At 60.6% G+C, this 55,886-nt stretch carries 55 protein-coding genes, 1 tRNA gene and 1 other annotated feature (2 of these 57 cut by a window edge); of the genes, 29 read left to right on the forward strand and 27 right to left on the reverse strand.

Going from position 1 to position 55,886, the window contains the following annotated elements:
• Positions 1–717, forward strand: the 3' portion of a protein-coding gene (locus G6K99_RS05730; protein WP_174195953.1) for a HEAT repeat domain-containing protein. It extends 570 nt beyond the left edge of the window; only the last 717 of its 1,287 coding nucleotides appear in the window; the start codon falls outside the window, past its left edge; it ends in the stop codon at positions 715–717.
• A 144-nt stretch (positions 718–861) separates the two neighbouring features.
• Here the strand turns inward: G6K99_RS05730 and G6K99_RS05735 are convergent, their stop codons facing one another.
• The 3 genes from G6K99_RS05735 to G6K99_RS05745 all read right to left on the reverse strand — a co-directional run bounded on the left by G6K99_RS05735 (position 862) and on the right by G6K99_RS05745 (position 4,974).
• Positions 862–2,220 carry an esterase-like activity of phytase family protein gene (locus tag G6K99_RS05735; protein ID WP_174195954.1) on the reverse strand — a complete coding sequence of 453 codons (1,359 nt, stop codon included), beginning with the start codon at positions 2,218–2,220 and terminating at the stop codon, positions 862–864.
• Positions 2,221–2,469: 249 nt separating this feature from the next.
• Complete coding sequence (gene rnd, locus G6K99_RS05740) at positions 2,470–3,615, reverse strand: ribonuclease D (protein WP_062453294.1); 1,146 nt, start codon at positions 3,613–3,615, stop codon at positions 2,470–2,472.
• A 90-nt stretch (positions 3,616–3,705) separates the two neighbouring features.
• On the reverse strand, positions 3,706–4,974 hold the full coding sequence (locus tag G6K99_RS05745; protein WP_174195955.1) for an MFS transporter: 1,269 nt from the start codon (positions 4,972–4,974) through the stop codon (positions 3,706–3,708).
• A 260-nt stretch (positions 4,975–5,234) separates the two neighbouring features.
• Between G6K99_RS05745 and aspS the strand changes: the two genes are divergently transcribed.
• The 3 genes from aspS to G6K99_RS05760 all read left to right on the forward strand — a co-directional run bounded on the left by aspS (position 5,235) and on the right by G6K99_RS05760 (position 9,320).
• On the forward strand, positions 5,235–7,025 hold the full coding sequence (gene aspS, locus G6K99_RS05750; protein ID WP_062579935.1) for an aspartate--tRNA ligase: 1,791 nt from the start codon (positions 5,235–5,237) through the stop codon (positions 7,023–7,025).
• A 175-nt stretch (positions 7,026–7,200) separates the two neighbouring features.
• A complete protein-coding gene (locus tag G6K99_RS05755; protein ID WP_062579936.1) occupies positions 7,201–7,521 on the forward strand; it encodes a DUF1236 domain-containing protein in 321 nt (106 codons plus the stop codon).
• A 175-nt stretch (positions 7,522–7,696) separates the two neighbouring features.
• Positions 7,697–7,754 (forward strand) — a sequence feature (sul1 is cis-regulatory element that is thought to sense ions involved in sulfur or methionine metabolism; They are found in Alphaproteobacteria).
• A gap of 75 nt (positions 7,755–7,829) precedes the next feature.
• Positions 7,830–9,320 (forward strand): SulP family inorganic anion transporter, encoded by a 1,491-nt coding sequence (locus G6K99_RS05760; RefSeq protein ID WP_174195956.1) that lies wholly within the window; start codon positions 7,830–7,832, stop codon positions 9,318–9,320.
• A gap of 82 nt (positions 9,321–9,402) precedes the next feature.
• Here the strand turns inward: G6K99_RS05760 and G6K99_RS05765 are convergent, their stop codons facing one another.
• Positions 9,403–10,593, reverse strand: coding sequence for a hypothetical protein (locus G6K99_RS05765; protein ID WP_062453289.1), 1,191 nt, complete (start codon positions 10,591–10,593; stop codon positions 9,403–9,405).
• 232 nt (positions 10,594–10,825) lie between these two features.
• Here G6K99_RS05765 and parC point away from each other — a divergent pair, with 232 nt between their 5' ends.
• A complete protein-coding gene (gene parC, locus G6K99_RS05770) occupies positions 10,826–13,093 on the forward strand; it encodes a DNA topoisomerase IV subunit A (protein WP_174195957.1) in 2,268 nt (755 codons plus the stop codon).
• Between the two features lie 45 nt (positions 13,094–13,138).
• Here the strand turns inward: parC and G6K99_RS05775 are convergent, their stop codons facing one another.
• The 5 genes from G6K99_RS05775 to hemB form a co-directional block, all read right to left on the reverse strand.
• The gene (locus G6K99_RS05775) at positions 13,139–13,525 is read right to left on the reverse strand and encodes a type II toxin-antitoxin system death-on-curing family toxin (protein WP_174195958.1); all 387 of its coding nucleotides are present in this window, start codon (positions 13,523–13,525) and stop codon (positions 13,139–13,141) included.
• A complete protein-coding gene (locus G6K99_RS05780; RefSeq protein WP_174195959.1) occupies positions 13,525–13,746 on the reverse strand; it encodes an AbrB/MazE/SpoVT family DNA-binding domain-containing protein in 222 nt (73 codons plus the stop codon). The genes G6K99_RS05775 and G6K99_RS05780 overlap by 1 nt, the downstream gene beginning before the upstream one ends.
• 75 nt (positions 13,747–13,821) lie before the next feature.
• Positions 13,822–14,583 (reverse strand): arginyltransferase, encoded by a 762-nt coding sequence (locus tag G6K99_RS05785; RefSeq protein WP_062453285.1) that lies wholly within the window; start codon positions 14,581–14,583, stop codon positions 13,822–13,824.
• Positions 14,584–14,704: 121 nt separating this feature from the next.
• Positions 14,705–15,163 (reverse strand): RDD family protein, encoded by a 459-nt coding sequence (locus G6K99_RS05790; protein ID WP_062453284.1) that lies wholly within the window; start codon positions 15,161–15,163, stop codon positions 14,705–14,707.
• Positions 15,164–15,239: 76 nt separating this feature from the next.
• Positions 15,240–16,250: a porphobilinogen synthase gene (gene hemB, locus G6K99_RS05795; RefSeq protein WP_092661939.1), complete on the reverse strand. Its 1,011-nt coding sequence runs from the start codon at positions 16,248–16,250 to the stop codon at positions 15,240–15,242.
• A 194-nt stretch (positions 16,251–16,444) separates the two neighbouring features.
• Here hemB and G6K99_RS05800 point away from each other — a divergent pair, with 194 nt between their 5' ends.
• The 11 genes from G6K99_RS05800 to G6K99_RS05850 all read left to right on the forward strand — a co-directional run bounded on the left by G6K99_RS05800 (position 16,445) and on the right by G6K99_RS05850 (position 27,861).
• Entirely contained in the window at positions 16,445–16,882 is a 438-nt protein-coding gene (locus tag G6K99_RS05800) for a DUF6163 family protein (protein WP_062454738.1), read from the forward strand.
• A gap of 233 nt (positions 16,883–17,115) precedes the next feature.
• Complete coding sequence (gene ldtR, locus G6K99_RS05805) at positions 17,116–17,628, forward strand: transcriptional regulator LdtR (RefSeq protein ID WP_062454736.1); 513 nt, start codon at positions 17,116–17,118, stop codon at positions 17,626–17,628.
• Between the two features lie 533 nt (positions 17,629–18,161).
• Positions 18,162–19,490: a murein L,D-transpeptidase gene (locus tag G6K99_RS05810; protein ID WP_062454734.1), complete on the forward strand. Its 1,329-nt coding sequence runs from the start codon at positions 18,162–18,164 to the stop codon at positions 19,488–19,490.
• A gap of 185 nt (positions 19,491–19,675) precedes the next feature.
• Entirely contained in the window at positions 19,676–20,965 is a 1,290-nt protein-coding gene (gene glyA / locus G6K99_RS05815; protein ID WP_062453282.1) for a serine hydroxymethyltransferase, read from the forward strand.
• A 9-nt stretch (positions 20,966–20,974) separates the two neighbouring features.
• Positions 20,975–21,454: a transcriptional regulator NrdR gene (gene nrdR / locus G6K99_RS05820; protein WP_062453281.1), complete on the forward strand. Its 480-nt coding sequence runs from the start codon at positions 20,975–20,977 to the stop codon at positions 21,452–21,454.
• A gap of 4 nt (positions 21,455–21,458) precedes the next feature.
• Positions 21,459–22,538, forward strand: coding sequence for a bifunctional diaminohydroxyphosphoribosylaminopyrimidine deaminase/5-amino-6-(5-phosphoribosylamino)uracil reductase RibD (gene ribD / locus G6K99_RS05825; protein ID WP_174195961.1), 1,080 nt, complete (start codon positions 21,459–21,461; stop codon positions 22,536–22,538).
• 9 nt (positions 22,539–22,547) lie between these two features.
• Positions 22,548–23,159, forward strand: a complete 612-nt coding sequence (locus G6K99_RS05830) for a riboflavin synthase (RefSeq protein ID WP_174195962.1) — start codon at positions 22,548–22,550, stop codon at positions 23,157–23,159.
• Positions 23,160–23,362: 203 nt separating this feature from the next.
• Positions 23,363–23,821 carry a 6,7-dimethyl-8-ribityllumazine synthase gene (gene ribH / locus G6K99_RS05835; protein ID WP_062579948.1) on the forward strand — a complete coding sequence of 153 codons (459 nt, stop codon included), beginning with the start codon at positions 23,363–23,365 and terminating at the stop codon, positions 23,819–23,821.
• A 4-nt stretch (positions 23,822–23,825) separates the two neighbouring features.
• Positions 23,826–24,305, forward strand: a complete 480-nt coding sequence (gene nusB, locus G6K99_RS05840; RefSeq protein WP_162728352.1) for a transcription antitermination factor NusB — start codon at positions 23,826–23,828, stop codon at positions 24,303–24,305.
• Between the two features lie 20 nt (positions 24,306–24,325).
• The gene (locus G6K99_RS05845; RefSeq protein ID WP_062579950.1) at positions 24,326–25,555 is read left to right on the forward strand and encodes an MFS transporter; all 1,230 of its coding nucleotides are present in this window, start codon (positions 24,326–24,328) and stop codon (positions 25,553–25,555) included.
• A gap of 164 nt (positions 25,556–25,719) precedes the next feature.
• Positions 25,720–27,861: a sodium-translocating pyrophosphatase gene (locus tag G6K99_RS05850; RefSeq protein WP_062453275.1), complete on the forward strand. Its 2,142-nt coding sequence runs from the start codon at positions 25,720–25,722 to the stop codon at positions 27,859–27,861.
• 79 nt (positions 27,862–27,940) lie between these two features.
• Here G6K99_RS05850 and G6K99_RS05855 read toward each other — a convergent pair whose 3' ends face one another.
• Positions 27,941–28,465, reverse strand: coding sequence for an outer membrane protein assembly factor BamE (locus tag G6K99_RS05855; RefSeq protein ID WP_062454732.1), 525 nt, complete (start codon positions 28,463–28,465; stop codon positions 27,941–27,943).
• A gap of 223 nt (positions 28,466–28,688) precedes the next feature.
• Here G6K99_RS05855 and G6K99_RS05860 point away from each other — a divergent pair, with 223 nt between their 5' ends.
• The 8 genes from G6K99_RS05860 (at position 28,689) to G6K99_RS05895 (ending at position 34,017) form a co-directional block, all read left to right on the forward strand.
• The gene (locus tag G6K99_RS05860; protein ID WP_113167296.1) at positions 28,689–29,240 is read left to right on the forward strand and encodes a ubiquinol-cytochrome C chaperone family protein; all 552 of its coding nucleotides are present in this window, start codon (positions 28,689–28,691) and stop codon (positions 29,238–29,240) included.
• Entirely contained in the window at positions 29,237–29,815 is a 579-nt protein-coding gene (locus tag G6K99_RS05865; RefSeq protein WP_062579955.1) for a DUF177 domain-containing protein, read from the forward strand. Before G6K99_RS05860 ends, G6K99_RS05865 begins: the two co-directional genes overlap by 4 nt.
• 148 nt (positions 29,816–29,963) lie before the next feature.
• Complete coding sequence (gene plsX / locus G6K99_RS05870) at positions 29,964–31,010, forward strand: phosphate acyltransferase PlsX (protein WP_062453272.1); 1,047 nt, start codon at positions 29,964–29,966, stop codon at positions 31,008–31,010.
• A 20-nt stretch (positions 31,011–31,030) separates the two neighbouring features.
• Complete coding sequence (locus G6K99_RS05875; protein WP_062453271.1) at positions 31,031–32,002, forward strand: beta-ketoacyl-ACP synthase III; 972 nt, start codon at positions 31,031–31,033, stop codon at positions 32,000–32,002.
• A 139-nt stretch (positions 32,003–32,141) separates the two neighbouring features.
• Positions 32,142–32,480: an integration host factor subunit alpha gene (locus G6K99_RS05880; RefSeq protein WP_062453270.1), complete on the forward strand. Its 339-nt coding sequence runs from the start codon at positions 32,142–32,144 to the stop codon at positions 32,478–32,480.
• Between the two features lie 172 nt (positions 32,481–32,652).
• A complete protein-coding gene (locus tag G6K99_RS05885; protein WP_062453269.1) occupies positions 32,653–33,186 on the forward strand; it encodes a MerR family transcriptional regulator in 534 nt (177 codons plus the stop codon).
• 106 nt (positions 33,187–33,292) lie between these two features.
• Positions 33,293–33,757 (forward strand): BA14K family protein, encoded by a 465-nt coding sequence (locus tag G6K99_RS05890; protein ID WP_062579958.1) that lies wholly within the window; start codon positions 33,293–33,295, stop codon positions 33,755–33,757.
• A 183-nt stretch (positions 33,758–33,940) separates the two neighbouring features.
• Positions 33,941–34,017, forward strand: a tRNA-Pro gene (locus G6K99_RS05895).
• A 458-nt stretch (positions 34,018–34,475) separates the two neighbouring features.
• On the opposite strand, the gene G6K99_RS05900 is transcribed toward G6K99_RS05895, so the two are convergent.
• The 8 genes from G6K99_RS05900 to G6K99_RS05935 all read right to left on the reverse strand — a co-directional run bounded on the left by G6K99_RS05900 (position 34,476) and on the right by G6K99_RS05935 (position 40,376).
• Positions 34,476–34,811, reverse strand: a complete 336-nt coding sequence (locus G6K99_RS05900) for a hypothetical protein (RefSeq protein WP_062579960.1) — start codon at positions 34,809–34,811, stop codon at positions 34,476–34,478.
• 138 nt (positions 34,812–34,949) lie between these two features.
• Positions 34,950–35,135 carry a hypothetical protein gene (locus tag G6K99_RS05905; RefSeq protein ID WP_062453266.1) on the reverse strand — a complete coding sequence of 62 codons (186 nt, stop codon included), beginning with the start codon at positions 35,133–35,135 and terminating at the stop codon, positions 34,950–34,952.
• A gap of 104 nt (positions 35,136–35,239) precedes the next feature.
• Positions 35,240–35,389, reverse strand: a complete 150-nt coding sequence (locus tag G6K99_RS05910) for a hypothetical protein (RefSeq protein ID WP_092661949.1) — start codon at positions 35,387–35,389, stop codon at positions 35,240–35,242.
• A 76-nt stretch (positions 35,390–35,465) separates the two neighbouring features.
• Positions 35,466–35,759 (reverse strand): DNA-binding protein, encoded by a 294-nt coding sequence (locus G6K99_RS05915; protein WP_174195963.1) that lies wholly within the window; start codon positions 35,757–35,759, stop codon positions 35,466–35,468.
• Between the two features lie 57 nt (positions 35,760–35,816).
• A complete protein-coding gene (locus G6K99_RS05920; RefSeq protein ID WP_244631362.1) occupies positions 35,817–37,070 on the reverse strand; it encodes an O-antigen ligase in 1,254 nt (417 codons plus the stop codon).
• The gene (locus tag G6K99_RS05925; RefSeq protein WP_062453263.1) at positions 37,067–38,605 is read right to left on the reverse strand and encodes an undecaprenyl-phosphate glucose phosphotransferase; all 1,539 of its coding nucleotides are present in this window, start codon (positions 38,603–38,605) and stop codon (positions 37,067–37,069) included. Before G6K99_RS05925 ends, G6K99_RS05920 begins: the two co-directional genes overlap by 4 nt.
• A gap of 78 nt (positions 38,606–38,683) precedes the next feature.
• On the reverse strand, positions 38,684–39,847 hold the full coding sequence (locus G6K99_RS05930) for a glycosyltransferase family 4 protein (RefSeq protein WP_092661951.1): 1,164 nt from the start codon (positions 39,845–39,847) through the stop codon (positions 38,684–38,686).
• A 7-nt stretch (positions 39,848–39,854) separates the two neighbouring features.
• Positions 39,855–40,376: a polysaccharide biosynthesis/export family protein gene (locus G6K99_RS05935; protein WP_113111264.1), complete on the reverse strand. Its 522-nt coding sequence runs from the start codon at positions 40,374–40,376 to the stop codon at positions 39,855–39,857.
• 296 nt (positions 40,377–40,672) lie between these two features.
• On the opposite strand from G6K99_RS05935, the gene G6K99_RS05940 reads away from it, so the two are divergent.
• The gene (locus tag G6K99_RS05940; RefSeq protein WP_174195965.1) at positions 40,673–43,000 is read left to right on the forward strand and encodes an exopolysaccharide transport family protein; all 2,328 of its coding nucleotides are present in this window, start codon (positions 40,673–40,675) and stop codon (positions 42,998–43,000) included.
• 36 nt (positions 43,001–43,036) lie between these two features.
• Here G6K99_RS05940 and G6K99_RS05945 read toward each other — a convergent pair whose 3' ends face one another.
• Complete coding sequence (locus G6K99_RS05945; RefSeq protein ID WP_174195966.1) at positions 43,037–44,263, reverse strand: GNAT family N-acetyltransferase; 1,227 nt, start codon at positions 44,261–44,263, stop codon at positions 43,037–43,039.
• A 124-nt stretch (positions 44,264–44,387) separates the two neighbouring features.
• Positions 44,388–44,600 carry a DUF2842 domain-containing protein gene (locus G6K99_RS05950; RefSeq protein WP_062453259.1) on the reverse strand — a complete coding sequence of 71 codons (213 nt, stop codon included), beginning with the start codon at positions 44,598–44,600 and terminating at the stop codon, positions 44,388–44,390.
• A 160-nt stretch (positions 44,601–44,760) separates the two neighbouring features.
• Between G6K99_RS05950 and G6K99_RS05955 the strand changes: the two genes are divergently transcribed.
• Entirely contained in the window at positions 44,761–45,864 is a 1,104-nt protein-coding gene (locus G6K99_RS05955; RefSeq protein WP_174195967.1) for a COX15/CtaA family protein, read from the forward strand.
• A gap of 36 nt (positions 45,865–45,900) precedes the next feature.
• Here the strand turns inward: G6K99_RS05955 and argC are convergent, their stop codons facing one another.
• From argC to rplM, 4 genes are all read right to left on the reverse strand, one after another.
• Positions 45,901–46,833: an N-acetyl-gamma-glutamyl-phosphate reductase gene (argC, locus tag G6K99_RS05960; RefSeq protein ID WP_174195968.1), complete on the reverse strand. Its 933-nt coding sequence runs from the start codon at positions 46,831–46,833 to the stop codon at positions 45,901–45,903.
• Positions 46,834–46,907: 74 nt separating this feature from the next.
• A complete protein-coding gene (gene speB / locus G6K99_RS05965; RefSeq protein ID WP_062579974.1) occupies positions 46,908–47,876 on the reverse strand; it encodes an agmatinase in 969 nt (322 codons plus the stop codon).
• Between the two features lie 129 nt (positions 47,877–48,005).
• Positions 48,006–48,470, reverse strand: coding sequence for a 30S ribosomal protein S9 (gene rpsI, locus G6K99_RS05970; protein ID WP_062453256.1), 465 nt, complete (start codon positions 48,468–48,470; stop codon positions 48,006–48,008).
• A 2-nt stretch (positions 48,471–48,472) separates the two neighbouring features.
• Entirely contained in the window at positions 48,473–48,937 is a 465-nt protein-coding gene (rplM, locus tag G6K99_RS05975) for a 50S ribosomal protein L13 (protein ID WP_062453255.1), read from the reverse strand.
• A 406-nt stretch (positions 48,938–49,343) separates the two neighbouring features.
• Here rplM and G6K99_RS05980 point away from each other — a divergent pair, with 406 nt between their 5' ends.
• The 3 genes from G6K99_RS05980 (at position 49,344) to G6K99_RS05990 (ending at position 51,562) form a co-directional block, all read left to right on the forward strand.
• Positions 49,344–49,781, forward strand: a complete 438-nt coding sequence (locus tag G6K99_RS05980; protein WP_174195969.1) for a CoA-binding protein — start codon at positions 49,344–49,346, stop codon at positions 49,779–49,781.
• Between the two features lie 127 nt (positions 49,782–49,908).
• A complete protein-coding gene (locus tag G6K99_RS05985; protein WP_174195970.1) occupies positions 49,909–51,210 on the forward strand; it encodes an O-acetylhomoserine aminocarboxypropyltransferase in 1,302 nt (433 codons plus the stop codon).
• 7 nt (positions 51,211–51,217) lie between these two features.
• Positions 51,218–51,562, forward strand: a complete 345-nt coding sequence (locus G6K99_RS05990; RefSeq protein WP_174195971.1) for a cupin domain-containing protein — start codon at positions 51,218–51,220, stop codon at positions 51,560–51,562.
• Positions 51,563–51,589: 27 nt separating this feature from the next.
• Here the strand turns inward: G6K99_RS05990 and G6K99_RS05995 are convergent, their stop codons facing one another.
• The 3 genes from G6K99_RS05995 to G6K99_RS06005 form a co-directional block, all read right to left on the reverse strand.
• Positions 51,590–52,840, reverse strand: a complete 1,251-nt coding sequence (locus G6K99_RS05995) for a cytochrome P450 (protein WP_174195972.1) — start codon at positions 52,838–52,840, stop codon at positions 51,590–51,592.
• Positions 52,841–52,880: 40 nt separating this feature from the next.
• Entirely contained in the window at positions 52,881–54,635 is a 1,755-nt protein-coding gene (gene ggt / locus G6K99_RS06000; RefSeq protein ID WP_174195973.1) for a gamma-glutamyltransferase, read from the reverse strand.
• Positions 54,636–54,727: 92 nt separating this feature from the next.
• A protein-coding gene (locus tag G6K99_RS06005) for a GGDEF domain-containing protein (RefSeq protein ID WP_174195974.1) crosses the window boundary here: on the reverse strand, positions 54,728–55,886 show its 3' portion. Its footprint extends 101 nt past the window's final position; only the last 1,159 of its 1,260 coding nucleotides appear in the window; the start codon falls outside the window, past its right edge; the stop codon is at positions 54,728–54,730.

The following is a 55,886-nucleotide window of genomic DNA, read 5'->3' on the forward strand; positions in this document are numbered from 1 at the left end:
GGCCGGCCGGTCCAGTGGCGCTTCGACTATAATGCGCGGCAGGTCAAGAACGGCTCGCTGGTTCTCCTGTCCGAACTGGATACGCTTTCACCTGGGCCGACAGCGGAGGTTAGCGGCAGCACGACAGGTGCATGGTGGGATCTGAGCGCGTTCGCTCAGGCGGCGGTTCGGCCGGAAGCATCGGTCGATCAAATTCAAGAGGCGCTTGCCGGCCTGCGGAACGAGGATACGTTCCTGAGGCGCAATTCCCGCGACTTTCTGGTTTCTGCCGGAGTTGTCGCAGTGCCCATGATGCTGTCTGCGCTGCACGCATCGCCGGACGATTACCGCGTCAAGCTCGGCGTGGTCTATGCCCTGGCAGAAATGATCCGCTCCGACCCCAACCTGGCGTCGTCTCTGTCGCAAAAGTTGACCGCTGAGGATTTTCCGTTGCTGATCCAGGCGGCCGCAGATCCGGACAAGACTATTCGCTACCAGGCAGCAGATTTTCTGTACCGCCTGCAGGATCCGCGGGCCGTGGAGCTGAGCGTAAACGCTGCCAAGGATACGACAGATCAGGGTGTGGCCAATAACCAGATCCTGATCCTGCGGCAGTCGGGGAGCAATCTTTCCTCGTCGCAAAAGAGTGACATCGTCCGTCAGCTCAATGATCCTTCGACGAATTTGAACAGAAGCTTGAAAGCGCCATCATCGCTTAACGACGTCCTGAAATGGTAGATCCGGGCGATACCTGAGCTTTAATACGTCCAGGTTCGAGGTGTCATGGAGTCGAAAAGGGTACTTGCCGATGCAGATACCCTTTTCGGTTTCGTCGTGGTGATGTCCGGGCTCTAGAGGCCTGCCGATCACCGCCTCACTGCTTTACTTCGCGTTGAGGAACTCGGCGGCTTCGATCAGGCTGAACTCGTTGTCATCAGCCTTGTTGACGGCGCGACCGGCCGAGAAGGGCAGGTTGTTGTCATTGCCGATGATCAGGTGTGTCGCGTCGATCTGGTCGACATTCTCGATCGTCACGAACGGCATGTCGTAGATGCCGTCCTTCGAGCCAGCCATCTTCTTGCTGTCGGGGTCCTTGATGTTCAGAAGGTCGATATAGCCGATCTTGCGGACGGCCGCGCCGACATTGGCGTCGGTCATCTCGATCTTGTAGACGCGCTTCAGTTCGGCCGGCGCATCAAAGCAATCCGGTTTCGGCTGCTTCGGATCGGCGCAGGCCTTGTCCTTGGTGCCGGCGCCGTTGTCGCGTTCGATGACGAGCGCGGTGGTGGCATCCAGCATGTTGAAATCGCCGATCGCGACACCCTTTTCAGACAGCGGATAGAGCCAGGAACGACCGGTCCAGCTTTTCGAAGCGATGTCGAATTCGATGACGCGCAGCGCGGTGCGCCCATCGGCCTGTTCGACCTTGCCGTCGTCGAGGAAGATCGGGCCTTCCAGCAGGCCGTAAAGCTTCTGCCCATCCTTCGATAGTGCCATGCCTTCATAGCCACCCGAACGCTTCAGGTTGAAGACCGGCATCTTGGCGGCGGGGTTGGCCGGCATCGAAAGGGTCGGGTTGTCAGGCGAGGTGACCTTCTTGCCGTCGACGGTGGTGGCAACGACATCGGTCAGCTGGCCGAGCATGTCGACCTTGATGAGGTAAGGCCCGAATTCCTCGCCGAGCCAGAAACCGTCTGCGACGGGCTGGATCGATTCGATGTCGAAATCGGCGCCGGTCAGGTAGCGCTTGTCGCTGCCTTCCATGGCGATCGGGAAGGGGGCGATCTTGTTCGGGTCCGACAGGAAGATGTTCTTGACGACATCGACCTTGTTGGTCGCCCAGTCGAACTTCACCTGGTGCAGGAACAGCATCGCGTCGGAGGAATTGGCCTTGGAGCCGAAACCGTTGTCGGAGAGCGTCCAGAACGTGCCGTCTGCCATCGCCTTGATCCCGGAAAAGCCCTGGATCGGTTGACCGTTGAATGGCAGCTTGACGTCGGTGACGCGAACACCGTCCTTGCCGTCGATCGATCCGAGCTTTTCCGTGCGCTTGCGGTCCGGCGTGGTGAACTTGCCCGATGTCTTGAGGAATTCAGGCGCATCGGTTGGAGCAGCAGTCACCGTATTGGCCGGCAGGATTGCCTGGCCTGTGAGCTTTGCCGGAAATTCGCGGTCGTCGGCCAATGCCGTGCCGGCGAGGAGAGCACTTACGAAGGCGGAGGCTAAAAAGGTCTTGGTCATCAAATCACCTGTTCGATTGAGAAGAACACGCGACGTCGATAGGCGGCACGCATGACGGTGAGGTGATGATCGGTTGACGCTTGGATGAAGGTTTTACGTCGGTTTCTTGACGGTGCCAGAGCACGTAGTTCAAGCGTCGCGGAGCCGGGCTGGAACGCTGCAAATAACTGGGATTTAAACGAGAAGGGATCGCGCTCCGGCGCTCCGGAGGCCGATCCCTTGTATTCTGAAAGACGGTGAGGACGAGCCTTACAGCTCGACCGCCTCGACCTTCTTGTTGACGAAGCGCAGCGCCACGCCGCCTTGGATCAGCTTGAGCGCCGTGTCGCCGAACAGTTCGCGACGCCAGCCGGAAAGGGCGGCCACTTCGGCCAACTCGCCTTCGGCAGCAATCTTTTCCAGATCGTCGGTATTGGCGAGCACCTTGGCGGCAACGCCCTGCTTGTCGGAAATGAGCTTCAGCAGAACCTTCAAGAGTTCGACGGCAGCGCCCGTGCCTTCTGGCAGATGCACATGCTTCGGAGCATGCGGCATCTCGGTCTTCGGCAGCGCCAGCGCCGTATTGACAGCCTCGACGATCGCGGCGCCTGAGGATGAGCGTTCCCAGCCCTTCGGCACGGTGCGAAGACGTCCGAGAGCTTCGGTATCCTTCGGCTGCTGCTGGGCAATCTCGTAGATCGCATCGTCCTTCAACACGCGCGAGCGCGGCACGTTGCGGCTGCGCGCCTCACGTTCGCGCCATGCGGCGACGAATTTCAGGATCGCCAGTTCGCTTGGCTTCCTCAGCCGCGACTTCAGACGAAGCCAGGCATCGTCGGGATGCAGATCATAGGTCGACGCGCTCTCGAGAACCGCCATTTCCTCCGTCAGCCAGAGGGCACGGCCTTCACGTTCCAGTTGTTCTTTCAGAGACAGATAGACGTCGCGCAGATGGGTGACGTCAGCCAGCGCATAGTCGAGCTGCTTTTCGGAAAGCGGCCGGCGGCTCCAATCGGTAAAGCGCGACGACTTGTCGATCTGCACGCCCTTGATGCGGTTGACCAGCTGGTCGTAGGAGACGCTGTCGCCGAAGCCGCACACCATGGCGGCGACCTGCGTATCGAAGATCGGGTGCGGCACGAGATTGCCGAGATGGTGGATGATCTCGATATCCTGGCGCGCGGCATGAAACACCTTGGTGACCGCCGTGTTCGCCATCAGCTCGAAGAAGGGCTTGAGGTCGAGCCCTTTTGCCAGCGGATCGACGAGAACTTCGACTGTCGGGCTCGCCATCTGGATCAGGCAGAGTTCCGGCCAGAAGGTCGTCTCTCTCAAGAACTCCGTATCGATGGTGATGAAGTCTGACTGAGCCAGCTTTTCGCAGGCTTCCTGAAGGGCAATTGTTGTTTCGATCATCGTCTCATTCACGTGCAGGTGGTCAACCTTCCTTTCCCTTCCCGCCGCAGATGTCAAGACAAACGGCCAGCCTTTCCCCGCAGCAGCCGGCTATTTCCTGTTGTTGCCGTCAGCGTCCCTGTCCTTGTCGCCACCACGGTCCGCAGGGTCTGCAAGCCGGTTGAAATAGGCCGACGTGCGCAGGAGGGCCCGGAAGCGCGAACTCCGCTGCTGCGGCGGCACCGGTGCCCGCACCTGCATCCGGCGCAGCGCGTAGATCGCGAACCCGGCGAAGATGAAGGACGTGTAGAGAAAGAATGCGCGCGGGCCATAGAATTCCAGCAGTGCTGCGGCAAGCAGCGGTCCGAACGTGGCGCCGACCGACCAGAAGAACAGCAAGCCTGCCGCAATCACCGCGTGTTCGCCGGGCTTGGCATGGTCGTTGCCATGCGCCGAGCAGAGCGAATAGAGCGGCATCGAAAAGGCGCCGAACAGGAAGACGCTGATGATATTGGCCGTCTCGTTGCTGCCCGCGCCGAACGACAGATAGGCGCCGGTGATGACGGACCCGATCGTCGTCCACAGGATGACGCGCCGCCGGTCGAGCTTGTCCGAATAGACGCCGAGCGGATATTGCAGTACCACGCCGCCGATGATGCCGGCACTCATGAAGGTCGCGATCGACGTGATACTCATGCCGATCTCCTTGGCGTAGATCGGCCCAATATTGCGAAAGGCCGCCATCGACAGACCGACCGCCACGACGCCGACCACAGCGAGCGGCGAAATGCGCCACACGGTTCTCAGATCGAATGAGATGGAGGCCGGTGGCGTCGGCCCCGACTTGTCGGCGATGGATATCGGCACAAGCGAAAGCGTCAGCGCGATGGCGATGATGTTGAAGATGACAGGTCCGTCGATGCCGAAGGTCGGGATCAGGTATTGCGCGATCGTGACCGAGCCGAGATCGACGAAACGGTAGATCGACAGCGTCCGCGCGCGGTTCTCGTTGGTCACCTGCGAGTTGATCCAGCTCTCGACGGTGGCAAACAGGCTGGCGATAGTGATGCCGATCAGGAAACGCATGGCGAACCAGAAGACGGGGTCGATGACCATTGATAGGGCGATCGAGGCGGACGCAGCGATTGCCGCCATGGCCGCAAAGGTGCGGATATGGCCGATCGAGCGCAGCAGCCTTGCCACATAGATGCAGCCGATCGCAAAGCCGACACTGTAGCCGGCACCGATCAGGCCGATGACCGACGGCGAAAAACCCTCGGCCGAACCGCGCAGCGCGATATAAGTGCCCTGGAGCCCGTTGCCGCCGATCAGGATCCCTGCGGTGATCAGAAGCGGTATCAGCGGGCGGATCTGGTTCATCGGATGCTTTCGGGCATGGTCGGCAGGCGCAGAGACTCAGCCAGCGCGCTGGCCGTATCGACCCATTCTGGTTATGACATCCTCCTATGCAACTCTAGCCGTAAAAGCGGGGGAAAGGGCTCGAGCGCCGCGGGAGACTGTGACAAGTCTTGACAAAGCAGGCCCACCATGCGCTTTTCCGGCCGATTTTCATGGGTTCGTACGGCTGTGCTTCGCGCGCCGATGAAGCCGCTTTCAGCATCAGTCCAGGATAAAAGACAATGCATCGTTACCGCAGCCACACCTGTGCAGCCCTCCGCAAGTCGGATGTCGGCTCCAATGTCCGTATCTCCGGCTGGGTTCATCGCGTCCGTGACCATGGCGGCGTTCTGTTCATCGACCTTCGCGACCATTATGGCATGACCCAGGTCGTTGCCGACCCGGACAGCCCGGCCTTCAAGTCGGCCGAAGTCGTGCGTGGCGAGTGGGTCATCCGCATCGACGGCACCGTCAAGGCGCGTTCCGACGAGACCGTCAACAAGACGATGGCGACCGGCGAGATCGAACTCTACGCACAGGAGATCGAAGTCCTGTCCGCTGCCAAGGAACTGCCGCTGCCGGTGTTCGGCGAGCCGGAATATCCGGAAGACGTGCGCCTCAAGTACCGCTTTCTCGATCTTCGCCGCGAAACGCTGCACAAGAACATCGTCAAGCGCACGCAGATCATCGCTGCCATGCGCCGCGAAATGGCTACCTGTGGCTTTACCGAATATTCGACACCGATCCTGACCGCATCGTCGCCCGAAGGCGCGCGCGACTTCCTGGTTCCAAGCCGTATCCATCCCGGCAAGTTCTTCGCGCTGCCGCAGGCGCCGCAGCAGTACAAGCAGCTGATGATGGTGGCGGGCTTTGACCGCTACTTCCAGATCGCACCGTGTTTCCGCGACGAAGACCCGCGTGCCGACCGCCTGCCAGGCGAATTCTACCAGCTCGACCTGGAAATGAGCTTCGTTACCCAGGAAGAAGTCTGGGAGACGATGGAGCCGGTCATGCGCGGCATCTTCGAGGAGTTTGCCGAAGGCAAGCCGGTTACCAAGGAGTTTCCGCGGATTCCTTACGACGTCGCGCTGCGCAAATACGGCTCCGACAAGCCGGACCTGCGCAACCCGATCGAGATGGAAGCCGTCACCGAGCATTTCGCCGGCTCCGGCTTCAAGGTGTTCGCAAACATGATCGCGTCGAACCCGAAGGTCGAAGTCTGGGCGATCCCGGCCAAGACCGGCGGTTCGAGAGCGTTCTGCGACCGTATGAACGCCTGGGCGCAGGGCCAGGGCCAGCCGGGTCTCGGCTACATCTTCTGGAAGGAAGAAGACGGCAAGATCGCGGGCTCCGGCCCGCTCGCCAAGAACATCGGCGAGGAGCGCACCGAAGCCGTTCGCACCCAGCTCGGCCTCGAAGCGGGCGATGCCTGCTTCTTCGTCGCTGGCGATCCAGACAAGTTCTACAAGTTTGCCGGCGAAGCCCGTAACCGCGCTGCCGACGAACTGAACCTTTCCGACAAGAACCAGTTCGCTCTGTGCTGGATCGTCGACTTCCCGTTCTTCGAATACAACGAGGAAGACAAGAAGATCGACTTCGCCCACAACCCGTTCTCGATGCCGCAGGGCGGTCTCGACGCGCTGGAAAACCAGGATCCGCTGACGATCAAGGCCTACCAGTACGACATGGTTTGCAACGGCTTCGAAATCGCCTCTGGCTCGATCCGTAACCAGCTGCCGGAAGTCATGGTCAAGGCGTTCGAAATGGTCGGCCTTTCGCAGCAGGACGTGGAAGATCGCTTCGGCGGCCTCTACCGCGCATTCCAGTACGGCGCACCGCCGCATGGCGGCATGGCAGCCGGCGTCGACCGCGTCGTCATGCTTCTGACCGGTGCCAAGAACCTGCGCGAGATCACGCTGTTCCCGATGAACCAGCAGGCTCAGGACCTTCTGATGGGCGCGCCATCGGAAGCGAGCCCCTCGCAGCTGCGCGAACTGGCGATCCGCCCGATCCCGCCGGTCAAGAAGGACTGATCTTCGGTTCTATTTCTGTGACGAGATTGGAAAGCCCGGCGCTCGAAGGAGGCCGGGCTTTCCCGTTTGAGCAGGGCAGGGCTTGGTTGCAGTGCAGCGATCAGACCTTGGTCGGACGGAACCATCGCCGCGTACTTCGAGTTGTAGAGGCAGAATAAACAAATGGAGTAAGACTATGCGCAAGATCGTACTGACCGCTTCGGCGGCATTCATGGCGCTTTCGAGTGCAGCCTTCGCCCAGACGACGATCATCACGCAGGAACCAGCAATGGCACCCGCAACGGTTGTCATGCCAGGCGAAGTCCGCACCTACGTGATGGAGCAGCCGGTTGAATCCGTGCCGTACGAAGGCGACGTTCTGGTCGGCCGCGTGCTGCCGGAAGCTGTCCAGGTTCGTCCTGTGCAGGGATATGACTCCTACGGTTACACGGTCGTGAACGATCGCCGCGTCATCGTCGACCCGCAGACGCGCACGGTTATTCAGGTCCTGGAATAGGACCTGTCCGATTTCGGATAGTATTTGAGAGACCGGGGCTGCCACCGCAGCTCCGGTCTTTTTGCGTCGGAGCTTTTAGTCCGTATCGCTTCGGGGCCGCTACCGTCACCGTCTCGCAGATATTCCCGTACCACGCTTGGCATCTGCAATTCTCTCCGCTATAGGTCGCCCATCACAAGGACTCAGGTGAAACTCCCGAGTGGCTCTTCCGGCCGCCGATCCGCCGGACAACGCAAAGCATCAGCCGTCTTTCTCACCCTGGAGGATACCTCCCGGCGGATGCGCTTTATTTGCGAAGTTTCCAATACATGACACAGTCAATTTCCGCCTATCGGCGCGAATGGTTTTCGAACATTCGCGGCGATCTCCTTGCCGGCATCGTCGTTGCGCTCGCGCTCATCCCCGAAGCTGTCGGTTTTTCCATCATTGCCGGCGTCGATCCAAAGGTCGGCCTGTTCGCCTCGGTCGCCATTGCCTGCACCACCGCGATCACCGGTGGCCGCCCGGCCATGATCTCGGCCGCCACGGCTGCCACTGCGGTGCTGATGGGGCCCCTGGTGCGCGATCACGGCATCCAGTACCTGTTTGCCGCAACCATCCTGATGGGCATCCTGCAGATCTTCGCCGGCATGCTGAAACTCGGTCGCCTGATGCGGTTCGTGTCGAAATCGGTCATGACCGGCTTCGTCAACTCACTGGCGATCCTGATCTTTTTGGCTCAGCTGCCGCAACTCATCAACGTTCCCCAGGTGACCTACCTGCTCATCGCATTGGCGCTCGGCATCATCTATCTGTTTCCCTATGTAACCAAAGCCATCCCGTCACCCCTTGTGGCGATCGCTGCCGTTACCATTCTGGCGCTCTCCTTCGGCATAGAGGTTCCGACCGTTGCCGATCTCGGCGCGATGCCGACGGCGCTTCCGGACTTCCTGTTGCCGGACGTACCACTGACCTTCGAGACGCTGCGGATCATCTTTCCGTACTCGCTGGCACTCGCAGCCGTCGGTCTTCTGGAATCGCTGCTGACCGCACAGATCGTCGATGAAATGACAGACACGACCAGCAGCAAGACAAAAGAATGTTTCGGTCAGGGCAGCGGCAACATCGTTGCAGCCCTCTTCGGCGGCATGGGCGGCTGCGCCATGATCGGCCAGTCGGTGATCAACGTCACGTCAGGCGGGCGAGGCCGGCTTTCGACCTTTGCCTCCGGCATATACCTGCTGATCCTGCTTCTGGTACTTGATGATATCCTCCGCATTGTGCCGGTTGCAGCACTCGTGGCCGTCATGATCATGGTTGCGATCGGCACGTTCTCTTGGAAGTCGGTGATCGATCTCAAGCGGCATCCCGGTACATCCTCGATCGTCATGCTCTCGACCGTCGCGGTTGTTCTGGCAACGCACGATCTGTCGAAGGGCGTCATCGTCGGCGTGCTTCTGTCGGGTGTGTTCTTTGCGGGCAAGGTGGCCAGGATGGTGCGCGTGTCCTCCAGCCTTTCCGAAGACGGCAAGGCAAGAACCTATGCGGTTGAAGGACAGGTCTTCTTCGCCTCGGCAGACGCTCTCGTTGACGCCTTCGATTTCGCCGAAAGCCTGGAACGCGTCACGATCGACGTTCGCCGTGCGCACCTCTGGGATATCTCGGCCGTCGGTGCACTCGACCGTGCAGTGATGAAATTCCGTAGCCGCGGCATCGCCGTCGAGGTGATCGGTGCCAACGAGGCAAGCGCCTCGATGATCGACCGGTTCGCGCTGCACGACAAGGAACACGCAGCCCTTTCGGCCCCCCCCGGACACTGAAGCGGCGCACCTATCCTGAACAAGACAAAGCCCCGGCAATCGCTTGCCGGGGCTTTTTCATTCATCCCGTAGAGGGAAGCGATCAGTCGTTCGCGGAGACCTTGACGCCCAGCACGTTCGGCAGCGTGTTCGGTGCGCCCATTGCCGCGCCCATGATCATCGGGAACGGAACAGGGTTTGCCGGCTCTGCCGTGATCGTCAGGTTCTCGGGCTTGTCGAGATAGGTGTTGACGGCCTGGCTCAGCATGTTCTGCAGTTCCGGAATGTTATACTGCGACAGCACGATCGGCGTCATCGCCTTGATCATCTGTGCCATCTGCGGGCCGTTCGAACCCTGCTTCTTGCCGGCATAATCCAGCGCCTTCGCCGTCACGCCATCATCCTCGAAGCGGATCTGGGCCGCGTTGAACGTGAGCCGCTGCATCAGGCCGAGCATGGCAAGGTTTGCCGCCTGTTGCGCTTCCTGCTTGTTCGGGTTGGCTTCCAGCGCCTTTGCGGTTTCCTGCGCGGACTTCAGGAAGTCGATCGTATAGCCGGAAAAGCTGAAGGACAGGTCGAGGCGGCCAACCTTGTCGAAGTCGATGGCATATTCCTCGACGGCGACAGTACCGTCGTTCTGCGTCCATGTGCCATTGAGGTTGATGCTGCCATCCAGAGTGTTGACGCCAAGCGCCTGGATTGCCTCGCGCGACTGCGGGTCGTCGATGATGCTGAGATCCGCCTTGATTTCGTTCAGCGCCATATCGAAGTCGATACCGGAATTGTCGTCCGCAACCTCCGTCGTGACGCTGCTCGGGCCGACTGTGAGAACGGTCTTGCCGCCGACTGCGACGGTCGTGGCGCCGGTCTTGGCTTCCTCGTAGAGCAGGAGCGACTCGATTGTGTTCTTCGTGGCGTCCGCCGGTACCGTGACGCCGCTCATCGTGATGTCGGACGCGCTGATCGTGGTGGCTTCATGCGAAACGTTGATGTTAGGGAAGGTCACCTTGTCGATCGTGTAGCCACCCTCGGCTTCTTCGACGCCATCCATCGTCACAGTGCCGATCGGCATCTTCTGCGGAGCCCCTGAGGGATTGTAGGTGGCGCCTGTAAGCGTCACCTTCGACCCGTCGACGGCAACCGACTGGGCTTCGAGCGCGCCGCCCTGGATGACGAGCGCGGCGTTGATCTTCTTCAGAAGATCGTTGCCGTCGAGAGCCAAGGCCGGCCCGGCAAACACCGACAGCGCTGTGGCGGCGGCAAGCAGGCGCGCCGTGGTGGAAAAGTGGGTCATAGGTCCTCCTGGCGGGCGGCACGGCCCGGGATCAATTACAGTCTGGCTGAGGCAAGAGTTAAGGCGGACGGTGCAAAACGTCCATGCCGTAGTGTCCATTCGCTTCGGCATAATTGCGGCAGCGTAAATGTTTGTCGCCAAACAGTGAAAACTTGTGTCATCGGCCCGATCATCCACAGGGCGTTTGGATAGGTTTCTTGCCGGGAATCAGGGATTTCTATAGTCAAGTGCCATGGGAAAAATTGTAACTCCACCTGGCGACGGCTCGGGAGACGGCGGCGGCGACCACATTCAGGCGGTTGACCTGAAGGCAGCGCTCGAAGAGCGCTATCTTGCCTACGCTCTTTCCACGATCATGCACCGTGCTCTGCCTGATGTGCGCGACGGTCTGAAACCCGTCCATCGCCGTATCGTCTACGCGATGAACGAGATGGGCCTTCGCCCCAACTCGGCCTTCCGCAAATGCGCGAAGATCGTCGGTGAAGTGATGGGTAATTACCATCCGCACGGCGACCAATCGATCTACGATGCGCTTGCCCGTCTCGCGCAGGATTTCTCGCAGCGCTATCCGCTGGTCAACGGCCAGGGCAATTTCGGCAATATCGACGGCGATAGCCCCGCCGCGATGCGTTACACCGAATCGAAGATGACTGCCGTTGCCGAACTGCTGCTGCAGGGAATCGGCGAGGATGCGGTCGACTTTCGCGATACCTATGACGAGAGCAACTCCGAACCGACGGTTCTGCCCGGTGCCTTCCCGAACCTGCTGGCCAACGGCGCCTCCGGGATCGCGGTCGGCATGGCGACGTCGATCCCGTCGCACAATGCCCATGAAGTCTGCGACGCGGCGCTGCATCTCATCGCCCATCCGGATGCCAGCGTCGAAAAGCTGCTCGAGTTCATGCCGGGTCCGGATCTTCCGACCGGCGGCATCATCATCGATAACCGCGAGTCGATCCTCGAGAGCTACAAGACAGGTCGCGGCGGCTTCCGCGTCCGCGCCAAGTGGGAGATCGAGGATCTCGGCCGCGGTGGCTATCAGATCGTCGTCACCGAAATTCCCTACCAGGTACAGAAGTCGCGGCTGATCGAAAAGATCGCCGAACTGCTGATTGCCCGCAGGCTGCCGCTACTCGACGACATCCGCGACGAATCCGCCGAAGACGTCCGCATCATCATCGTGCCGAAGAACCGCACGGTCGATGCGACGCTGCTGATGGAATCGATGTTCAAGCTGACCGAGCTTGAAAACCGCATTCCGCTCAACATGAACTTGCTCTCGATGGGGCGCGTGCCGCGGGTGATGGCGCTGAACGAGGTGCTGCTCGAATGGCTGGCGCATCGCAAGGACGTGCTGGTTCGCCGCTCCCGCTACCGTCTGGCAGCAATCGACCGGCGGCTGGAAATCCTCGGCGGCCTGCTGATCGCCTACCTCAACATCGACGAGGTGATCCGCATCATCCGCGAGGAGGACGAGCCGAAGCCTGTCATGGTGGCGCGCTGGTCTCTGACCGACCTGCAGGTGGAATCGATCCTCAACATGCGGCTGCGCAATTTGCGCAAGCTCGAAGAGTTCGAGATCCGCACCGAGCACGATAATCTGACCAAGGAAAAGGGCGAGATCGAAGCGCTTCTCGCCTCCGACGAACAGCAGTGGAAGACCGTCGCCTGGGAGATCCAGGAGGTCAAGAAACAGTATGCCAAGGCGACCGAGCTCGGCCGCCGGCGCACCCAGTTCGCCAATGCGCCGGAAGCCAATCTGGAAGCAATCCAACAGGCGATGATCGAAAAGGAACCGATCACCGTCGTGATTTCGCAGAAGGGCTGGATCCGCGCTTTGAAGGGGCATGTGACCGATACGTCGGGCCTCGTCTTCAAGGAAGGAGACGGACCGAAGATCGCGTTCACGGCGCAGACGACCGACAAGCTGCTGCTGGTGACAACAGGCGGCAAGGCCTACACGCTCGGCGCCGATAAGCTGCCGGGCGGCCGCGGCCATGGCGAGCCGATCCGCATCATCGTCGACATGGAGAACGACCAGGACATCCTGACCGCCTTCGTCCACGACGCCAGCCGCAAGATGGTGATCGCGTCGACAGCGGGCTATGGCTTTGTCATTGCCGAAAGCGAGATGGTGGCCAACACCCGCAAGGGCAAGCAAGTCATGAACGTCTCGATGCCGGACGAGGCAAAGCTGGTGGTTCAGGTCAAGGGCGATCACGTCGCGATTGTCGGCGAGAACCGTAAGATGCTGGTCTTCCCGCTCGACCAGTTGCCGGAAATGACACGCGGCAAGGGCGTGCGCCTGCAGCGCTACAAGGATGGCGGCATCTCCGACATCAAGTGTTTTGCAATCGATGCCGGGCTTGCCTGGGAAGACAGTGCGGGACGCGCCTTCAACCGCAGCAAGGATGAGCTTCTCGAATGGATGGGTGACCGCGCCTCCGCCGGCCGCACCGTTCCGAAGGGCTTTCCGCGCAGCGGCAAATTCGCCGGCTGATCAGGCCTTTGGATTGAGACGGTTCGCCCTGATGGGCGGACCGGTTCAGGGGTAGGGGACCGTGTGATCCCGAAGGAACCGCGCCGCACCGTCCTCGTCGATCTCGCCGGCTGCGACGGAGAGGACGAATTGGTAGATCGTGGCGTCATCGGTATCGATGGCATACCCGTTGTCCATCAGGAAGACACCGGCTGAGACGATCGCGATCCGCTTGTTGCCGTCGATGAAAGCATGGTTCATTGCAAGAACGTAAAGATACGCTACCGCCAGCTCGATGAGGTCTGTCGATCCATATGCAACCTTGTTGACGGCAAGCATCAGCGCAGATTCCAGCGCGCCCTCATCGCGCAAACCATAAGCCCCACCGAATCTTTCGATCTGGCGCAGGTGGAGGCGTTCAACCAGCGCTCGTGAAAGAAATTGGATGGCCATCACTCGGCCAGCTTCTTGAGGCCAACCTTGTATCTGTCCATGAAGCGCTCCGCATGCTCTAGCTGACGGTTGAAATCGTCATCGAGCGGCTTCAAGACCAGCTTCCCTGCTTCTTCGCTAAGATCGATATTATCTCCCGCGCGCAACCCCATCCGCTCCAGAATCTCCTTCGGGATGATGATGCCTTCGGAATTGCCGATCTTGCGGATGGTGGTCTTCATGCGCGTATCCTCGTGTTGCAACGCGAGTTACAACATGAGGATGGCCGATTTGCAATGCCGTCGGGAGAGGGGGCGTCAGACGTCGCGCGCCGGATCGGCAAGTTCCCATCCGCGGGCCGTCAGGTGTTCCTGAGGCTGGTAGCGGGTCTTGTAGCCCATCTTGGGCGACCCCTTCACCCAGTAGCCGAGATAGACATGCGGCAGGCCGAGCGTCTTCGTGCGGTTGATATGGTCGAGGATCATGAAGGTGCCGAGAGAGCGCTTTTCGAGATCGGGGTTGAAGAAGGAATAGACCATCGACAGCCCGTCGCTCATCATGTCGGTCAGCGCCACGGCGAGCAATTCGCCCCTCGGCGTGCCAGCGATACCGTCTCCCGGCTCGCGGCGGCGGTATTCGATGACGCGGGTGTTGACGTGCGAATCCTCGACCATGATCGCGTAGTCGAGGGCGGACATGTCCGACATCCCGCCGCGCTGGTGACGGCTGTCGAGATACCGTCGGAACAGGGAGAACTGTTCGGTCGACGGCTGCGCTGGACCAAGGGTCGCAATGATGTCGCTGTTGGTCGCAAGAACGCGCCTCATGGATTTCGCCGGCTGGAAGTCGCCTGCAAGGATTCGCACGGAAACGCAGGCACGGCACGCTTCGCAGGCTGGCCGGTAGGCGATGTTCTGGGACCGTCGAAACCCGCCTTGGGTCAATAGGTCGTTCATCTCCGCCGCGCGAGGACCGACGAGATGCGTGAACACCTTGCGTTCCATTTCACCCGATAGATACGGACAAATCGCCGGTGCCGTCAGGTAGAACTGAGGTGATGGCGTTGTCTGTGTGTTCATAGAGGTGCAGCCCGGTCCGTCGTCTTGCTCGTGGCGCTACTGATCCTAGCATGGCGCATAACGCGGAAACGTCAACTGGCGCATTTGCCGGTTGACGCATCCCTAGATCACTGTTGCGGTCTTATGACCTGCGGACGACGACGGTGCCGAGGAGGAGATCGTGAACCAGCCGCGAGCGCTCGATAAACAGCCCGGCCAGGAGCACCAGCGGCGTCAGTACCGAATTGATCACCCAGAACAGTACCGTGTGAACCATGGCAGTCAGGAAATCCATCCGGCGCCCGTCGACCCGTGTCATGGCAAGCCCCATGGCGCGCATGCCCGGAGATCCCTGGCTGGCGCCACCGAGCGTCAGGCCGAAATAGAGGAGGGCGACGATGAAGAACAACGCGGGATAGAGCATGAAGCCAAGCCCGAGCGTCAGAATTCCCAAGAAGAACACGATCACCGCTGCAGGGATGCACAGCAGAAGAACGAATAGGTAATCGATGACAAAGGCGAAGATCCGGCGTGACAGAACGCCGCTATAGGCGCGCCAATTGTCCGGTGCGGCATAGGTCGGGTTCGGTTCGAAGCTCATTCGCGTGGTTCTCCAGTTGTACCAAACCCGATATAAGAGGTGGCAAGCCCAACAGCAAGGTTTGCCACCATAGGCTTTAAACCCGGCCGAGTTTCTTCGCGGCCTCGATCGCAAAGTAGGTCAGGATGCCGTCGCAGCCGGCGCGCTTGAAGCAGAGCAGCGTCTCCATCATGATCCGGTCGCCGTCGATCCAGCCGTTCATCGCCGCCGCCTTGATCTGCGAATATTCGCCGGAGACCTGATAGGCGTAGGTCGGCAGGCCGAAAGCTTCCTTCACGCGCCAACAGATATCGAGATAGGCGATACCCGGCTTGACCATCAGCATGTCGGCGCCTTCTTCCACGTCGAGTGCCGCGTCGCGCATCGCTTCGGTGCCGTTGGCGGGCGAGATGTAATAGGCGTTCTTGTCGCCCTTCAGGAGCCCGCTCGTATTGATCGCCTCACGGTACGGACCGTAAAATCCCGAGGAGAACTTTGTCGCATAGGACATGATGCCGACATCCTGGTGACCGGCAGCGTCGAGCCCGCGGCGGATGGCGCCGATGCGACCGTCCATCATCTCGGACGGCGCGATGATGTCGGCACCTGCATCCGCCTGCAGGACCGCCGCCTTGATCACCTGATCAACCGTCTCGTCGTTGACGATCATGCCCTCACGCAGGATGCCGTCATGGCCATGGCTGGTGAATGGATCGAGCGCCACGTCGGTGATGACGCCGATATTGGGCACCGCTTTCTTCGCGGCGATGGTGAACTGGTTGATGAGGTTGTTCGGATCGAGGATCGCTGATCCCGTCTCATCGCGCAGGTTCATCTCGATGTCGGGGAAGGGCGCAACAGCGGGAATGCCGAGATCTGCCGCTTCCCTGATAGCCTCCACCGCCTTGTCGACGCTCATCCGGTTGACCCCGGGCATCGACTTGATCGGATCAACGATGCCGGTGCCGGGCACGATGAAGATCGGCCAGATCAGGTCGTCCACGGTCAGCCGGTTCTCCTGCACCATGCGTCGCGTCCAGTCTGCCTTGCGGTTGCGCCGCATGCGGCGATGACCGGTGACGTGGTCGACGAGGTGGGTCTTGTCCATGACGGATACTCCGTTCTTATTGCTCGCTGCTGACGAGAGCGTTTCCTGGCTGGATTGAAACATTCTGCCGGAGCAGGCTTGTGTCAGGTCAAACGCTCTAACACGCGAGAAACTGTTTATGAATGGGGCTTACTGCGCATTGCTGCCATGCGGCCTGCTGGCGGCTCGCGACGTCTCCCGATATGATTGAAGGCATGGAATCTGATTCACCCACGGTACCCAAGCGCACGCTGACGGAAATCCTGTTCGTCGTCTTCCTCAGGATTATCGCGGTTGCCTGCCTATGGTTCGGCATCCAGTACTGGGCGATGCTGGTCGGCTATTCGCTGCACGGCATGGCGCGCTTTGATCTTCTGGCGCCGCCCTGGAAAGTGGCGGCGGCCTCGCTTGCCGTTCTGTTTCCGGTTGCCTCGCTCGGTTTGTGGCTCACCGTGTCCTGGGGCGCGGTGCTCTGGACTATCGCAGCGTTCTCGCAGGTGCTGATGTATCTCGTCTGGCCAGAAATCTTCGGACGGAACACTCTTGTGCCCATCCTGCACGGCCTCGTGGCCGCCATTTACGGCGTGTTTCGGCTCTCTTTATGGCTGGAAGAGCGGCGCAAGGCGGAGCGGGTAAGGATTGATTCACCTTGACCCTAAAGCTTTGGCGCCTTGATTTGGCCTGAAATTTTGACCTAACCCATTGATTTCAATAGGGCGGAAATAAGGGTGAGGGGGAGGCAGCTAGACTGCCGACGATTGGAAAAACTTCTGCAAGAATTTGTTAACCCTTTGTTTTAAGTCGAATTTTATGCGCTTTCGTTAGTGTCTGTCTCAAGGCGGGAATAAACAAACACACCGCCAAGCAAAACAGTGAGGCAGTCATGATGAACACGAAAATGAAGCCGCAGGCACCGGTCGCAGCAGACATCAACGAAGACCCGATCCGTTCGCTTTACATGGAATCGCTCCACCTGGTCGAGCGTCTTCACCGCCGCCTGCTCGACGTCATCAAGGACGAGTTCGACCGCCAGGGTCGCGACGACGTCAACGCCATCCAGGCACTTCTCCTCTTCAACATCGGCAACTCGGAACTCACTGCCGGTGAACTGCGCTCGCGCGGTTACTATCTCGGCTCCAACGTTTCCTACAACGTCAAGAAGCTGGTCGACCTCGGTTTCATTAACCACCAGCGTTCGCGCATCGACCGCCGCTCGGTCCGCATCAGCCTGACCAAGGAAGGCCAGGAAGTCGCAGAAACCGTCGCCAAGCTCTATGATCGCCACGTCGGCTCGATCGAAAAGGTCGGCGGCATCGGCGAAGGCGAGTTCTCGCAGATGAACAAGCTGCTGCAGCGCCTCGACCGCTTCTGGAACGACAGCATCGCTTACCGCATGTAATATCTGCCATCGCCGCGCCGCGCTCCTGAACCACCGGAGGCGCGACGGCGGCACGGCAAAGACAACTGTCGGCGCCTGCATTTCCTCCAGTCATGCAGTGGCACGACACACATATCGGGCGGAGCGTCGCAATACGCTCCGCCGATCCCGTTTCAGAGCTCCAGATGTCCTCTATCATGGTCGCCTGATGCAGGCTCTTTAAGAACACCGGAACGCAGCGTTCTCTCGCTCCACAGCGCACTCCCAACCTCCCGAAATGCCTTCGAGTTCGCGCCTGCCACATTTCCCGTTGAGTATCTCGAAGGAGGCCGAAAAGTCACGCTTTCACACGGCTTTGTGACGCTGCGGCAACTGACACGAATTGGCCATATTGCTATGGGACCGCCATGCTTGAACAGGTTCGGGAAACTCGTGCTACTCCAGATGGCCCCCCGAGCATTTCCAGCAGCCCAGCCGCGGAATTTTGCGCGTTTATTAACCATATCCCTGTAGCGCTTTTGTTTTGAAGCCTCTGGGACCAGATGGACAGGATGATGTCGAAAAAGATCGGATCGGAATTGCTTTCCCGCCGCGCCATGTTGCGTTCGGCCGTCTCCGTGGGTGCCGCCGTTCTGGCCGCGCCGGCTTTGGCGCAGTCGACGCTCGATGGCATCATGACCGCGCCTCGTCGTGGCAACTGGGATGACCAGTTCGATGCGCGTGGTTCGCGCTCGGCCGTCGGTGTCGTCTCCAACAATCCGATCCTTGGTTCCGAAGGCCCGGCAAACATCCAGCAGGCGATTGCCTTCTATCAGCAGATCGTCTCTGCAGGTGGCTGGCCAGATGTCAATTCGTCCGTGCGCCTGCAGCTCGGCGTCGTTGATCCGTCGGTGCAGAACCTGCGCCGTCGCCTGATGATCGCCGGCGATCTCGATCAGTCCGCAGGCATGTCCAGCTCGTTCGACAGCAATGTCGACGGTGCGGTCAAGCGCTTCCAGGCCCGTCACGGCCTGCCGGCAGATGGCGTGCTTGGCGAATTCAGCGTCAAGGCGATGAACGTTCCGGCCCAGACACGTCTGATGCAGCTCGAAACCAACCGGGTTCGCCTGCAGTCGATGTCCGGTGATCTCGGTTCGCGTTACGTCATGGTCAACATCCCGGCGGCCTATGTGGAAGCGGTCGAGAACGATCGCGTGGCGCTGCGCACCAATGCGGTCGTCGGCCGTATCGACCGCCCGACCCATGCGATCAATTCGAAGATCTACGAAGTCATCCTCAATCCTTACTGGACCGCACCGCGCTCGATCGTCGAAAAAGACATCGTGCCGTTGATGCGCAAGGACCCGACCTACCTGACGCGCAACAACATCCGTCTGATCGACGGTCGTGGCCAGGAAGTGTCGCCGGAAACCGTGGATTGGAATGCCCCCAAGGCGCCGAACTTCATGTTCCGCCAGGATCCGGGCAAGATCAACGCGATGTCCTCGACGAAGATCAACTTCCACAACCCGAACAACGAATACATGCACGACACGCCCCAGCAGGGCCTGTTCAACAAGCTGATGCGCTTTGAGTCCTCGGGCTGCATGCGTATCCAGAACGTGCGCGATCTCGTGACCTGGCTGCTGCGTGACACGCCCGGCTGGTCGCGTCAGGAAATCGAACGGGTTATCGCTGCTCGCCAGAACAACCCGATCAAGCTCAGCCAGGAAGTTCCGGTCTATATCGTCTATGTCACGGCATGGTCGGCAAAGGACCAGGTCGTCCAGTTCCGCGACGACATTTACCAGCGCGACGGCAACCAGGAACTGGCTCTGCAGACCACGACCGGCGTGGAGCGTGCCTCCGGTGCGATCACCGAACAGGATCTCCTGCCGCAATAAGCAGGACGTCGCTGACGAACGACGAAGTCGATTGAAAGGCCGCATCGCCCGAAAGGGTGGTGCGGCCTTTTGCCGTTGTCTCGAAACGGAGTTGGACGCGCAAATGTCGCTCCGTGTATTGCCCTGATCGGAAGGGAAGGCTAAGACGCGTCCCATCGCCTGCCACCCTTCGAGGAGCCTCGCACATGTCCAATACCGAAGCATTCTTCTCCCGCCCGCTGGCCGAATCCGATCCAGATATTTTTGGCGCGATCGAGAAGGAACTTGGCCGTCAGCGCCATGAGATCGAACTGATCGCCTCGGAAAACATCGTGTCGCGTGCCGTGCTCGAAGCCCAGGGCTCGATCATGACCAACAAGTATGCCGAGGGCTATCCGGGCAAGCGCTACTACGGCGGCTGCCAGTTCGTCGACATCGCCGAAGAACTTGCCATCGAACGCGCCAAGAAGCTGTTCGGCGTCAACTTCGCCAACGTCCAGCCCAATTCCGGTTCGCAGATGAACCAAGCCGTGTTCCTGGCGCTGCTGCAGCCGGGCGACACATTCATGGGCCTCGATCTCAACTCGGGGGGACACCTGACCCATGGCTCGCCGGTCAACATGTCCGGCAAGTGGTTCAACGTTGTGTCCTACGGCGTTCGTGAAGGCGACAACCTTCTCGATATGGATGCCGTGGCCGAGAAGGCCCGCACGACCAAGCCGAAGCTGATCATCGCCGGCGGCACGGCCTATTCCCGCACCTGGGACTGGAAGCGTTTCCGCGAGATCGCCGACGAAGTCGGCGCCTATCTCATGGTCGACATGGCGCATATCGCCGGTCTCGTTGCCGGCAACCAGCATCCGTCGCCGTTCCCGCACTGCCATGTCGCGACCACCACGACCCACAAGTCGCTGCGCGGACCGCGCGGCGGTATGATCCTTACCAATGACGAGGATCTGGCGAAGAAATTCAACTCGGCTGTCTTCCCCGGCCTGCAGGGCGGCCCGCTGATGCATGTCATCGCCGCCAAGGCGGTGGCGTTCGGCGAAGCGCTGCAGCCTGAATTCCAGGATTATGCAGCTCAGATCGTCAAGAACGCCAAGGCCCTGTCGGAAACGCTCGTGGCAGGTGGTCTCGACATCGTCTCCGGCGGTACCGACAACCACCTGATGTTGGTCGATCTGCGCAAGAAGAACGCGACCGGAAAGCGGGCCGAAGCAGCGCTTGGCCGCGGCTATATCACCTGCAACAAGAACGGCATTCCGTTCGATCCTGAAAAGCCATTCGTCACGTCCGGTATCCGCCTCGGCACGCCGGCTGGCACGACGCGCGGCTTCAAGGAAGCCGAGTTCACCGAAATCGGTAATCTGATCGTCGAACTGCTTGACGGCCTGAAGACGGCCAATTCGGACGAGGGCAATGCGGTGGTGGAAGCGGGTGTCCGCGAAAAGGTGATGACGCTCACCAATCGCTTCCCGATGTACCCGTACCTCTAAGGAAACACGATGCGCTGCCCCTATTGCGGTTCGGAAGATACCCAGGTCAAGGACTCGCGTCCGGCCGAGGATTTCACCTCCATAAGGCGGCGGCGCATTTGCCCTGACTGCGGCGGTCGCTTCACGACATTCGAGCGCGTGCAGTTGCGCGAGCTGCTGGTGTCGAAGAAGACCGGCCGCAAGGTACCTTTCGACCGCAACAAGCTGGTGCGGTCGTTCCAGATCGCGCTGCGCAAGCGGCCCGTCGATCCCGACCGCATCGAGCGCGCCGTCTCCGGCATCGTCCGGCGCCTCGAAAGCTCGGGCGAGAGCGAAATCTCCTCCGAAGAGATCGGCCTGCAGGTGCTCGAATCGCTGAAAAGCCTCGATGACGTCGCCTTCGTGCGCTACGCATCCGTTTATCGCGACTTCTCCCATGCGGAGGACTTCGAGAAAGTGATTTCCGAGATCAACGCCAAGATTGCCCGCGATCCCGGGCTGGAGTCCTGACGCCATGTCGGAGGCCGACGACCAGCGGTTCATGGCCGCAGCGCTGAGGCTGTCGCGCTGGCATGAAGGCCAGACCATGACCAATCCATCGGTCGGCTGCGTGCTCGTCAGGGATGGTGCCATTGTTGGTGCAGCGGTTACGGCCCGCGATGGCCGACCACATGCGGAAGCCCGCGCGCTCGCCGTTGCCGGCGAGAAGGCGAGGGGGGCGACCGCCTATGTGACGCTCGAACCTTGCGCCCATCACGGCAAGACCCCGCCCTGCGCCAATGCGCTCGTGGCGGCCGGTGTTTCCCGCGTTGTCGTCAGCGTCGCCGATCCCGATCCGCGCGTCTCCGGTCAGGGATTGAAGATCCTGCACGATGCGGGCATCGCGACCGAGCTTGGCCTCATGGAAGATGACGGCAAGCGCGCGCTCGCCGGTTATCTCTCCCGCCAGATCCGCCACCGCCCTTACGTCACGCTCAAGCTTGCCGTCTCGGCCGATGGAATGCTGGGACGCCGTGGCGAGGAAGTGCTGATCACCGGGCCGCTCGCCCGTGCCCAGGTGCATGTCATGCGCGCCGAAAGCGATGCGATCCTGGTTGGTATGGGAACCGTCCGTTCCGACGATCCGCAACTGACGGTCCGGCTTCCCGAGATGAGCGACAGATCGCCCGTCCGCATTATTCTAGATCGCCGTCTCGAACTGCCGCTCGACAGCCTTCTGGTGAAGTCCGCCCGCGACGTGCCTGTGATCGTCGCCTGCGTGCCGGTCTCGCAAGAGTCCGAAAAGCGCGAGAAACTTCTGGCCGCAGGTGTCGATGTGATCGAGGCAGGCGATCTCGCAGCACTTCTCGACCAGTTGGCGACACGCGGAATTTCCCTGCTGTTTGTCGAAGGCGGCGCGACGATCGGAAAGGCATTCCTTGATGCCGGCCTCGTCGACCGGATCGTGGTCTCGCAGGGACCGACGACGGTGGGTGAGGGTGGTCTTGAATCGCCTCTGTCGCCATCCGATATGCCGGAAGGGTTCAAGCTGGTTCGTCAGGATGCGTTCGGTCCCGACCGTTCCTACGATTTTCAGAAAATCGAGCAGTCATAGAGGTCGTCGATGTTTACCGGAATTGTCACCGATGTCGGAACCGTAGCGGCGACGACCCCGATGGACGAGGGCGTCAAGCTCCGTATCGCCACCAGCTACGATCCGAAGACGATCGCGATGGGTGCCTCGATCGCCCATGGCGGCGTTTGCCTGACCGTGACCAACTTGCCTGAGGACGGCAGCAATGAGCGCTGGTTCGAGGTGGAAGCCTGGGAAGAAGCGCTGCGGCTGACAACGATCGCTGGCTGGACATCCGGTACCCGCGTCAATCTGGAGCGGGCGCTGAAGATCGGCGACGAACTGGGCGGCCATATCGTCTCCGGCCATGTCGACGGCAAGGCGGAGATCCTGTCCGTGACCTCCGAAGGCGAAGCAGTCCGCATTCGCCTTCGGGCGCCGGAAAGCCTCGCCAGCTTCGTCGCGCCGAAGGGATCGGTTGCGCTCGATGGCACATCGCTGACCGTCAACTCGGTCGATGGCACCGATTTCGATGTGCTGCTGATCAGGCATACGCTGGGCGTGACCACATGGGGCGATCGCCAGGCCGGCGATTTCGTCAATTTCGAAGTGGACACGATGGCTCGTTACGCAGCAAGGCTGGCCCAGTTCCCGACAGGCTGAGGCTGACCCGACGACATGCGGAAACAGGCGGCAGCGTGCAAGCTGCGCTCCTCCTGTTCCGCCCCGATGACGTTGCAGAATAGGTATTCGCGCCCTGCAACGCAGCGTTCAGCGAAAACCACTTGCCAATCCCGGCCGGGCATGTTTTGACCGCCGACTATTCGGCTTGTCGCCCAACGCGCCGATGTAACCAAGGTGAAATCATGCCGCAAGAAAACGCACCTCACATCCTGATCGTGGAAGCACGGTTTTATGACGACATGGCGGACGCGCTGCTCGATGGCGCAACGACCGCTCTCAAGGATGCGGGTGCGACCTACGACGTGGTGACGGTTCCCGGCGCGCTCGAAATTCCGCCGGCAATCGCGATGGCGCTCGATGCCGGCGATCAGGACGGCACGTCCTATGACGGCTTTGTCGCGCTCGGCATGGTCATCCGTGGCGAAACCTACCATTTCGACATCGTCTCGAACGAATCCTCGCGCGCGCTGATGGATCTTGCGGTCTCCGAATCGCTGGCGATCGGCAACGGCATCATGACCGTCGAGAACGACGAGCAAGCCTGGGTGCGTATCAAGCGGTCCGAGAAGGACAAGGGCGGCTTTGCGGCCCGTGCCTGCCTCACCATGATCGCACTGCGCGAAAAGCTCAATGGTGGTTGATAGAATGTCCAAAGAAGGCGAGCATCCGGTCAAGCCGGCAAATCAGCGTGGCGCGGCGCGTTTGGCAGCCGTTCAGGCCCTGTATCAGATGGATGTCGGCGGCACCGGCGTTCTCGAGGTCGTGGCTGAGTACGAGACCCATCGCCTCGGCCAGGAACTCGACGGCGATACCTATCTGAAGGCGGATGCCTCCTGGTTCCGCTCGATCGTCGCCGGCGTCGTGCGCGATCAGGACAAGATCGACCCGCTGATCCGCTCGGCTCTCCAGGAAGACTGGCTGCTGTCGCGGATCGATTCGACCCTGCGCGCCATCCTGCGTGCCGGAACGTTCGAGATCGTCGAGCGCAAGGATGTCCCGGTGGCTGTCATCGTCACCGAATATGTCGAGATTGCCCGCGCGTTCTTCGAGGAAGACGAGCCGAAGGTCGTCAATGCGGTTCTCGACCGGATTGCCAAGCAAATCCGCGGCGACGCGAAGAAGTAACATCCCGGAAAGAGCATCAGATGGACGAAGCGGTCGAGCGTCAAAGAATTGACTTGAGCACCGCCCGCCGCAGCGTCTTTCTGCTCGCAGGCACCCAGGCCATCCTGGGGTCTGCCACACCTCTGACCGTGTCGATCGGCGCTCTTGCCGGCTATCAGCTTCTCGGCGACGACAAGTCGCTCGCGACAGCGCCGATCACCGCGTTCAACCTCGGCACCGCCGTCGGTGCGGTGCTGATTGCCATCGCGTCCAAGTTCCTGGGCCGCAAGGCGGCCTTCATGTCGGGCGGAATGCTCGGCGCGATCGGCGGCGGGCTTGCGGCAATCGCGCTGTTTCGTGGTGATTTCTGGCTGTTTGCCTTCGCGCTTCTGCTGGTCGGGTCCTGCGCCGGCTTCACCCAGAAGATCCGCTTCGCCGCTGCCGATATTTCTCCCAAAGCCTATAAGCCGCGAGCCATCTCCTGGATCCTCGGGGCCGGTATCGTCTCGGCGATCGTCGGACCGCAGCTCTCCATCGCCGCAAAGGATTGGCTGGCGCCGGTGACCTTCGCCGGTGCGTTCCTGATGCTGATCCCGCTCTGCCTTGCCGGTATCTGCATCATGGCCTTCCTGCGTCTTCCGACCAAGGCGGATGCGTCGCTCTCAACCCAGCAGCCGCCGGCACGGTCGCTGCGGGAAATCGTCGTGACCCAGCGGTTCATGACCGGCATGGTCTGCGGTATCTGCACCTACGCGCTGATGACCTTCGTGATGACTGGTGCGCCGCTCGCCATGGTGATCGGCTGCGGCTTTCCGACAGAACTGGCGGCGCTCGGCATCCAGTGGCATGTGCTCGCCATGTTCGGACCGAGCTTTTTCACCGGCATGCTGATCACCCGCTTCGGCGCGGAAAAAGTGGTCGCCGCCGGCCTCGTCACGCTGATGGGCTGCGCGATCGTTGCCCATATGGGCGTGGAATTGTGGAATTTCTGGCTGGCGCTGGTCCTGCTCGGGATAGGTTGGAATTTCGGTTTCATCGGCTCGACCACGATCGTCGCCTCCAGCTATCGCCCGCAGGAGGCCGACAAGGTGCAGGGGTTTCACGACATCGTCCTCTTCGGCACGGTGGCGCTGTCCTCCTTCTCCTCGGGCAAGGTGTTCGTCACCTGGGGCTGGTCATTCATCAACCTGGTGATCTGGCCGGTCGCGATCTTTTGCCTTCTTCTCATTCTGGCGCTGATGCTGCGCAGGCCCGTCGCAAAAGCCAACTGACCCGGTTCTATTACCGTCGTAGCGCTTGACGGCGGTTGTTCCTCACCGCAATCTCACCCGCGCATGGCAACAGCTGCGTTCCTTGGGAGGGGAAAGCCGTTGCTGGAGGGTGCAGAATGCCGGGGCGGCATCGGCCGCAGCCGGTCAGGGAGAGGAAAATTCGCATGACTGTAATTCTAGGTGTGATCGTCTGCGGTCTGCTGTCGATCATTTATGCTGCATGGGCCACGCGTTCCGTACTTGCCGCCGATCAAGGCAATCAGCGGATGCAGGAGATCGCCGGTTATATCCGCGAAGGCGCACAGGCCTATCTGTCTCGCCAGTATATGACCATCGCCATCGTCGGTGTGCTGGTTGCGGGTCTCACATGGTTTCTTCTGTCTGGCACGGCAGCCATCGGCTTCATCATCGGCGCCGTTCTCTCGGGCGCTGCCGGCTTCATCGGCATGCACGTCTCGGTGCGGGCCAATGTGCGCACGGCGCAGGCGGCATCCCATAGTCTGGCAGCAGGTCTCGACATTGCCTTCAAGTCTGGCGCCATCACCGGCATGCTTGTCGCGGGCCTCGCACTGCTCGGCGTGTCCATCTACTTTTTCATCCTGACAACCGTGCTCGGCCATGCGGTCGGTTCACGCGAAGTGATCGATGCCCTTGTGGCACTCGGCTTCGGCGCCTCGCTGATCTCAATCTTCGCGCGCCTTGGCGGCGGCATCTTCACCAAAGGCGCCGATGTCGGCGGCGATCTCGTCGGCAAGGTGGAAGCCGGTATTCCGGAAGACGATCCACGCAACCCGGCAACGATCGCCGACAATGTGGGCGACAATGTCGGTGACTGCGCCGGCATGGCGGCCGACCTGTTCGAGACCTACGCAGTCTCGGTCGTTGCGACCATGGTGCTCGCGGCAATCTTCTTTGCCGGCAGCGCCGTCATCGACCAGGCGATGCTCTATCCGCTGGCGATCTGCGGCACCTGCATCATCACCTCGATCGTCGGCACGTTCTTCGTCAAGCTCGGCACCAACGGCTCGATCATGGGCGCCCTCTACAAGGGACTGATCGTGACGGGGCTGCTGTCCATCGTCGGGCTTGCGATCGCGACCTCGATCACCATCGGTTGGGGCACGATCGGCACGGTTGCCGGCATGGACATCACCGGCGCCAGACTGTTTGCCTGCGGCCTCGTCGGGCTGGTCGTGACAGCGCTGATCGTTGTCATCACCGAATACTATACCGGCACCAACAAGCGGCCGGTCAATTCCATCGCCCAGGCTTCCGTCACGGGCCACGGCACCAACGTCATCCAGGGGCTGGCCGTCTCGCTGGAATCGACCGCACTGCCGGCACTCGTCATCGTTGGCGGCATCATCTCCACCTATCAGCTCGCCGGACTGTTCGGCACAGGCATTGCCGTCACCGCCATGCTCGGCCTTGCCGGCATGATCGTGGCACTCGATGCCTTCGGCCCTGTCACCGACAATGCCGGCGGCATTGCCGAAATGGCGCATCTGCCGCCGGATGTTCGCAAAGCCACGGATGCTCTGGATGCCGTCGGCAATACGACCAAGGCCGTCACCAAGGGCTACGCGATCGGCTCGGCCGGTCTCGGCGCACTGGTGCTGTTTGCGGCCTATGCCAACGATCTCCAGTACTTCGTGGCAAACGCCGATAAATATCCGTACTTCCAGGGGGTAGGCCAGATCTCGTTCAGCCTGTCGAATCCGTATGTGGTGGCGGGCCTGCTGTTTGGCGGTCTCATCCCGTATCTGTTCGGCGGCATCGCCATGACGGCGGTCGGCAAGGCGGCAAGCTCGATCGTCGAGGAAGTTCGCCGGCAGTTCCGCGAAAAGCCCGGCATCATGCAGGGAACGGAAAAGCCCGACTACGGCCGCGCGGTCGATATCCTGACCAAGGCTGCGATTCGCGAAATGATCGTGCCGTCGCTGCTCCCGGTTCTCGCGCCGATCTTCGTCTATTTCGGCGTGCTTCTCGTCTCGGGCGGTGACAAGGCATCTGCCTTTGCAGCGCTCGGCGCCTCGCTTCTCGGCGTCATCATCAACGGCCTGTTCGTCGCGATCTCGATGACCTCGGGCGGCGGCGCCTGGGACAATGCCAAGAAAAGCTTCGAGGACGGTTTCGTCGATAAGGACGGCACCCGCCACATGAAGGGATCCGATGCCCACAAGGCTTCGGTGACAGGCGATACGGTCGGCGATCCCTACAAGGATACGGCAGGCCCTGCCGTCAATCCGGCGATCAAGATCACCAACATCGTCGCCCTTCTGCTGCTGGCGGTTCTCGCCCACTAGAACCAGGTCTCACACAGACAAAAGAAAGCCCGCGGTACCATTGGTATCGCGGGCTTTTTGATATTCGGAAATGCGCTTGTTAGTTGCCCATGCTCTGCAGCATGTTGCGGATCTGGCCGGCACCGCCGCTTGCTGCTCCGGAACCACCCGACAGAAGCTGCTGCAGGAAGGTAAGGTCGCGGCCGCCGGTTGGCGTCGTGCGCGAGATCGTGTCGAACACCTTGCCGTCCTGAAGTGCGTAGTTGGCGCGCTGTGCGACCACGCCGTTCTTGTCGAAATAGATGGCAAGCACGCTCTGCTCGACGATCTGCGGCTTCATGAAGGCTGCCCGACGGTGGCGCTTCTGGGAAATGTAATAGAACACTTCCGTATCGAAGGTCGCGGTCGTCGACGGTGTACCCATGGTCAGGATCACCTGCTCGCGGCTTGAACCGACAGGGATCAGGTTCAGCGACTGCTGGTCAACGACATAGCCGTTGTACATCGTGTCGCCGATTTCCATGGATGTGCAGCCGGAAACTGCAATCGATGCAACGACAAGGGCCGCCGCCGTTTTGCTCAACGCTTTCATTTCGTATCCGAAAACCCGCTTCTTCAACGGTATCCCCCACATGTCGATGTGCCGGCGGAAGCCGGTTACTCTGCTGCTCATACCATTGTGGCTATTCCGGGGACAGCTGACTGCCGCTTCCGGATAGCCGAACCGAAGCCCGCCGATGGCGAATGCATTGCAATTCGTGCCTGCTTCGGTAAACCAGCTTTCGTTTGCATGCAACATCGCCAGCTTCGACCATGACGCAAACATGAAGGCAAATGCAGGAAACACGATGATATTCGGCCTGTTCAAAAAGAAAAACAGCAATCAGACCATAGTCAACCGGCAATACTACGCCCTGACGTCGGCAGCGCGCATCCCCGTCTTCTACGAGGATTTCGGCGTACCCGACACCGTGATGGGCCGGTTTGAAATGCTGTCCATCGTGATGATCCTGTTTTTTCGCCGGACCGCGAAGTCGGGGGCGAGCGGGCAGGAACTGGCGCAGGAGATCGTCGATGCCTTCTTTCAGGATATCGACCATTCGATTCGCGAGCTCGGCATCGGCGACCAGGGGGTTCCGAAGCGGATGAAGAAGCTCGCGGGCATGTTCTATGGTCGGCTCGAAACCTATGCCGCAGCTCTCGACAGCGGCGACGAGACCGCGCTTGCCGCAGCGCTGCACCGTAATATCCATCCTAAAGCCACCGATATACAAGACATGAGCGCACTTGCGCACTGGATGACAACCACCGAAACCGCTATGTCAGCGGTCTCGGAAGATACGATTTCCCGTGGGCTGCTGGTCGTGCCGCAGCCGGTCCGGGAAGGCGAGGAACAATGAAACGCGATCAAGAACCCAGCAAGGCCAAAGGCGGCAAGCCTCCGTTCTCCTATCCTGTGAAGGTCGGAAACATTTCGGCCAATCCCGTCACTGTCACTGTTGAAGCCGATGAAAACGAGCTGAAGGGCTTGGCCGTTCTCTGGGACGTCGTATCGGTCAATTCGTTGAAGGCGGAAATCTACATTGCCCGCTGGAAGAAGGACGGCGTGCGCCTCAAGGGCCACGTCAAGGCCGCTGTCACCCAGGCTTGCGTGGTGACGCTTGATCCTGTGTCGTCGACCATTTCAGAGGATTTCGATCAGGTCTTTGTGCCTGAGGGATCCAAGCTTGCGCGCGTCGTCACTGCCGAAAGCGCCGAGATGGTGGTCGATCCTGATGGTCCGGACCTGCCGGAAATGTTTGTCGGCGATACGATCGATGCGGGCGAGGTCGTTGCCGAGTTCGTGGCACTGGCGATAGACCCTTATCCGCGCAGGCCGGGCATCGATTTCAAGGACCATATCGAGAGCGACCCGAACGATCCGGCGACCAAACCCAATCCGTTTGCCGCGCTCAAGGATTGGAAAAAAGACTGAGACCGGTTGTAAGCAGAAACAAAACCTATATTTTGGCCACGATTTCGCCGGCAGGGCGGCGCATGAGCGTGCCCACTGAAGAAGCAAAAGTCGGCGCAGGCATTCGTTGCAGGCGCGTGCGGCCGGTTAAAACAAGGATCAGGGACGCGTGATCAGAATTTCGATTGACGCCATGGGTGGCGACTTTGGCCCCGAGGTTGTCATGGCGGGCGCCGCGAAGGCGCTCGAACGCCATCCCGACGTCAGTTTCCTCCTCTACGGACTGAAAGCCGAATGCGAGCCGTGGCTTGCACGCTATCCGAAATTGCGCGAACGGTCCGTGTTCCATGCGTGTGAACTGGCCGTTGCCATGGACGAGAAGCCGAGTGCGGCGCTACGCCGTGGTCGCTATGTCTCGACCATGTGGCGTTCCATCGAAGCCGTGAAGCTTGGCGAAGCTGATGTCGTTGTGTCCGCCGGCAATACCGGTGCGCTGATGGCAATGTCAAAATTCTGTCTTCGCACGTTGGCGAGTATCGAACGCCCCGCAATCGCAGGCATCTGGCCGACGCTGAAGGGCGAAAGCATCGTTCTCGATATCGGCGCGACGATTGGCGCTGACAGCCAGCAGCTGCTCGATTTCGCCCTGATGGGCGGCGCTATGGCGCGGGCCCTGTTTGAAGTCGATTGCCCCACCGTCGGGCTTCTCAATGTGGGTGTCGAAGAGGTCAAGGGGCAGGAAGAGGTGAAGGAAGCCGGTCGGCTTATCCGCGAAGCCAACCTGCCGCATCTCTCCTATCACGGCTTCGTCGAGGGCGACGACATCGGCAGGGGCACTGTCGACGTTGTGGTGACCGAAGGCTTTACCGGCAATATCGCTCTGAAGACCGCTGAGGGAACTGCGCGCCAGATCGCCACGCTTTTGCGCGAATCCATGTCGCGCACGCTGCTTGCCCGGATCGGCTACCTTCTCGCCAAGCCAGCATTCGATCGCTTGCGCGAGAAGATGGACCCGAACAAGGTCAATGGCGGCGTCTTTCTCGGCCTCAACGGTATTGTGATCAAGAGCCACGGTAGCGCCAACGCCGAAGGCATCGCAGCCGCGATCGCAGTCGGCTACGACATGGCGCGAAACGACCTCAACGCCAAAATTTCGCAGGATTTGAAGATTTATCATGCCAGACGCCTGCCGCCGGCCGGCCCTGAAGCCGCATGACGTTAGGATGTGATTTGACTATGATTCGATCAGTTGTTCGTGGTTACGGGGCAGCGCTCCCGAAACGGGTCGTCACCAATCGCGAGCTGGAGACGATGGTCGACACGTCGGACGAGTGGATCGTCCAGCGCACCGGCATCACCCAGCGCTACATCGCCGGCGACGACGAAACGACGGCATCGCTCGGTGAGAAGGCAGCTCGGGCCGCGCTCGATAATGCCGGCCTGACACCTGACGACATCGATCTGGTCCTTCTGGCGACTTCGACGCCGAACAACACCTTTCCCGCGACCGCCGTCGAGATCCAGAACCGGCTCGGCATGAAGCACGGCTATGCCTTCGACATGCAGGCGGTCTGCAGCGGCTTCGTTTACGCGATGACCACGGCGGACCTCCACCTGCGTGGCGGGCTTGCCAAGCGCGCGCTGGTGATCGGCGCCGAAACCTTTTCCCGCATTCTGGACTGGAACGACCGCACCACCTGCGTGCTGTTCGGCGATGGCGCCGGCGCCGTTGTGCTGGAGGCTCAGGAAGGCGAGGGCACGATTGCCGACCGCGGTATCCTGACGGCGCATCTGCGCTCGGACGGATCCCACAAGGACAAGCTCTACGTCGATGGCGGCCCATCGACGACCGGCACGGTCGGGCACCTGAAGATGGAAGGCCGTGAGGTCTTCAAGCATGCGGTGGCCATGATCACCGACGTGATCGAGGACGCATTCGAGGCGACCGGCACGACTGCCGAGGATATCGACTGGCTGGTACCGCACCAGGCCAACCGTCGTATCATTGATGGATCTGCCAAGAAGCTCAACATTCCCACCGAGAAAGTTGTCGTCACCGTCGACATTCACGGCAACACGTCCGCGGCATCGATCCCGCTTGCGCTTTCAGTTGCCTGTGCCGACGGTCGCATCAAGAAGGGCGATCTTGTGATGCTGGAAGCCATGGGTGGTGGCTTCACCTGGGGGGCCGTCCTGATCCGCTGGTGATGCCGGCTGAAAACCTGAGCCATATTATGAAATAATCAATGCCGAACAGATGCTTGGCCCGGGGGCGCTTGACCGTGGGGCACAACCAAAATACTGTTTGCGGGCTTTGATAATATCACATTAAATCAGGCGGGGGACCATGGCCGGCAAGACAGTCACACGCGCGGATCTGGCGGAATCGGTTTTTCGCAAGGTTGGCCTCTCTCGCACGGAATCGGCGGAACTCGTCGAAACGGTAATCGACGAAATCTGCAACGCCATCGTTCGCGGCGAAATGGTCAAGCTTTCGTCGTTTGCAACATTTCAGGTGCGCGCCAAGAACGAGCGCATCGGTCGCAATCCGAAGACAGGCGAGGAAGTGCCGATCTCACCCCGCCGGGTGATGACCTTCAAGGCATCCAATGTTTTGAAGCAACGCATCCTCAAGGCGCACACATTGCGCAAGGTCAAGCAGAAGCCGGCAAGCCCTGCGAGCTGACACGCCCGTTTTGCACGCTGGCACCCCTGCCAAAACACCAATCTTGTGAACACACTTGAATCTTTCGGTGCAAGCCGTTGAGAAATGTGCGATTCGACGCATAATCCTCGTCCAGCCTTTCGTGCTGACCCCTTTCGCGCCGCACGGCCGTTCGATCCCTGGAGATTGACACTTGGACAAGAGCCCGGACGCATTCCGCACCATCAGCGAAGTCGCTGACGATCTCGACCTGCCGCAACACGTGCTGCGCTTCTGGGAAACGCGGTTTCCGCAAATCAAGCCGATGAAGCGGGGAGGCGGCCGTCGCTACTACCGCCCGGAGGACGTGGATCTGTTGAAGGGGATACGTCACCTTCTCTACGACCACGGATACACGATCAAGGGCGTTCAGAAGCTCCTGAAGACGAATGGCAACAAGTTCGTCTCAGCAATCGCATCGGGTGATATCGCCACGATGGAAGCCATCATGGCGGCCAACAGCGAGAAGAATGCCGAGCCGAAAATTTCCACCCAGGAAGAAGATCAGGTCGTCGGGCGCCCGAAGGTAAAGCCGAGCGGCCGGTTCTTCGGTTTCGGCGGTGCCGGGGAGGACCAGTTGGAAGTCTCGGTTGGAAAATCGAGTGTCGGCAAGGAAGACCGTGCCTTGCTGCAGGAGGCACTGTTTGACCTTCTGGAATGCAAGCGCCTGCTGGACCAGGTTCGTTGATCCGATACCTGCTTACATGAACTCACTGTAAATTTACCGTTCACCTCTGGTTCAAACGCGAAGGTACAACATTTACCTACGAGGAAACACAAGAGGAGATGCAAACGTGAAAAAACTCGCAATCATTGTCGTCTCGGCCATGACGGCACTGACGAGCATGGTACCGGCACACGCCTTCCCTGTCGTCAACGCACCGAAGACCATCGAAGCGCCGCAGAGCGTTGATCAGGTCCAGCAGGTTCAGTGGCGGCATCGTGATCGTTGGGAAGGTCGTCGCTACTATCGTCACCATCGCGACTACCGCCGCGGCGACTATTATCGCGGTCGACACTACCGTGGCCACAATTCGGGTGCGATCATCGGCGGTCTTGCTGCCGGCGCTCTGATTGGCGGTGCCATTGCATCCCAGCCGCGCTACGCCGAGCCGCGTTACGTGCAGCCACGTCGTTACGTGAACGCCAATAGCGCGCACGTCAACTGGTGCGCCAACCGCTACCGGTCCTACAGGGCTTACGACAATACGTTCCAGCCCTATAACGGCCCGCGCCAGCTGTGCTACTCGCCCTACTGATAGGGTAGTCGCCAAGGCGTCCTGACAGGCCGGCCCCAGACAATGGGGCCGGCTTTCTCGTTGAAGCAAGACCTTCGATCAAGGATCCACTGAAAGCCGATTTTTTCCTTGCGCGGTGAAGATCATGTCAGTATGGAATGCATGCTTCACGCGACGCCGGTCCGCCGGCTCGAAGCGATGTGGCGGAATGTAGCGCAGCCCGGTAGCGCACTTGACTGGGGGTCAAGGGGTCGTCGGTTCGAATCCGGCCATTCCGACCATTCTTCCTTCGGCGACAGGCTCCCCCAGAGCCGCTTTGACATGAGCTCGCCATGGGTGAACTCGTCTCTCGTCACGCCAACCTGTTGCGACGTCACTCACCAGAACCTGTGAACGAATGATGGATCATCCCGAACCGCGTTCGACTTATCTGACTACAATTTGCATTTGGCTGGAACGTCAGTGTTCCCGACGCGTTGTCAGATAGGAAAACAAAGGAGAATGTGATGTTGAAGGGTGTTGTACTTTGGGCGATGGGCGTTCCGATCCTTGTAATCGTGCTGCTCTACGCATTCGTATTCTAAAGTTCTGGATCTCTGGCGGTAACGGCCAGCGCATTTCGATCTAAAAGGGTCAGCTCCGAGACACGAGCTGACCCTTTTTCATTTTGGCGGCTGTTGTCGAGATATAGCTCTAGGCAAAAAAAGGCCCCGCACTCGCGGGGCCTTTTCGGTGAGTCTCAGATTTCCGGGCAACCAGGGCGATTGGCGAAGGTGATCCGGTCGGGGCCCCGACGGGTCATGCCCTGGACGGTGATGCTGCGGCGAGTGGCGCGGACGATCTCCGTCTGACGGAAGCCTTCGTCGCGAGCGGCGGCGCGTGCTTCGCCAGGGCTGCAGCCCATGCGGCGATCGCGTCTGTCGTAATCGCGATCCCTGTCGCGGATCACCGGGCGCACGCCGTCAGGTCCGATGCGCAGCTGTACGTCCTGGGCCGATGCCGGGGCAGTGGCCGCACCAAGGGTGCAGACGGACAAGGCCAAGGCCAGGCCTGCCTTTGCGAAAACATTGATCATTGTATCCTCCGTGTATGGAGCCGTGGCAGGGCCTGCGGCGCAAGATATTCACGGGGATGTAACTGATTTGTGAGTGGTAAAGTTCCGCCTGCGATCAATCAGCAAGTATAGGCGTAGCAGACGTGATAGTAGTTCGCGTTAGCGAAAACGCGCTGTCCGGCTCGCATTCATTAGAAGCTCCTGCTCGGAAGCAAACGACCCCAGGAGCTGCAGAAGACGGTTTTCCTCGTCCTTGTCGAGACGGTAACGGCGGGCGAAGTCAGTTACGCTCCACACCTTCTTCATTCCGGACTGCTGAAGATCGACGGGTGTAATATGCGACATTGTGCCCCCTCGCAGATATTGGAGGATGGTATCCTCCAATATCTAGTGCATATAAAAACGACGTTAAATAGAGAAACTTCTTAAGCTCGGTTTGCGCGGAGAAACTACTTTTCCTCGACCTTGACGCCATCCTGGCCGATGCTGAATTCTACGCCCTTTGGCTTGGTTTCTTCGCGGTAGACATAGAACCCCAGACCGACGACCAGAACAACGAGAGCGCCGATGATGAAGTACAGATTATTGGAACGCGTCATAAATTTCCCCGACTATGCAATTCTGGCCGAGAAACGCCTATGAGCTCAATATGTTCCAGCGAGTTTCAGATTTTTTTCAATCGTCGTTTGCGGCGTTGAGATCTTCGGGACGCATGCCCTCTTCCTGACCGTCTTGCTTCAGTCTCACACCCGGTCCCATTCCGGATCCGCCGTCGCCGGCTGCCAGGAATATAACGCCCCTTGTCTCGAAGAATGCCCTCAGTCTCTCACTGATGGTTGGGTCGGGCAGGGCGTCATGGGCCTCCGCGTTGTCGAATTCGACGGCGGACAGGCCCGAAGCGGCGCAAAGCGCGTCTTTCGAGATGCCGGTGAGTGCGCGCGCTGCGCGAATTTGTGATGCGGTCAACATACGAGAAATCTGGCGCAAGGCGACCCAATGTCAAGGACTTGCGCTTGAGGCAACAACTCAGGCCTGTAACGGCGGCGTCGCGGCAGTGGTGTTGCGCTGATAGCGGTTTTCCAGAGCGACGCAGGCCCAGAGAATGCCGAGCGAGAGATAGAAGTGCCGCCAGTGGTCCGTGTCGATGACGTTTCCGATCATCGCATGTCCCAGGATCAGGACCCATGCAATCATCAGAAAAGGCTGCCACGGCCTCTCGCGCAGCATATAGCGGAAACCCATCCACAGGCTGGACCAGATCATGATCTGATACGTCACCGCACCCACCCAGCCATAGGTCGTGAGTGTCTTCAGCCAGATATTGTGCTCGTCTTCGCCGAAGATTTTTCCAAGCGCCATCGGTCCCATACCGAGCGGTCGCTCCATCGCCATCAGGAAGCCGATCTTATGCCGCTCGAAGCGACCAAGCCGCGCGCCGTCGTAATCCTGCACCAGTTTCGCACGATTGGAAAACAGATCGGCGATCTGCGGGATCTGCAAAGCGATCGCAAGGGCGAGCACGAGAGCCACGCCGGCACAAATCGAGATGACCAGGATCTTCAGGCGGAATGCCGTCGTGCGCTCCTTGAGGAGCATCAGGACGATCAGTGCGATGGCGCCGAACAGCAGGAGGCCCCAGGCCGCGCGTGAAAACGACAGGAAGATGCCGATCGCCAGCACCAGCATGCCGAGGATGAGAAGGGGGGTACGGATGACCGGGCCGGTCAGCATGCGGTAAAGGAGATAGAGGAGCGGGCCGACCAGATAGGGGCCGAACACGTTGGGGTCCTGAAAGGCGCCCATGGCGCGGTTATAGCGGGTAAAGACATGGGCCCCGGGAAACGCGTCGAAATAGCCGAGGATGCCGAGAGTGGCCGTGATGATGGCGGCCGCCACCCAGGCATGAAAGATGATCTTCAGCCGCCGATGGTCGTTCTCTATGACCGCTGCAAAGAACACGGCGGTGAGCGCGAGAAAGATCGAGACCGCATAATACATACCGGCGCCGGACGAATCCTTCATTACGAAGATGGAAAACAGGCCGCTGATGTTGAAGATCAGCAGCATCGCCATGAGCATCGCGACCGTCCGCGAGATCCTGAGCCCAAACAGGAACCAGAGGCCGATCTGGGCCACCATCATCAGTTCGTAAGGGGCAGGCTCCGACATGACGAAGCCGGACAGAAAGACGCCAAAGGCCAGCATGCCGTTTGCCACGAGGGCGACGACGGCCAGCTGGACGTTGAACGGCCGGGTCTCATGTGCGGCCAGCGTCGTCAATATGCATTGTCCGTGTTGAGAAGCCGGATCGGCGTCAGGAACAGGATCTTGAGATCGAACAGGATCGACCAGTTCTCGATATAGTCGAGATCGTGGGCGGTGCGGGCACGGATCTTTTCGTCGCTGTCCAACTCGCCGCGCAGTCCGTTGATCTGCGCCCAGCCAGTCACGCCGGGTTTCACGCGGTGGCGGGCGAAGTAGCCTTCGACGACGTCCACATATCTGCGTTCGCCAGTCTGGGCACTGACCGCATGCGGACGGGGACCAACGAGAGACAGCTCTCCTTTCAGCACGTTGAACAGCTGCGGTAGCTCGTCGATCGAGGACTTGCGCAGAAACCGGCCGACGGGCGTGACCCGCGGATCGCCCTTGGTCACGGCCCTGATCGCGGTCTGGTCGCTCATGCTCGTGTACATCGAGCGGAATTTGAGAACGTTGATGATCTCATTGTTGAAGCCGTGGCGCTTTTGGCGAAACAGCATCGGCCCTTTCGAGCTGAGCTTCACGGCAATGCCGGCAGCCAGCATGACGGGCCAGAGGCAGGCGATCGCGAACACGGCAAAGACGATATCGAAGATGCGCTTTGCGACCGAATCCCAGTCGCGGATCGGCTTGTCGAAAATATCGAACATCGGAACGGTGCCGACGTGACTATAGGCCCGTGGGCGGAAGCGCAGGCGGTTCGCATGCGCCGCGAGCCGGATATCGACCGGCAGAACCCAGAGTTTGCGCAGAAGCTGCAGGATACGCTGCTCGGCGCTGGCAGGAAGCGCGATGATGAGCATGTCGATACGGGCAAGGCGCGAGAATTCCACAAGCTCGGCAAAGGTACCGAGCTTCGGGTAGCCGGCAACGACGGTCGGCGAGCGGTCGCTGTTGCGGTCGTCGAAGATGCCGCAGATGCGGATGTCGTTATCCGACTGGCGTTCCAAAGCGCGCACCAGTTGCTTGGCAGGTTCGCCGCCGCCGACAATTACGGCGCGGCGTTCCATCACGCCGTTGCGCGCCCAGTGGCGGATGCCAAGCGCGATCGCCTGCCGCTCGGCGGCAAGGACGACGCAGCTGACGGAGAACCAGACGATGAGACCGGTCACGGGCACCCAACCGCCCGCGGCAAAGCTGAGCGCGAGATTGGTCAGGACAAAACCGAAGGCCCATGTGATGAGGACCCGCTTCAAGGTCCTGTTGGCGGACCTCAGGGAGGGGATCTGATAGGTGTCGGCAATCTGCAGAAGCAGAAGCGTGATGGCAGAACCGAAGGTGATGATGACCAGGCGGGAAAGCGACATCTCGGTCGCGCCGTAGATCAGGTCGACGATGAGGCCGACAATCAGGATCGCGGCAAATTCGGTAAGCCGGATCAGTCCGACCAGCAGGGATGGCGAATAGCTGGTTTCGCGGAACTGCTGGGCGATCTGGCGTGCGAAGGGATTGAGGACCGCGCCCGCTTCCTTCTCCTCGCTCGCACGCATCTCGGAGACCTTGCGGCGAAGGCTTTCGACGTCGAATTCATCGGGCTTGTTCAGCGGGCTCATGCCAGGATCCTCGACTCAGCTGCCGCGAAGGCGCAGAAGTAGTCTCAGTCCAGTAGCAAAAAGAAGCTAAAGAAGCCTTTAGCTGTACCTGCGGTCCGGGATTTGGCCGAGTAGATCCTGGTACAAGTGAAGCATGTCGTCCGCCATAACGGAGGCGGAAAACACTGCCTTAAAATCGGACGGCTTCGGCATGACGCGGTCATGCCACTCCGGTGTCTGCAGTGCCTGCGTCATCACGTCGGAAAGGCTTGTGGCGTCGCCGGGGACGGCAAGGGCCGCACTTTTCACTCCCAGCACTTCGGGAATGCCGCCGACACGCGATGCGATGACAGGCTTCCCGGCGGCGAGCGCTTCCAGCACGATATAGGGCATCGCTTCCGCCCGCGACGGAACGACGACGAAATTTGTGAGGGCAAACGCCTTGCGGGCGGGCATGGCCGGCATCATCGTCAGCCGGCGGCCAAGGCCACGTTCGGAAATCATGGCTTCGTAGCGCTCACGGTCCGGACCGTCGCCGACCATCAGCGCCGAGAGAGGCCGCCCGACCGCGCGTTCCGTTCGGGCAAAGGCGTCGATGAAGACATCCGGTCCCTTCAGGTCGCGCAGCATGCCGATATAGAGAAAGTCGACCGCGGAAATGACCGCCGGTACCGGCTCGAACTCGGCCTCGCCAATTCCGTTATAGATCACACGCGCGGTCTTGAGCGGTTTTCCGACCTTTTCCTCGTAGGTGCGGCGCTCGTAATCGCAGACAAAGACCAGGGCATCGCCGAAGCGTTCCTGGAACCGTTCGAGCTGCAGCACGACCTTGCCCGAAAGACTGGACCGGTCGAAATGCAGACTGCCGCCGTGCGGCGAATAGAGGCGGGCCACGCAATACCTGTTAACCCGCAAGGCTGAGCCGATCAATCGCGCCAGAACGCCGCCCTTGGCGCCGTGTCCGTGCAATATGTCCGGCCGCAAGCTCTTGATATGCTTGTAGCTTCTGTAGAGTGCCGCAAGATCGGAAGGAGCGATCGAACGGCGCATCGGAATTCGTGTCAGGCCAAGCGAAAGCTGCGGCCGGATCGTGTCGAACAACCTGTCCTCGTGCTCGCCACCGGTCGAGCTGTCGCAGAGGATGCCGACCTCGTGGCCGGCAGCCCGGTGTTCTTCCACCAGATCGCGCACATGGCGGAAGATCCCGCCGACGGGCGACCTGAAACAATGGAGGATGCGCAAGGGAGGGGCCTCAGCCGACATGATGATGTCAGAACAGCCGCTCGCGGACGTAAACCGTGTCGCCAGCGAGGACCTGTGAGGAAATCGTCGTACGGCCCGTCATGACCTCGCCGTTGATCTTGCGTGTGACGTCAACGTCGCGCTGGTTTCCGCGGGAGGTAAAGCCTCCGGCGATTGCGATGGCATTCTGTGCCGTCATGCCGGGAACGTAGGAATACTGGCCGGGTCGTCCGACTTCGCCCATGACGAAAACCGGGCGGTAACGATCCATTTCGATCGTCACGTCGGGATCGCGCAGATAGCCCTGCTTGAGCTTGGCGGCGATTGCACCCTCGAGCGTCGGCATGGTCTGGCCCCGGGCCGTGATCTGACCGATCAGCGGGAAGGCGATATAGCCGGCCTGATCGACGGTATAGGTGTTGGAAAGGCTCGGCTGTTCGAAGACGCTGACACGTAGCCGATCGCCGCTGTCCAGCCGGTAAGGCTGGATCGTCGCTTCCTGAAAGCTTTTGGGAGCCGGCTTGTATGAGGCGCAGCCCGACAGCGTCATCCCAACGGCTGCCGCCGCAAGAGCCAGAACGGTTTTGGCGCGCTGGTTGCGCGTCGGATTTTTCTTGTCTTGGGCGAATAGCATGTTCGCGTCCCAGGCTCGGGGTGGTGGTTCGACGATTTCGAGCCTGTTATCGATCCATTAGGGTTAATGCCCGGTAAAGAGAGGCACGACGACCATCGGAAATAATGCCTGCAAGATCAGAGTCCGGTTTTTCTTCGAAGCCGCGGCTCATTAACTGTAGCGTTACCATGATAATTTACTGTCCGCCCAAATAGACCAGTTTGGAGCGGGCAATGTCTGGCGTAAACGGCGGCCATCAGGATGTGGATATCGACCTCAGGCAGGTCATCGCGGCCGTCTGGGAACGCAAGGCGAAGATCCTCGCCGTGACGATCGCGGCGGGCGCGCTGGCGCTGGTCGGCGCCTCGCTGATTAAACCCAGCTACAAGGCCGAAACCAGGCTGCTGATCGAATCGCGATCGCCGAACCTCTCCGGCGGGGAAGGGGCAGGCAGTTCCAACGATCCGGTTCTCGACACGCTCAACATCACCAGCCAGGCCCAGCTGCTGCAATCGACCGATCTCATCAAGCGGGTTGCGCGCGATCTGAAGCTTTCCGATCGCCCGGAATTCGACCCGGCTGGACAGTCGGCACTGCCGGACCTTCTGGTGATGGTCGGCCTGAAGCAGGATCCGATGGCGATCGATCCGGAAGACCGGGTCATCCAGAAGTTCCGCGAAAAGCTGTCGGTCTATCCGGTCGAGGGCTCGCGCGTCATCGCCGTCGAATTTGCCTCGCATGATCCGAAGCTCGCGGCTGATGTGCCGAACCGGATGGCCGAAGCCTATCTTGAGATCCAGAGTGGCTCGAAGGTGGACACCCATGCCGAAACCGCCCGCTGGTTGGAGCCGGAAATCGCCAACCTGACGACCCGCGTCAACGATGCCGAAAAGAAGGTGGCGGACTACCGCTCCTCGAACGGCCTTTTCCAGACCAGCGAAGCCAACAGTTTTTCCAGCAAGCAGTTGAACGATATATCGACCGAACTTGCCCGCGTTCGCGCCGATCTCGCCAATGCCGAGGCCCGTTCGGAAAACGTCCGCGCTGGTTTGAGAGCCGGCCGCGCTTCGGACACGCTGGCGGACGTCGCGGGATCGCAGGTCATCCAGCGCCTGAAGGAAACCCAGACCAATTTGCAGGCGCAGATCAATGATCTCTCGACATCCCTGCTCGACAACCATCCGCGGCTTCGGGGACTTCGCGCGCAGCTCAGCGGCATCAATCAGCAGATCGAGCGTGAAACCCAGAAGATCCTGGCAAGCCTCGACAACGAGAGAGAGATTGCACGGCTCCGCGAGCGTCAGCTGACGCAGCAGATGAATGGCTTGAAGGCTGATTCGGCCAAGGCCGGTGAAGAGGAAGTCGGACTGCGGGCGCTGGAACGCGAAGCGTCCGCCCAGCGCCAGCTGCTCGAAACCTATCTCGTGCGCTACCGCGAGGCGACGTCGCGCCGCGACGCCAATTCAAGCCCTGCGGATGCCCGGATCGTGTCGAGCGCGGTCGAACCGTCGGAACCCTTCTTTCCGAAGGTCATTCCGATCGTCATCGTGGCGACGCTTGCGACACTGATCGTCAGCTGCCTGGTCGTCATCATCGCCGAACTGTTCAGCGGACGGGCGCTCCGCCCTCTCAATCGCCGTCGCGAGGACGATTTCCTGCTGACACCACACGAGGTCGCAACGCCTGCGGTCGAACCGGCCCCGGCCGAGCCCGAACCGACCCCTGCCGGCGCTTTGGTTGCAACAACACCCGCCGCAGCTCCGGTTGCGGCAGAAACTGTTACAGATCGGCCAAAGCGCGAACACAGGCTGTTCGCGGCGGCAAAGGAAATGCTGGCTGCCTCCCGCAAGGATGCCGCTGCCGCGAAGGGCGCGGAAGTTGACCAGAAGCAGGAGGCTTCGGTCGCTGCCGAGCCACCGGCCGAAGAAATTGCCGTCACGACGCCGGCGAACGACGGGGAGGAGGAATCCTTCACGATCGCGTCCGTTGCCCGCTACCTCCAGCGCCGTGCGGTGCCGATCGGCCTGGTCGTGTCGCCCGGTGGCGATGCAGGCTCGACGGCGACCGTGATGTTGGCCCGTGAAATTTCGGAGCGCGGTCGCACCGTCGCCCTGATCGACATGACCGGCTCGGCTTGCCCGACACGGCTGATGGCGCAGGACGTCAAGCTTGCCGGCATCACCGATCTGCTGTGCGGCGAGGTTGCGTTCGGGGAAGCCATCCATCCGGACCGTCTCTCGGATGCGCATATCATCCCGTTCGGTTCTGCCGATCCGGTTCGCGCCATGCGGGGCGCAGACCGGCTGCCGATGGTCGTCGACGCACTCGCAGACGCCTATGATCTGGTTCTGATCGAATGCGGCCCGGCGGAAGCGCCGATGTTGTCGCGACTGACCCGCAACGAAAAGGCGGAGGTCATTCTCTCCGTGCCTGAGTTCAAGGAAGAGGATGTCGCAAAGATCGTCCAGGACTTCCAAGGCGAGGGAATTCGCAACCTGCTGGTAATGTCTGACGCCAATGACCGCAGTTCGTCGCGCAAGGCTGGACGACAGGTGGCGTGAGCCACACCGCATGAACCACGATCTACAAGGCGGCTTTCAGGCCGCCTTGTTCGTTTTGGCGGCCCGCAGTTTCTGCAAAAGAGTGTAAAGGCGCGGGTTGTGCTTCACCGCAGCCTTCGCCCTTGTTGCCAGAACCATCAGCGGTTTGAGGACGGACCCCTTCGGGGTGATGGCGATCAGAATATCGTGCAGCACGGTTTCCTGGCTGCACCAGCTGCGCTTGTAGGGCTGGTCGCCCACGCCGAAATCGAACAGTGCCGCGCCTTCGCGGCAGCTTTTCTCGATCATCAGCCAGAACAGCAACTCGCCGGGGCTTGCCTCGGGGCAGATGCTGTCGTCGATGGAGCTGAACTGGCAGATCACATGGTCGCCCTTGCGCGACACGCCGGCGATAGCCACGACATGTCCCTCGTGCTCACCCCGCATGCGGATCGCGTGAAGGGTGAGCGACGTGTCTGTCCCATCAGTCGGCGCGTCCATCAGGCGATGGAAGAAGTCACGGATCTCAGATGCGTGAAAGACATCGGGCAGGCCAAACATCTTCAGCCGCGCCGCCTTCTGTCGAAAGAACGTGTCGAGCAGCGCGTGCTTTTCGTCCGCGTCCAGCGCGATCACATGGTCATAGCCGCCGGCAGCTTCGATCTTGCGGCTCTGCGAGCGGAATTTCTTGCGGCGAGTCTTGGCGTTGAGCTGTGCCAGCGTCGTCTCGAAATTCGGAAAAAGCGGCAGCTGAAACGAATGGTTCTGGTTCTCGGTCGTCGCAAGCGCACTCAGCGGATGCCGACTGCCGCGCCAGGAGAGCGGCACGCAATCGAGCACCATGAGATCGGCGTAAGGAGAAAGCGCCGTGCGCAGCATGTGCAGGAACGGCTTCAGCTCGGCAGCGGAAGCCACCTCGAGTGCCGGATCGAACAGGCCGGTATTGAGATTGTTGTAATGGTTGCCGGGGAGGCGGGCGACGCGGATGCTTTTTTCAAGCACGATATCGAGCGGCAGGATAAACACGGCGCGACCGTCGATGCGACCGACGACGACTGCAAGCGTGCGACCTTGGGATTTCGCCCAGGCTTCGCACCAGTCGAAACCCTGATGCAGCGAATTGAGCTTGATCGCCTGCAGACGGTGCCAGTCGGACTTCAGATCCGCCATGTCCGTCGTGACTGCCATTTCGATCTGCGCGAAACGCAACGGGACAGTCTCACGGGAAGGCGATCCCGATGTCCCTGCCGGCGCAAGCTCTTCAATCAGTCTCGAGGTTTGCATGACGCGCTCCGCTGTCTTTCAAGCGGGAAGAATAGGCAGGGTGCACCAACAATCGGTTTACTGCTGTGCCGCCCGCCGCCAATACTATCACGGCTGGTTAATGCGGGGTGAACCCAGGCATAACCTAGACTTTCGGCCGTGCGCCCGCCATCCACTTGATGATCAGCATGGCCGGCAGGATCCACAAAAGCCCCGACAACAGGAAGTAGAGGAAATGCACCCACCACGGCGATGTCGCGAGCAACAGCGTCGCGACCGTGGTTGCAGCCAGCGCGTAGACGATGACGAGCACGATGATCATGATCGTGCCGATGAAACTTCTCAGGCGTGGGACCAACGCGTTTCTCCTCCCGCGACGCGATGCCGCAAAGCATCGGGGCTTGTTTTGCACGTGTCCTTGGGGCAAATCAACGGCAAGAAGCGGAAAGATCACCGCGCGCATGGCGCTCTCGAGCTCTTGCGAGGCTGATCTTTCTTCGAGCGACAGGAGTTTCCGCATGTCGGCGACTGATAGCCTCATCATCGATGTCATCCATCCCGCAGCAAAACGCCGCGAGCGCGACCGCAGATCGGTGCGTATCTGGCTCGGCTTCGTCGTCTTCGTGCTGTTCTGCCTCGTCCTGGTCGGCGGCGCGACCCGTCTGACCGATTCGGGTCTGTCGATCACCGAATGGAAACCGATCCACGGCGTCATTCCGCCACTCAATGCTGCCGAATGGCAGGAGGAGTTCGAGCTCTATCAGCGCATCCCGCAATACCAACTGGTCAACGCCGGCATGACGGTCGACGAGTTCAAGACGATCTTCTGGTGGGAATGGGCGCACCGTTTCCTGGCGCGCTCGATCGGTCTCGTCTTCGCCGTGCCGCTCATCTTCTTCTGGGTGACCGGTCGCATCGAGAAACGCCTGCGCTGGCCGCTGGTCGGCACGCTGGCACTCGGCGGGTTTCAGGGGTTCATCGGCTGGTGGATGGTGTCGTCGGGCCTCACCAAGCTTGTCAGCGTCTCGCAGTACCGGCTTGCGACGCATCTGGTCATCGCCTGTCTGATCTTCTCCGCCTGCGTCTGGATCATGCGCGGCCTCACGCCCCAGAAGCAGGGGGCAGCGCCCACGCGTCACTCCTATATCGCCGCCGGTGGCCTCGCGTTTCTGGCGCTATTCCAGATCTATCTCGGCGCACTCGTCGCAGGCCTCGATGCCGGGCTCAGCTACAACACCTGGCCGATGATGGATGGCGCCTTGATTCCGGCCGACCTCTTCCTGCGCGATCCCTGGTGGATCAATCTGTTCGAAAACCCGAAGACCGTGCAGTTCGTCCACCGCTGCGGCGCCTATGTGCTTCTGGCAGCAGCACTGGTCCATATGGTCGTCTCATTGTCGAAGACGCCCGGATCCGTCCATACGGGCCGCGCCGTCATTCTGTTCCTGCTCATCTCTCTGCAGGCCGTGATCGGCATTCTGACGCTGGTTTACCAGGTGCCGCTGGATCTGGCGCTCGCGCATCAGGGTGGCGCGCTTGTCGTGCTTGGCTATGCCATCACCCATCTGCGCGGCTATGTCGGCGAATATCCGCTTGAAGACAGAAAAGCCGCGGCGAACTGAGTTCACCGCGGCTCTGATTTCAAAATTCGGAATGCTTTAGGCCGACAGCATCAGGTCCATGTTCTGGACCGCGGCACCGGAAGCGCCCTTGCCGAGATTGTCGAGCAGCGCCACGAGATTGACATGCGGGCTGCCTGCCGCGCCGAACACGAAGAGCTTCATCCGGTCGGTATTCACCAGTTCCTCGGCATCGACGCGGGCAAGCTTCGCACTCTCGTTGAGCGGCACGACGGTAACAATATCCTGACCCGCATAGTGGGCGCCGAGAGCGCTATGAATGCTCTCGATCGTGGCACCATCCTTGAGGTCTTCGAGGAACAGCGGCACCTGCACGATCATCCCTTGCGCAAAGCGTCCGACGGACGGTGAAAACAGCGGTGCGCGATCGAGAAGGCCGTGTTCCTTCATCTCCGGCACGTGCTTGTGCTTCAGCGTCAGGCCGTAGAGAAAGTTGTTGGCGGAGATCGCGTCCTCGCGTGACGCATCTTCCATCTGGCCGATCAGCTGCTTGCCGCCGCCGGTATAGCCGGACACTGCATTGACCGAGACCGGGTAGCCGTCGGGCAGGAGACCGGCAGCGCGCAGCGGACGCAGCAGCGCGATAGCACCGGTCGGATAGCAGCCGGGATTGGCGACGTTGCGGGCAGCCTTGATCTTGTCGGCCTGCGCCTTGTCCAGTTCGGCGAAACCATAGGCCCAGTTCGGATCGACCCGGTAGGCGGTCGAGGTGTCGATTACCCGCACGTTGTTGTTGCCGGCAAGCATTGTCACGGCTTCTTTCGAAGCCTCGTCCGGCAGGCACAGGATCGCGATGTCGGCGCTGTTGAGCAGGTCCTCGCGCATCGCTGCATTGCGCCGCTCGGCTTCCGGGATCGACAGGAGCTCGACGTCGCGGCGGTCGGCCATGCGGGTGCGGATCTGCAGCCCTGTCGTGCCGTGTTCGCCGTCGATGAAGATCTTTGCCGTCATGGTCATTATCCCTGAAATGTCAGTGCCTTGGGGTGAGAGCCGGAATCAGTTTGCCAGCTGCTTGATTCAATTTGTCAACGGGCGGAAAGTCGCTCCGCGCGCAGGCCAAGCATATACATCGCAACCGTTGCCCCGGCAATGGCGGTGATATCGGCATGGTCATAGGCCGGTGCCACCTCCACCACGTCGGCGCCGCAGATCTCGAGGGCGCCGAGTTTGCGCAGCACCGACAGGATTTTCGCACTCGACGGACCACCGGCAACGGGCGTTCCTGTACCGGGCGCGTAGGCGGGGTCCAGGCAGTCGATGTCGAAGGTGAGATAGCACGGGCGGTCGCCGACATGGGCAAGGATCGCATCGGCGATGGCCTGGGCGCTCAGGTCCTCCACCTCATGGCCCGGCATGATCCTGATGCCGAAATCCCCAGGCGCATGGGTGCGGATGCCGATCTGGATCGAATGCTGCGGCTCGATCACGCCCTGTCGCACGGCGCGCGCCACGAACGAGCCGTGGTCGATCCGTTCTATGTCGCCGGTCTCGTCCGCATCGTCGCTCCATGTGTCCTGATGGGCATCGAAATGCACGAGGGCAAGCGGACCGTGGCGGGCTGCATGCGCCCTCAAGAGCGGCCAGGTAACGAAATGATCGCCGCCGAGCGACAGCAGAAACGCGCCCGACTCGATGATCTTCGTCGCCTCCGCCTCGATCAGCCGCGGCGTCTTCCAGTGATGACCGTAGTCGAGCATGACGTCACCATAGTCGATGACCGACATGGCTTCGAAGAGATCGCGCGAGAACGGATATTGCGGGTCGTTGTCGAAGATCGCCGAAGCCCGGCGGATGGCCTGTGGCCCGAACCGCGCACCCGGCCGGTTGGAGACCGCAGCGTCGAAGGGAATACCGAGGACGACCGCATCGGCGCCGATCAGATCCTTGGTATAGCGCCGCCGCATGAAGGACAGCGCGCCCGCATAGGTCGGGTCGGTGGCAGCATCGCGCAGGGACTTGGCGGTAAAGGCGTTGTCGATGGATTTTGAAGCCATTGCATTCTCCCGGATCGCAGAGAAAGTGCATTGGGAGTGTCTGGAAGACAAGACTCGGACCGAAGAAAGCCCGAAACGAAAAAGGCGGAGCCGAAGCCCCGCCTTTCGAAATGCAAAGTCTTGAAGCGATTAGCGCTTCGAGAACTGGAAGGACCGGCGGGCCTTCGCCTTACCGTACTTCTTACGCTCGACGACGCGGCTGTCGCGGGTCAGGAAGCCACCCTTCTTCAGAACCGGGCGCAGGCCTGGTTCGAAGTAGGTGAGGGCCTTGGAGACGCCGTGACGAACGGCACCGGCCTGACCGGAAAGACCACCACCGGTGACGGTGGCAATGATGTCGAACTGACCTGTGCGGGCAGCGGCAACCAGCGGCTGCTGAAGGATCATCTGCAGAACCGGACGGGCGAAGTACGCCGAGAAGTCGCGACCGTTGATAATGATCTTGCCGGAGCCCGGCTTGACCCAAACGCGGGCAATCGCGTTCTTGCGCTTGCCGGTTGCATAGGAACGGCCCTGTGCATCGACCTTGCGGACGTGAACCGGTGCCTGGCTTTCAGCCGGAGCGAGGTCCTTCAAAGAGGAAAGATCGGCCATGATCAGGCGCTCCTTACGTTCTTGCTGTTCAGCGATGCCACGTCGAGAGCGACCGGCTGCTGTGCTTCATGGGGATGGTTGGAGCCGGCGTATACACGCAGGTTCTTCAACTGGCGACGGCCGAGCGGGCCGCGCGGGATCATACGCTCAATCGCCTTTTCGACGACGCGCTCAGGAAAGCGGCCTTCGATGATGGCGCGTGCAGTACGCTCCTTGATGCCACCCGGGTAACCGGTGTGCCAGTAGTACTTCTTGTCTGTGTATTTCTTGCCGGTCAGGACAACCTTTTCAGCGTTGATGATGATGACATTGTCACCGTCGTCGACGTGAGGTGTGTAGGTGACCTTGTGCTTGCCGCGAAGGCGATTGGCAACGAGGGTGGCGAGGCGACCGACAACGAGGCCTTCGGCATCGATGATGATCCACTTCTTCTCCACCTCTGCAGGCTTCTGAACGAAGGTTGACATTGTTTTTCTCTTTCATCTGAACCCAAGACCACCGGAGGACCGGCCGTAAGGGCGTTTTTTGTTGCTTGATTTGTCTGGCTTTGCCGACAAAAAAGAAAGCGGGCCTTCGAAAGGTCCGCGATCTGGGCGGCTTATACGACGGAGCCTAAAAAGCGTCAAGCAGCCGGCCCGGAGCGGTCGGAAAAATAGCTCAGCGTTTAGAATGACTTATTTGTGAGGTAAAATAATACCTCACAAATAATCGGCCGGTGTTTCGTCTCTTACATGACTTCTTGAGAAGGGATACCTTGGTTTGAGCCGCAGCAGGCCGAACGCCTGGCTGGTGGGGAAATGTGATTCTGGAACCGAGTTGGAAGATTTCCATTGCTTTCCTATGTCCAGGTGACTGCATGAGGAGATTAGAACCATGGCTCACGATCGGTATGACGACGACGTCATCGCTGGCGTCTTGAAAAGCACGAAGACGATTGCGCTGGTCGGCGCATCGCCCAATCCCGACCGGCCCAGCAACCGCGTCATGGGATTTCTGTTGCAGCGCGGCTACCGGGTGTTTCCGGTCAATCCCGGCCAGGCCGGCAAGCAGATCCTAGGTCAGGAGGTCTATGCGAGCCTCGCGGATGTGCCCGAACCCGTCGATATGGTCGATGTGTTCCGCGCCTCGGAATATCTGGATAGTGTGGTGGACGAAGCACTGGCGCTCGATCAGCCGCCCAAGGTCATATGGGCGCAGCTTGGCGTCCGCGACGATCAGGCCGCAGTCAAGGCGGAGGCTGCCGGTATCCAGGTAATCATGGATCGCTGCCCGGCGATCGAGTACCCAAGGCTTGCCCGTCTTCTCGGATAGGGTAAGGGAGCGGGGCAGGTAATTCGCGGACTCTTTTGGCAGACGCTGCGAATGCCGCAACGATATTTCTTGATCGCCGTCGGCCCGCAGGCTCTGCTGTGATGAAACGACCCTAGAGGAGACCGGCATGGCCAACCCGAATTCGCGCAGTTCCGGCAATCCCGGATTTTCAACGCTCGCTGTTCATGCCGGCGCCGAGCCCGATCCGACGACCGGCGCCCGGGCGGTGCCGATCTATCAGACGACGTCCTTCGTCTTCAAGGATACCGAACATGCAGCCGCATTGTTCGGGCTGAAGGAATTCGGAAACATCTATACCCGCATCATGAACCCGACGCAGGCCGCGCTGGAGGAAAAGGTGGCGGCGCTGGAAGGCGGCACGGCAGCCCTTGCCGTCGCGTCCGGCCATGCAGCGCAGTTGTTGGTCTTCCACACGATCATGCAGCCCGGTGACAACTTTGTCGCGGCGCGCAAACTCTATGGCGGTTCGATCAATCAGTTCGGCAACGCGTTTCAGAATTTCGGCTGGCAGGTGCGCTGGGCCGATAGCGCCGATCCGGAAAGTTTTGAAAACGAGATCGACGATCGCACTAAGGCGATCTTCGTCGAAAGCCTCGCAAACCCCGGCGGCACCTTCGTCGATATCGCGGCGATTTCGGAGGTGGCCCAGCGTTTCGGAATCCCGCTGATCGTCGACAACACGATGGCGAGCCCCTATCTCGTCCGGCCGCTCGAACACGGCGCCGATATCGTCGTACACTCGCTCACCAAATTTCTCGGCGGCCACGGCAATTCCATGGGCGGAATCATCGTCGACGGCGGCACGTTCGACTGGTCGCGCTCCGGCAACTACCCGGTACTATCAGAGCCGCGGCCAGAATATTCAGGCATGGTGCTGCACGAAACCTTCGGCAACATCGCCTTTGCGATCGCCGCCCGCGTGCTTGGCCTTCGCGATCTCGGGCCGGCCATCTCGCCCTTCAACGCGTTCCAGATCCAGACGGGGATCGAGACACTTTCACTGAGGATGCAGCGGCACTGCGACAACGCGCTTGCCGTTGCTGAATGGCTGAGCCGCCATCCGAAGGTTGGATGGGTGAACTATGCCGGCCTGCCTGACGACCCGAACAATGCTCTGCAGCAGCGCTATTCGCCGAATGGCGCAGGCGCTGTCTTCACCTTTGGCCTGAAGAACGGCTATGAGGCCGGCAAGATCTTCGTGGAGAGCCTTAAGCTCTTCTCGCATCTCGCCAATATCGGCGATACCCGCTCGCTGGTCATCCACCCGGCATCGACCACCCACCGGCAACTTACCGAAGAGCAGCAGATCGCCGCCGGTGCCGGACCTGACGTGGTTCGCCTGTCTGTTGGCATCGAGGATGTGGCAGACCTGCTCTCCGACCTCGACCAAGCATTAGCAAGGACTTGAGACACTCATGAAGAACTGGCTGACATTCGATCTGACCGCAATTGAACCGGAGGAGGGCGCACCCGCTCCCGACCGCGTCATCTTCGGCGATCCGAAATTCCTCACCTGGAATTTCGAGGAGGCCGACGGCGGCATCTATGCAGGCGTCTGGGAAGCGACGCCGGGTAAGTGGAAGATCGTCTATGACGAGTGGGAATATTTCCACATCCAGTTCGGCTACTCGATCATCACCGAAGAAGGCGCAGAACCGCTGCATCTGAAGGCCGGCGACAGCATGGTTCTGCGGCCAGGTCTGGTTGCCACCTGGGAAGTGGTGGAGACGACCCGCAAGGATTACGTCATCAGGCTGTAAGCCTGACGGCGGGTCCTGCGGCTGCTCCTACCCCCAGGTGAGATCGAGCCGCTCCAGCCCGTGGAAATGGTAGACATCCTTCACCGTCGGCATCCCGGCCAGTTTGAGGCCGGGCAGGCGGCGAAACAGGATGGGCAGAACGGTATTCAGTTCCAGCCGCGCCAGTGGTGCGCCGATGCAGAAGTGGATGCCGGCGCCGAAGGACAGGTTCTGGCCTTCCTGACGATCCGGCTTGAACGTCAGCGGATCTGAAAATTTCTTGCTGTCGAGATTGGCGGCGGCGAGGATCAGGCTCACCTTGTCGCCACGCTTCAGGGAAACGCCGTCGATTTCCGCGTCTTCGAGCGCCCAGCGCTGGAAGATATGGACGGGCGCGCACAGCCGCAGCGTCTCTTCCACCGTCCGCTCCGTCGCGGCCTCGTCGTGGAAGAGCTCGACCGGCGCTAGACCGCTTTCGAGGATCACGCGAACCGAATTGCCGATCTGGTGCACGGTCGCCTCGTGGCCAGCGTTGAGCAGCACGATCGTGGTCGAGACGAGTTCGTCATCGGTCAGATACTGGCCCTTGTGCTCCGTATGGATCATGTGGGTCAGCAGGTCTTCGCGCGGTTCACGCCGGCGCTCGGCGATCAGCGTTTTCACATAGGCTGCGAACTCCCCGGCGGCCTTGTCCGCCGCATGTTCGTCTTCCCGCGAGCGCTTGAACATGTACATGCCGACATAGGCATGGCTCCATTTCAGCAACTGCGGACCCATCTCGTCCGGAATGCCGATCATTCTCGCAATCATCGTCACGGGAATGATGTCGGCGAAAGCCGAGAGCAGTTCCACCCGGCCTTGCCCGTCGAACGCATCGATGAGACGCTCCGCAAGCTCGGTAATCTCCGGCCTCAGCTTCTCGATATGGCGGGAGACGAAAGCGCGGTTTACCATTGTCCGCAGCCGCGTATGTTCCGGCGGTTCGATCTCCAGCAGCGAGTGCCGCTCGGCGAGGTCGAAATTCGCAAGATGCGCTTCCGGCTCGGGGAGGCCAAGCTCCTCGCGGCTGGCGACATGCAGGATCTGCCGGCCGAATCGGCGGTCGCGCAGGAGAAGGTTCACATGGTCATAACCTGTGAAGAACCACTGCCGCTGCTCCTCCCAGAAGAACGTCGGACAGTTTTTATGCAAAAGCTCGTAGACGCGGTTCGGATCGCTGTAGAAGGCCGGGTTGCGGCCATCCAGCGAGACGCGGCGGGTTTCTGGATCGATGCGGAGGAAATCGGGGATCGCGGTCATGCGGAATGGGTAACTCAATCCGCGGGCCCACGAAAGCCCGTCATTCGCCTGTCGCGATACCCTCGCGCCGCGGATCGGCACTTCCCGCAAGTCCTCGGTCGGTGATCTCGATTGCCTGCAGGCCAGACGTCATTTCACCGGCCTTCACCTCGTAGCCGAGTGACTTCAGCGGCTCCATCAGCGTCTCGGCCCGCGTTCCGGCTTCGATATCGTATGTCCCGAAACGGTTGATCAGATGCGGCTGGGCGACGATCTGCTCCACCGGCATGCCCCAGTCTATATAGGCGACCAGCGCCTGCGCCACATATCCGATGATCTGGCTGCCGCCGGGCGACCCGATGGCCATCAGCGGCTTGCCGTCCTTCATCACGATCGTCGGCGCCATCGAGGAGCGGGGGCGTTTGCCCGGCTCGACGCGGTTGGCGACCGGCAGGCTGCCATCATGCGTCTTGAAGGAAAAGTCGGTGAGTTCGTTGTTGAGCAGAAACCCGTTGACCATCAGACGCGAACCGAACCCGTTCTCGATCGTCGTCGTCATGCTGGCGACGTTGCCATCCTTGTCGACGATCGAGATATGGCTGGTCGAGGGCAGTTCGATCGCCTCGCCGCGGCCGAACAGAAGCGCGTGATCCCAGGTCGGCTCACCCGACTTCACGGCATCCTTGGCAAGGGCCTTGTCCGTGTCGAGCAGTCTTGCCCGTTCGCCGAGATATTCCTTTTTGAGGAGACCCTTGATCGGTGCCGGCACGAAATCTGGATCGGCCAGATATCTTTCGCGGTCCGCAAACGCCAGGCGCTGCGCATCGCCGATCAGCCTCCAGCTTTCAACATTGTCCGGCCCGAGCCCCTTCAGATCGAAGTTTTCGAGCATGCCCAGCATCTGGCCGACGGCAACGCCACCGGAGGAGGGTGGGCCCATGCCGCATATATCGAGAGCGCGATAGGCAAGGCAGACCGGTTCCCGCTCCTTGATCCTGTAATTGGCGAAATCGGACAGCGAGAGAACGCCGGGATTGCCCTTTGCCTCGCGCACGGCCTTGACGATCGCCTGCGCAATCGGGCCGGAATAGAAGGCATCAGCGCCACCGGCAGCGATCGTCCGCAGCGTTTCGGCATAGGCCGGGTTCTTGAGGAGAGTGCCGATTTTCAGCGGTGCGCCGCCATCGTCGAAGAAATAGCGGATCGTAGCGTCATCGGTCTTCAGCTTGTCACCCTCGGCCGCAAGCAGAGTGCCGAGCCGGGGTGATACCTCAAAGCCGTCAGTGGCGAGGCGCTCGGCGGCAGTAAACAATCCCGCCCAGTTCGCCTTGCCGTATTTACGGTGGACCGTCTCCAGCAGCCGCACCGTGCCCGGCGTGCCGACCGACCGACCGCCGACCACGGCTGCCATGAACTTCAACGGCTGACCCTGATCGTCGAGAAAGAGCTTTGGCGTCGCTTCCATCGGCGCCGTCTCGCGGCCGTCTAACGTTGTCAGTTTCTTCGAGGCTGCGTCGTAATAGACTAGGAAGGAGCCGCCGCCGAGGCCGGAACTCTGCGGTTCCACGAGCCCGAGCACGGTCTGCACGGCAACCAGTGCATCGGCGGCACTGCCGCCTTCCTCGATCACTGCACGACCCGCTTCCGCGGCGAGCGGATTGGCGGCGGCGACCATGTAGCGCTTCGTCTCCACCCGCTTGGCCGACGTGACTGCCGATGCCTTTTCCGGCGCGGTCGTGTCCGATGCCTGCTGCGCCGAGGCAACCGAGATCGTCAGGAAACCGGCGAGAACAGTTCCGGAAATTTGCTTCAGCATGGCATGTCTCTCCGCATTCTTGAGTTTGCTCGGAGAGAGTGTGGAGCATTGTCGCGCCATTGCAAGACTTTAGGCGGTCGTGGGCAACGGCACTATTGGCTGAGGACGACGATGCGTTTCAGCGACGCCACCTGTTGGGACACGCTGATGTCTTCGAAAAATTCTGCGGCAAACGGTGTTGGGGACGCAAAATCCGTCGACGGTACGATCATGATTTCCTGATCCGTATGAACGGCGGTGCGGTCGCGGCCGCTGGTCTTCGACACGTAAAGAGCCTTGTCGGCAGCGGTTAGCAACACGTCGATATCAGCGTCCTTCGTGGAGCACAGCGAGATGCCGGCGCTGACCGTCACGGCTATCCTGTGTTCGCCGACACTGATTGGATGGCGTCTGAGCGTCGAGCGGATGGCCTCTGCGATACTGGCTGCTTCGACCATATCGGAAACGCGGATGATAGACGCGAATTCCTCGCCGCCCATGCGTCCGAACGAGCCGCGGCCGCGCTGAGCCGCCGCACCAATCCGTGCAAAGGCGGAGAGCACGTCATCGCCGGCCTGATGACCGTAGACGTCGTTGATCTGCTTGAACCCGTCGAGATCGAACTGGATGAAAGCAATCATGCTGCCATCCACCGCATCAACGCCCTTCGACCGGTGAAACTCTTCCAGCAGACCGCGGCGGTTGAGCACGCCGGTCAGCGGGTCGGTCCGCGCCAGCTCTTTCAGGGTCAGCTCGGACCGCTCGGTCAGGAGTCGCGCCCCGCAGACGATGCTGCCGACAAAGACGAAAGCCGTCGGGAGATAGAGCCACGGCGAATGCGACGCAGCGACAAGCGCATCCGGTCTACCGATGAACACCATCAGGACAATCAGCGCGCAGGAGAAGAACTGTATCCCGATGACGCTGGCAAACACGCGACGGGTGATGCTGGGCGGACCGCGATGGTAAAGCAGAATGCCGATGATCATGGCGTGACCGACCATGGCCGCGACATGGTGAAGGATGGCGCGACTGGCGAAGTCGCCGCGGACGGGGTCTAGAAACATCCCGGCAATCCAGATCAGGGCCGGAATGCCAACATAGGGTTCAACGGGCCGGCGGTCGAGCTGCATCAGGCCCGCAGCCCACAGGCCGATACCCGCAAGAACCATGGTATTGGCGATCTCGATCGAAACGAAGTCCGGGATGTCGCCGCGCATTGCGACCAGAGCTGCGCCAATCCCGTGCACAGCGAAGCCGCTGCCCCAGCTG

The sequence above is a fragment of the Neorhizobium sp. AL 9.2.2 genome, assembly GCF_013317225.1.
Lineage (GTDB): Bacteria > Pseudomonadota > Alphaproteobacteria > Rhizobiales > Rhizobiaceae > Neorhizobium > Neorhizobium soli.

What these genes read in the sequence shown, in the direction of transcription:
- G6K99_RS05735 (WP_174195954.1), bottom strand. Translation starts at nt 2,220, where the DNA reads ATGACCAAGACCTTTTTAGCCTCCGCCTTCGTAAGTGCTCTCCTCGCC.
- rnd (WP_062453294.1), bottom strand. Translation starts at nt 3,615, where the DNA reads ATGATCGAAACAACAATTGCCCTTCAGGAAGCCTGCGAAAAGCTGGCT.
- G6K99_RS05745 (WP_174195955.1), bottom strand. Translation starts at nt 4,974, where the DNA reads ATGAACCAGATCCGCCCGCTGATACCGCTTCTGATCACCGCAGGGATC.
- aspS (WP_062579935.1), top strand. Translation starts at nt 5,235, where the DNA reads ATGCATCGTTACCGCAGCCACACCTGTGCAGCCCTCCGCAAGTCGGAT.
- G6K99_RS05755 (WP_062579936.1), top strand. Translation starts at nt 7,201, where the DNA reads ATGCGCAAGATCGTACTGACCGCTTCGGCGGCATTCATGGCGCTTTCG.
- G6K99_RS05760 (WP_174195956.1), top strand. Translation starts at nt 7,830, where the DNA reads ATGACACAGTCAATTTCCGCCTATCGGCGCGAATGGTTTTCGAACATT.
- G6K99_RS05765 (WP_062453289.1), bottom strand. Translation starts at nt 10,593, where the DNA reads ATGACCCACTTTTCCACCACGGCGCGCCTGCTTGCCGCCGCCACAGCG.
- parC (WP_174195957.1), top strand. Translation starts at nt 10,826, where the DNA reads ATGGGAAAAATTGTAACTCCACCTGGCGACGGCTCGGGAGACGGCGGC.
- G6K99_RS05775 (WP_174195958.1), bottom strand. Translation starts at nt 13,525, where the DNA reads ATGGCCATCCAATTTCTTTCACGAGCGCTGGTTGAACGCCTCCACCTG.
- G6K99_RS05780 (WP_174195959.1), bottom strand. Translation starts at nt 13,746, where the DNA reads ATGAAGACCACCATCCGCAAGATCGGCAATTCCGAAGGCATCATCATC.
- G6K99_RS05785 (WP_062453285.1), bottom strand. Translation starts at nt 14,583, where the DNA reads ATGAACACACAGACAACGCCATCACCTCAGTTCTACCTGACGGCACCG.
- G6K99_RS05790 (WP_062453284.1), bottom strand. Translation starts at nt 15,163, where the DNA reads ATGAGCTTCGAACCGAACCCGACCTATGCCGCACCGGACAATTGGCGC.
- hemB (WP_092661939.1), bottom strand. Translation starts at nt 16,250, where the DNA reads ATGGACAAGACCCACCTCGTCGACCACGTCACCGGTCATCGCCGCATG.
- G6K99_RS05800 (WP_062454738.1), top strand. Translation starts at nt 16,445, where the DNA reads ATGGAATCTGATTCACCCACGGTACCCAAGCGCACGCTGACGGAAATC.
- ldtR (WP_062454736.1), top strand. Translation starts at nt 17,116, where the DNA reads ATGAACACGAAAATGAAGCCGCAGGCACCGGTCGCAGCAGACATCAAC.
- G6K99_RS05810 (WP_062454734.1), top strand. Translation starts at nt 18,162, where the DNA reads ATGTCGAAAAAGATCGGATCGGAATTGCTTTCCCGCCGCGCCATGTTG.
- glyA (WP_062453282.1), top strand. Translation starts at nt 19,676, where the DNA reads ATGTCCAATACCGAAGCATTCTTCTCCCGCCCGCTGGCCGAATCCGAT.
- nrdR (WP_062453281.1), top strand. Translation starts at nt 20,975, where the DNA reads ATGCGCTGCCCCTATTGCGGTTCGGAAGATACCCAGGTCAAGGACTCG.
- ribD (WP_174195961.1), top strand. Translation starts at nt 21,459, where the DNA reads ATGTCGGAGGCCGACGACCAGCGGTTCATGGCCGCAGCGCTGAGGCTG.
- G6K99_RS05830 (WP_174195962.1), top strand. Translation starts at nt 22,548, where the DNA reads ATGTTTACCGGAATTGTCACCGATGTCGGAACCGTAGCGGCGACGACC.
- ribH (WP_062579948.1), top strand. Translation starts at nt 23,363, where the DNA reads ATGCCGCAAGAAAACGCACCTCACATCCTGATCGTGGAAGCACGGTTT.
- nusB (WP_162728352.1), top strand. Translation starts at nt 23,826, where the DNA reads ATGTCCAAAGAAGGCGAGCATCCGGTCAAGCCGGCAAATCAGCGTGGC.
- G6K99_RS05845 (WP_062579950.1), top strand. Translation starts at nt 24,326, where the DNA reads ATGGACGAAGCGGTCGAGCGTCAAAGAATTGACTTGAGCACCGCCCGC.
- G6K99_RS05850 (WP_062453275.1), top strand. Translation starts at nt 25,720, where the DNA reads ATGACTGTAATTCTAGGTGTGATCGTCTGCGGTCTGCTGTCGATCATT.
- G6K99_RS05860 (WP_113167296.1), top strand. Translation starts at nt 28,689, where the DNA reads ATGATATTCGGCCTGTTCAAAAAGAAAAACAGCAATCAGACCATAGTC.
- G6K99_RS05865 (WP_062579955.1), top strand. Translation starts at nt 29,237, where the DNA reads ATGAAACGCGATCAAGAACCCAGCAAGGCCAAAGGCGGCAAGCCTCCG.
- G6K99_RS05875 (WP_062453271.1), top strand. Translation starts at nt 31,031, where the DNA reads ATGATTCGATCAGTTGTTCGTGGTTACGGGGCAGCGCTCCCGAAACGG.
- G6K99_RS05880 (WP_062453270.1), top strand. Translation starts at nt 32,142, where the DNA reads ATGGCCGGCAAGACAGTCACACGCGCGGATCTGGCGGAATCGGTTTTT.
- G6K99_RS05900 (WP_062579960.1), bottom strand. Translation starts at nt 34,811, where the DNA reads ATGATCAATGTTTTCGCAAAGGCAGGCCTGGCCTTGGCCTTGTCCGTC.
- G6K99_RS05905 (WP_062453266.1), bottom strand. Translation starts at nt 35,135, where the DNA reads ATGTCGCATATTACACCCGTCGATCTTCAGCAGTCCGGAATGAAGAAG.
- G6K99_RS05910 (WP_092661949.1), bottom strand. Translation starts at nt 35,389, where the DNA reads ATGACGCGTTCCAATAATCTGTACTTCATCATCGGCGCTCTCGTTGTT.
- G6K99_RS05915 (WP_174195963.1), bottom strand. Translation starts at nt 35,759, where the DNA reads ATGTTGACCGCATCACAAATTCGCGCAGCGCGCGCACTCACCGGCATC.
- G6K99_RS05925 (WP_062453263.1), bottom strand. Translation starts at nt 38,605, where the DNA reads ATGAGCCCGCTGAACAAGCCCGATGAATTCGACGTCGAAAGCCTTCGC.
- G6K99_RS05930 (WP_092661951.1), bottom strand. Translation starts at nt 39,847, where the DNA reads ATGTCGGCTGAGGCCCCTCCCTTGCGCATCCTCCATTGTTTCAGGTCG.
- G6K99_RS05935 (WP_113111264.1), bottom strand. Translation starts at nt 40,376, where the DNA reads ATGACGCTGTCGGGCTGCGCCTCATACAAGCCGGCTCCCAAAAGCTTT.
- G6K99_RS05940 (WP_174195965.1), top strand. Translation starts at nt 40,673, where the DNA reads ATGTCTGGCGTAAACGGCGGCCATCAGGATGTGGATATCGACCTCAGG.
- G6K99_RS05945 (WP_174195966.1), bottom strand. Translation starts at nt 44,263, where the DNA reads ATGCAAACCTCGAGACTGATTGAAGAGCTTGCGCCGGCAGGGACATCG.
- G6K99_RS05955 (WP_174195967.1), top strand. Translation starts at nt 44,761, where the DNA reads ATGTCGGCGACTGATAGCCTCATCATCGATGTCATCCATCCCGCAGCA.
- argC (WP_174195968.1), bottom strand. Translation starts at nt 46,833, where the DNA reads ATGACGGCAAAGATCTTCATCGACGGCGAACACGGCACGACAGGGCTG.
- speB (WP_062579974.1), bottom strand. Translation starts at nt 47,876, where the DNA reads ATGGCTTCAAAATCCATCGACAACGCCTTTACCGCCAAGTCCCTGCGC.
- rpsI (WP_062453256.1), bottom strand. Translation starts at nt 48,470, where the DNA reads ATGGCCGATCTTTCCTCTTTGAAGGACCTCGCTCCGGCTGAAAGCCAG.
- rplM (WP_062453255.1), bottom strand. Translation starts at nt 48,937, where the DNA reads ATGTCAACCTTCGTTCAGAAGCCTGCAGAGGTGGAGAAGAAGTGGATC.
- G6K99_RS05980 (WP_174195969.1), top strand. Translation starts at nt 49,344, where the DNA reads ATGGCTCACGATCGGTATGACGACGACGTCATCGCTGGCGTCTTGAAA.
- G6K99_RS05985 (WP_174195970.1), top strand. Translation starts at nt 49,909, where the DNA reads ATGGCCAACCCGAATTCGCGCAGTTCCGGCAATCCCGGATTTTCAACG.
- G6K99_RS05990 (WP_174195971.1), top strand. Translation starts at nt 51,218, where the DNA reads ATGAAGAACTGGCTGACATTCGATCTGACCGCAATTGAACCGGAGGAG.
- G6K99_RS05995 (WP_174195972.1), bottom strand. Translation starts at nt 52,840, where the DNA reads ATGACCGCGATCCCCGATTTCCTCCGCATCGATCCAGAAACCCGCCGC.
- ggt (WP_174195973.1), bottom strand. Translation starts at nt 54,635, where the DNA reads ATGCTGAAGCAAATTTCCGGAACTGTTCTCGCCGGTTTCCTGACGATC.